This is a genomic window from Haloactinomyces albus, assembly GCF_031458135.1.
GTDB classification, from domain to species: domain Bacteria; phylum Actinomycetota; class Actinomycetes; order Mycobacteriales; family Pseudonocardiaceae; genus Haloactinomyces; species Haloactinomyces albus.
Genome location: NZ_JAVDXW010000001.1, coordinates 3,948,222 through 4,005,294 on the forward strand (window position 1 = coordinate 3,948,222; position 57,073 = coordinate 4,005,294).

The window sequence follows — 57,073 nt, forward strand, 5'->3', positions numbered from 1 at the left end:
GCGTTGACCTCGGTGTATCCGGAGGTCCGGGACTGCATCAAGGAGTTCCGCACCAACGAGCAGAGCTTGTGGTTCACCGGACACAGCCTCGGCGGGGCGCTGGCGATGCTGGCAGCGGCCCGGTTGTACTTCGAGGACGCGAGCCTGCTTTCCAACGGGGTCTACACGTTCGGGCAGCCGCGTACCTGTGACCGGACGATGGCGGATGCCTACGACGAGGCCTTCAAGTCGCGCCACTTCCGCTTCGTCAACAACAACGACATCGTCCCGCAAGTACCGCCGGAGCCGGTCTTTCAGCATGTGGAGACCGAACGGTACCTCGACTCGGACGGGAACCTCCGCGAGGACACCTCGTTTTTCGGCAATGCGATGGACAGGTTCAAAGGGGCTGCCGGAGACGCGCTCACCCTGAGTCCCGACCTGAACAACCTGGGTCCCGATACGCTCAGCGACCACTTCATCAACAATTACGTGACGAACATGGAAAAGAACGTCACCTGATGAGGAAGAGGTACCGCTCCAGCTCTGCTCGAGACAGTTTCTCGAGCAATCGGGCATAGGCGAGTACAGAGGGGGAGGCGGCCCTGACCTTCCCCCGCTGTACCGGGCACTCGAGTTGATTGGAGAGTGTCCGCGTGACCGAAGGGCAACGGCGAACCCGTCGGAAGTTCTCGGCGGAGTTCAAGCGAGATGCCGTGGAGCTGGTGCTGACCGGCGGCAAGTCGGTGGCCGAGGCCGCCCGGGACCTGGGCATCTATGATTCGACCCTGGGCAACTGGGTCAAGCAGGCCCGCATCGACCGCGGCCAGCAAGAGGGCTTGAGTACCGAGGAACGGGCTCGTTTGAAAGAGCTGGAGCAGGAAAACGCGAAGCTGCGCATGGAGCGTGACCTGCTCAAACGAGCTCATGAGCCTTCTGGGTGAGGGAGTCGACCGAGTGACCCGCTACCGCTTCGTCGACTCCCAGAAGGCCGACGGCTTCCCGGTAGCGGCCGCCTGCCGAGCCGCCGGGGTGTCGACCTCGGCCTACTACGACTGGCGACGAGTCCAGGCCAGTGCACCGAGCCCTTCGCAGCAGGCCGAGGCCGATCTGCTCACCGAGATCCGCACCGTGCACGAAGCCTCCGGTGGTACCTACGGCTCACCCCGGGTGCATGCCGAACTGCGCCACCGAGGCTGGGTGGTCAACCACAAGCGCGTGGAACGGTTGATGCGCATCCACGACCTCGTCGGTGTCCACCCGCGTAAGCGGGTGCGCACCACAGTTCCCGCAGACCAACCGGAACCCGCCCCGGACCTGCCCGGGCGGGACTTCACACCCGGGATCGCGGACCAGCGCTGGGCCGGCGACATCACCTACATCCCCACCGACGAGGGCTGGTTGTACCTGGCCGCCGTCCTCGATGCCGGCTCGCGCCGGGTGCTGGGCTATGCCATGGCCAGCCACCTGCGCACCGGCCTCGTCGCCGACTGCCTGGACACCGCGGTAGCCACTCGCGGTGGTGACGTCGCCGGAGTCATCTTCCACAGCGACAGGGGGGTCAGTACACCAGTGCCCAGTTCGCCCAGCACTGCCGCGAACTGGACATCCACCGTTCACTCGGGCGCACCGGGATCTGCTGGGACAACGCCATCGTGGAGTCGTTTTTCTCCGGCCCTGAAACGAGAACTCGTGCACCGACACCGCTTCACCACCCGAGCCCAGGCACGCCAGGCCATCTTCGTCCGGATCCAGACCTGGTACAACCGCAGACGACTGCACTCCGCCCCTGGGCTATGCCAGCCCCGAGCAATGGGAACAGCAGGAACTACCCCGAGCCGCATAAACACGTGTCCGGCCAACAGGGGGAAGGTCACCTGCACAAACGAACAGGTTGAGGAGTACGGAGTGAACGTGTACTGCGGCATCGACCGGGCCGAACGGCCACCACGACATCGCCCTGATCGACGAGACTGGCACGCTGCTGGCCAAGCGGCGGATCATCGACGACGCGGCCGGATTCCGGGGGTTGCTGGAGCTGCTCGCCGAGCACGGCGACACCCCCGAGGACCCGATACCGGTCGCCATCGAGACAAGCCATGGCCTGCTGGCGCACCGGCCGACCCTATCAGCTCCGCGACCTCAACGGTCACGAAGTCACCCCCACCCAGGCACGAGCGATCATCACTGAGCACTACACGGTCTCGGCCGAGACCTGACGACAGCGGCGAACACTCACCGTCGGCCACCACCTCAAAACGGGGACAGGTGGTCTTGCCTGCCCCGTTCGAGCCGAGCAACGCGAAGATGCTGCCTCGTGCCACGTCGAAGTCGACGTCGCGCAGCACGGGCAGATCTTTGTACGACTTCTCCAGACCCTGCACGTGGATTGCCTGGTCCTGCTGGGCCGCCATCAGATCACTCCCTCGTCCTCGATTGCCCGCGCGATCCCACGGAGCAGGCGCTTCCGTTCCTCGTCGGGGACATATCCGCCCTTCGTGTAGTTCTGGACAAACGTCTCGACGAACTCCACCGGGTCGTCCCCGACGATCTCGCGGATCGGCGTTTCATCCGAGGCGGCCTGTTCGAACAGCTCCGCAAGGTCCTCGAACTCCGAGACCGCACTGTCGTCGTCGGTCGGCACGAAATACATCAGGTACCGTTCGATCGCCTCGACCGCCGTGCGGTAGTTCTCGGGAAGCTGCTTGACGCGCGCCTTGTACTGCCGGTAGCGGCGCTTGTCGTGGAGCATCTTCGAGATGAGCATGGTTATTTGCCTCCTTCGCGGAGCTGTTCCAGGCGTTCGGACAGGAAGCTCCAGGCCTTCCAGAACTCGTCGAGGTATTCCCGCCCTTGAGCGTTGAGGGAATACACCTTGCGCGGCGGACCCTTCTCCGACGGGACCTTCTCCACGTCGACGAGGCCCCGCTGCTCGACCCTGACGAGCAGCGCGTAGACGGTGCCCTCCGCGATGTCGGAGAAGCCCTGCTCCCGCAGCCACGCGGTGATCTCGTAGCCGTACGCGGGCTGACCGGCCAGGATCGCCAGGACGACCCCTTCCAGCGTGCCCTTGAGCATCTCCGTCGTCTGCTTACCCACGGCAACACCCCTCCGTCTACTCAATGTCATTGAGTACCGGTAGATAGTAGCACTGAATAGCGCAGCGGCAAGCCCCCGCGGCGACGGAGGCATCGGCCTCTTGGCCGCATGGGGGCCGAGCTGCGGGAACGGCTGAAGGCAGCTTTGGAGCGCAGTCCGCTGGTGCATGGCTGGGATGAGGGGCAGGGCTGGACCCTGGTGGGGAGCAAGGCGCTGATCGGACGGATGTTCCACGTCGGCTACACCGTCCAGGGCGTGTGGAAGCTGCTGCGCCGGCACAGGTCAGCCCTTTGATGAAGACTGTTTTAGCTGGTTTCCAGCGGTGCGATAGCCAGGTTGGCCAACGCGTGTAGTGCTTCGTGCTCGGCGGGTGGGGTGTGGCCGCGCTCACCGTGCAGGCGGCGGTTGTCGAACCAGTCGATGTAATCTGTGACCGCGATCTCGAGCTCGTCGATGTCGTGCCAGGGCCCCTTGTTACGGACGAGTTGGCCTTGTACAGCGTGTTGAGCGACTCCGCCGGGGCGGCTGACTCAGCAGGCCGACGGTGACTTGGCCGCCGAACAGGAGGAGGCCGTCTCGCAGTGGAGTCTGGATGCGTTGACCGAGGCGGTCCGGGCCGAGGGCATTGGCGTCAGGACGTAGCCACATCCGCCGGATCCTGTTGACTGAAGGAGTGCGCTGGCGCAAGCCCCGCTCCTGGGCGGCGAGCACGGATGCGGAGTTCGCCCCACAAGGAACCGCATCGTCGGGCTCCATACGCAGCCGTCGGCCGGGGCCACGGTGATCTGCGCCGACGAGCTCGGACCCGTCGTGCCCCGCACGCTCGGGCTCCCGCCGGTCAGACCTTCGCCGACAGCGCCGAGATCGAGCAGGCCACACGGCAAGCCACCACACCGCCGTCGCGGGCGGACTTCGTCTCCACCGCGAAAAAAGCGCAGAACCAAAGGGACTTAGCTGCAGCTTTCTTTCTTGGAGGGATTTTTCGGGAAAAAATTTCGACTCGGTCGAATGCTTCACGAGAAGCATCGATATGTGCATGACCGGACACTTTTCGGGAACTTTTTCGGGTAGCGTCTCCCGGCTGGCCGATTGTGTTCGACACCACCAATTCATCGTGTCCGCGAGCGAGTCCGGTGCAGGAGTGCACCGAACGGAATTTCTCGCGACCATCACGCTGCAATCTTGCCTTTGACCAGGTATTTCGAGCTTCGCTGCGAGCAAGCGGACGTGTGGGGCACCTCGTCGTGCGCGGACCGAGGTGTGGCATTACAGTTCGATTCGAGCGAGTTTGTGACGCGAGGTGTTCCCATGTATCTCACTCCGTCGGACACGGAGAAGTTGCTGTTGAGCGTTGCGGGCATGGTCGCCCGGGATCGGCGGGAGCGCGGCGTCCGCCTCAACCATCCGGAGGCGACGGCTTTGTTGTCGTGCTGGGCGATGGAGCGAGCTCGTGAAGGATCCTCGGTCGATCACCTCATGAGCGAGGGGCGACGCATTCTTACGCGCGATGACGTGATGGAGGGGGTTGCAGAAATGATCTCCGACGTACAGGTGGAGGCGACATTTCCCGATGGGCGCAAGCTCGTCACGATCACGGAACCGATCCAATGATCCCCGGTGAGGTACGCGTCCGGGAATCCCCGTTGACGTTGAATTCCGGCCGCGAACGGCGCTCACTCGTGGTGGTCAACGACGGAGACCGGCCGATTCAGATCGGGTCTCACCTGCACTTTCCCGATGCCAATCCGGCCTTGAGCTTCGACCGCGATGCGGTGCAGGGCTTCCGGCTGGACGCGCCTGCCGGGACGTCGGTGCGGTTCGAGCCGGGAGTGAGCCGGACGGTGGAGCTGGTGGCGCTCGGGGGGAACCAGCATGTTCCCGGCCTGCGGATCCGCGAACGGAGCATGCCGGCCCATGCGCGGGAGCCGAGGACGATCGTTCCGTTCGGCACGCCCGGAGCCGAACCCGCACATCCGGTCACGGCCTCGCCACCTGCGCGGGCAAGGGTCACCGACGAGGCGCTGCACGACGACAGCACGGGACAGTCCGACCAGCCGCAACGGGAGGAGGGGCAGTGAGCCGGATCAACCGCCGGGAGTACGCCAAGTTGTACGGCCCGACAGCCGGTGATCAGGTGCGTCTCGGGGACACCGACCTGTGGATCGAAGTCGAGCAGGACCTGTGCGCCGGGGGCGACGAGGCCGTTTTCGGCGGTGGCAAGAGCATTCGCGAGTCGGCGGCACAGGGTATCTCCACGCGGGAGCAAGGAGCCCTGGATCTGGTCATCACCAACGTGATCGTGCTCGATCACTGGGGAATCGTGCGTGGCGACGTCGGCGTCCGCGGTGGGCGCATCGTCGCCATCGGCAAGGCCGGAAATCCGGACACCATGGATGACGTCCATCCCGAGCTGCACATCGGACCGGGCACGGACGTCATCGCCGGGGACCGCAAAATTCTCACGGCGGGTGCCGTCGACACCCACGTGCACCTGCTCACCAAGGCCGAGATGGCCGAAGCGCTGGCCACCGGTACCACGACCGTCGTCGGCGGTGGCACCGGACCCACCGAAGGATCGAAGGCCACGACCGTGACCCCCGGGACCTGGTCGTTGACCATGATGCATCGGGCACTGGATCACATACCGCTCAACATCATCCTGTTCGGCAAGGGCAGCACGGTCAGCGCGGACGGCCTTGCCGAACAGGCACTGGCCGGCGCCGGCGGTTACAAGGTGCACGAGGATTGGGGTGCGACCCCGGCGGCCATCGACGCGTCGCTGCGCGCCGCCGACGAGTTCGGCCTGCAGGTCGCCCTGCACGCCGATAGCCTCAACGAGACGGGCTACGTGCAGCACACGATCGACGCGATCGCCGGGCGCGGCATCCACGCGTTCCACTCCGAAGGTGCCGGTGGCGGGCACGCTCCCGACATCATCGTCGTGGCCGGTGAACCCAATGTGCTGCCCGCCTCGACCAACCCGACGCTGCCGCACACGGTCAACACCGCCACCGAGCACCTGGACATGCTGCTGGTGTGTCACCACCTGAATCCGCAGGTGCCCGAAGACTTGGCGTTCGCCGAATCCCGCATCCGGCCGACGACGATGGCCGCCGAGGACATCCTGCACGACATCGGGGCGATGTCGATCACCTCCTCCGATGCGCAGGCCATGGGACGCATCGGTGAGCTCGTGTGCCGCACCTGGCAAGTGGCGCACGTGATGAAGGCGCAACGCGGGTCGTTGGGCTCGTCGCTGCCCGCGGACAACGAGCGCGCTCGGCGCTATGTCGCCAAGTACTCGATCTGTCCGGCGGTCGCGCACGGCATCGATCACGAGGTGGGGTCGGTGGAGCCCGGCAAACTGGCCGATCTCGTGCTGTGGGACCCGGCTTTCTTCGGCATCCGGCCGTTCACCGTGATCAAGGGTGGTGCTGCGGTGTGGGGAGCGCTGGGCGATCCCAACGCGACGATTCCCACCCCGCAGCCGGTACTCATGCGTCCGGCGTTGCCGGAAGGACCCTCGTCGGCGCCGCATCTGTCGACGAGTTTCGTGGCCCAAGCCGCGCTGGACGACGGGCTGGCCGAACGCCTCGGCCTGCGCCGCAGGCTCGCGGCGGTACGGGACACCCGCGAGGTGACCAAGGCCGACATGCCGAACAATGCGGCCCTGCCCCGGCTCGACGTGGATCCGGAAACCTTCGCGATCAGTATCGACGGTGACCCGGTCCAGCCGAACCCGGCCGAGACGGTGCCGCTCGCACAGCGCTACACATTCTTCTGAGCGGACAGACGATGGACTCTCAGCTGGGAGCTCTGCTGCTTGCCGACGCTCGTCTACCCACCGGCGGGCACGCGCATTCCGCAGGCCTCGAACCGGCACTGGCGGCCGGTCTCAGGCCCGACGAGGTACCCGAGTACCTGCACTGCCGGCTGCGGTCGGTGACCCTGATCGATGCCGCGGCATCGGTGCTGGCCCTGCGCGCGGCCCGGGCCCGGCCGATCCGCCTCGGGTCGATCCACGACGCGGTGCTGGCCCGGACACCGACCGAGCCGATGCGCGAGGCCTCCGGCTTGCTCGGACGGGGCCTGGCTCGCCTCGCATCGCGGTGGTGGCCCGAGCACGCAGCAGTGGTGGCACTGGCCGAGCTCGGGCCGCGACCACAACGCCCGCTGGCGCTCGGCGTGGTGGCGGCGGCGATGGGCCTGGACGAGCAGCAGGTCGCGCGCGCCTGCCTCTACGAGGACGCTCAGTCGGTGGCCGCGGCCGCACTCAAGCTGCTGCCCGTCGATCCGACCGATGCCGCCTGGTGGGTCCTGGACGCGGCCGGTGTCATCCAGGAATCGGTCACCCGCGCCGTCGACGTCACCGGCACCACCGACTTGCCCGCTGTCACCGCGCCGCTGATCGAGCACGGCGCGCTGCAGCACGCAACCCGATCGAGAAGGATTTTCGTTGCCTGACCACGACCACACCGATGCCACCGTTGCCTCCCGGCCGCTGCGGCTGGGAATCGCGGGACCGGTCGGCACCGGCAAGAGCACGCTGATCGGCACTCTCTGCCGACGGCTGTCCGACCACCTGAACCTCGCGGTGGTCACCAATGACATCTACACCGATGAGGACGCGCGCATGCTCCGCTCGGCCGGTGTCCTGCCGGTGGAGCGGATCCGGGCGGTGGAAACCGGCGCCTGCCCGCACACCGCCATCCGCGATGATGTGACCGCCAATCTCATCGCCGCCGAGGACCTCGAGCGCGAATTCGAACCGCTGGACATGGTGCTCGTCGAAAGCGGTGGCGACAACCTCACCGCGACCTTCAGCCCGGCCCTGGCCGACGCGCAGATCTTCTGCATCGACGTCGCCGGTGGCGGCGACGTCGCTCGCAAGGGTGGCCCCGGCATCGAACGGGCCGACCTGCTCGTGATCAACAAGACCGATCTCGCCGCCCACGTGGACGTGGACGTCACCCGGATGGTCACCGACGCACGCGCGGTGCGGGCGGAACTGCCGGTTCTGGCACTGTCCCGGACGGACTCCGCGTCCATCGACGAGCTCGTCGGCTGGATACACGAACTCGTGTCCGCACACCGCAGTGGGGCGCACACCGCCCAGGACCCGGGGCCCATGGCGCCGCACGCCCATCCCCACGCCCACCAGCACTGATGAGTCCCGCGACAACCACGGTGGCGGTCGAACTCGTCGGTGACAGGGCACAGGCGGCGGCCCTGGACGGCGGTGACTACCTACGCCCCCGTCTGCTGAGCATCGACGGCCCGTACGTGCGCATAGCGCTCATCGGGGTGTGCGGGATGCTTCTCGCCGGAGACGAGGTCGGTGTGCACATCGAGATAGGACACGGTGTGCAGCTCGAGATCATCGAACCGGCCGGCATGGTCGCCTACGACGCCCGAGGCGGCCGTGCCGGCTGGACGGCCACCGCTCGCGTCGCCTCCGGTGGTGTGCTCGTGTGGCGCGGCGCCCCCTTCGTCGTCTCCGGCGGCGCTGACGTGCGGCGCCACACCGAACTCAGCCTCGAGGAAGGGGCCAGGGCACTGCTGGGCGAGACCCTGGTGCTCGGTCGCAGCGGCGAAGACAGTGGGCGCCTGCACGCGACACTTCGAGCCTCCCACGCCGAGCGTGAGCTCCTGACCGACGAGCTCGACCTGCGTTCCTCCGCGCTGCGCTCGGCCCCCGGCATTCTCGGCAACGCTCGTGTCCTCACCACCGCAGCCCTGCTCGGCGTCGGCGGCCCCGCTCCGGCAGCTGTCCACGAAACCCGCCTCGCCGGTCCCGGCTGCCTTGCACGGGCGCTCGCACAACACGCCCACGAAGCAGACGCGGCCCTGGAGGCCACATGGAGCCGGTGGCGCCACCACGCCGAGCACACCACATCGGACCGGACTCGGAATCACCTCCCCGAACTCGACGGCGATCGTAGTTGATTCCTCGACTCATGACGGTGGAAAGCGCTCAGTATTTCCATGGATGTCTCGTCGCCAGGGACGTGCCCCGTGCCCTGGTGACTTTCCGAACCTGGTGGTGGATCGACTCGATCGCATTCGCGGTGCGGATGATCTTGCGCAGTTCCGGTGGGCAGTCCGGAAGAGGAGTGAAGTTGTTCCAGGTCCGGTGCGCGGATCGGCTGAGCCGCTCCGCGCACCGGACGCCGTGGCGTGCTATGTCCGTTCGGGCACTGGCTCGTGCTCCGGCTCCGGCGCATCGCCCAGCGTCCTGCCGGAGTGGTCCTTGATCAGGAATGTCGCGGCGAGACCGATCACCGTCAGCACCGCCAGGTACATCCCGACGGTGTGGACATTGCCGGTGCTGGACTGCAGCGCCTGCGCGATCGTCGGAGCGAACGCGCCACCGAGTACCGCGCCGAGCGCGTAGGAGATCGCTGCGCCGCTGTAGCGAACCTTGGTCGGATACATCTCGGCGTACAGGGCCGACTGTGGACCGTAGCTCAGGCCCAGACCCACGCTGAACAGCACGAGGGCGAGCATCAGCAGCCAGAAGTTCGCCGCATTGATCAGTGCGAAGAACGGGAACATCCATGCAAGCTGGAACATGAAGCCGATCTTGTAGGTGCGGAGGCGCCCGATCCGGTCGGAGAGCCAGCCGCCGAGCAGTGTCGTGCACAGCCATGCGATGGCCGCGAACATCACCGCGATCAGCACCGGAGAGCTGGCCATGCCGAGTACCTCGGTCGAGTAGCTTTGCACATAGCCACCCGTGGTCATGTACCCCGCTGCGTTGTTGGCCGCGAACACCAGTGCGCCGAGCAGGACCAGCTTCCAGTGGTGTTTGAACAGCGGCACGATGGGAAGCCCCGACTGCTCGCGGCTTTGGCGAACCTCCTCGAACACGGGGCTTTCCGCCACTCGGACGCGGATTACGGTTCCGATACCGATCAGCACTGCGCTGAGCAGGAACGGGATCCGCCAGCCCCATGCGAGGAACTGCTCCGCGGTGGTCACCGCGGTCACCACCGCCAGGACGCCGTTCGCCAGCAGCAGCCCGATCGGCACCCCGATCTGCGGGAAGGAGCCGAAGAAACCGCGCCGCGTCGTCGGTGCGTGCTCCACGGCGAGCAGGGCGGCACCGCCCCACTCGCCGCCTGCGGAAAGGCCCTGCAGGATGCGCAGCATCAACAGGATGATGGGGGCTGCGACACCGATCGCGGCTGTGGAAGGTACGAGTCCCATCAGTACGGTGGCCCCGCCCATCAGCACCAGCGTCAGGATGAGCATCGCCCTGCGGCCGAGTCGATCACCGAGGTGACCTGCGATAACCGCACCAAGTGGGCGGAAGAGGAAGCTGATCCCGACCGTGGCGAAGGAAAGGATCAGGGCGTCGCCACCGAGTGCACCGAAAAACTCGGTACTGAATACCAGCCCGGCGCAGATCGCGTAGATAAAAAAGTCGTACCACTCGATGGTGGTGCCGACCATTGTCGCCAGTATGACGCGCCGTTTTTCCTTGCCGATGGCGTGGCTTTTCTGTGTCATTGTCGCCTCATAGTCCGTCGGCGATAAATCGGATACGTTTCTGATTATTGGACGAACCATGTGAGCGATGCAACAGTTGGAGTATAACGCTTTTGATCTGATGGATCTTCGTCTGGAGATGTGGATGTGCACGCAGGCAGGAATCCTCTCGGGGCCGGGAGAACGGCGCTTTCCCGGTAAGGTGCCGACCATGCACCTTGCCGGGAAATACCGATATTATGCAGCCGACCTGCGTGCCGCCAACTAGACTTGCTCTCCTATCTTGAAAGGGTGCCGCTCGTTGTTTTCCGTGGAAACCGAGAAGCCATCGGCGCCGACCGAAACGAGTGCCTCGCGTTTTTCGGGCGAGGTGACCGGCACCTGTTTGCCGTCGAGGTCGAGTGCGGTGGAGGCTTCGTAGTACCACGAGTCGACGACGCTGTGTCCCCAGAACGAGCGGCGCCGGTTGTCGTGCACGTCCCAGCGTTGTACCGGATTGTCCGGGTCGCCGGTGTAGTAATCGCTGGTGTAGATTTCGATGCGATGCCCGTCCGGGTCGCGTAGGTAGAGATAGAAGGCGTTGGACACGCCGTGCCTGCCGGGCCCGCGTTCGATGTGGTGTTCCCGACCCAGCGCACCGAGTACATCGCAGGTGTGCAGGATCTGGTGTCGCTCCTGGGTGGCGAAGGCGACATGGTGCAGCCGGGGGCCGTCGCCACCGGTCAGCGCGATGTCGTGCACGGTCTGCTTGCGAAACATCCAGGCCGCGTAGAGGTTGTCCGCGCCGTCCTCGATGGTTTCCGATACGCCGAAGCCGAGCCCCCGGTAGTAGGCGTGGGCTGCTTTGACATCGGGCACGGCAACGTTGAAGTGGTCCAGCCGGGAGATCGCGTTCGCGCCGTGCACGTCGTATCGCTGGGTGAACCGCTCGGTGTGCTCGGCATCGTAGAAGAACTCGACGGGAAAACCGATCGGGTCCTGTACCCGAACGGCCTCGCCGATTCCCCGGCACGTCCCTGCGGGAACTCGGCGCGTGTCGACTCCGAGTTCGCGGAAGTAGCGTTCGGCCACGTCCAATTCCGCATTGCTGCGCACCCGGTATCCGAGCCGGGCAAGTGCCGGTGTGGTTCCCCGACGCAGTACGAGGCTGTGGTGCAGGTACTCCTCGTAGGCCCGCAGGTGGATGGCCTCGTCGTCCTCGGCGGTGACCAGCAGTCCGAGAAGGTCCACGTAGAACCATCGGGCTGCTGCCAGATCGGTGACGATGAACTCGGCATAGGCTGCACGGAGCACATCCGGCGGTGGCTGGGTAACGGCCATGGCTGTATCTCCTTGACTCAGGCCCCGAATCGGGGAGTGTGCACATCACCGGTCGCGACGTGCACGACCTGCTCGTGGGTGTAGAAGTCGATGCTGCGGTGCCCGCCCTCGTGGCCGACGCCGCTGCTCTTGATTCCGCCGAACGGAGTCCGCAGGTCGCGGATATTGTGCGAGTTCAACCAGACCATGCCTGCTTCGATGGCGCCTGCGACACGGTGACCACGCCTGAGGTCGTTGGTCCAGACGTATCCCGCGAGCCCGTAGGAGACGTCGTTGGCGAGGCTGACCGCTTCCTCTTCGGTCTCGAACGGTGTCAACGCCACCACGGGCCCGAAGATCTCCTCCTGGAAGATCCGTGCGTCGCGGCCGACGTCGGCGAACACGGTGGGGGAGAGGTAGTTGCCCTCCGGCAGGTGCGCGGGGCGCTCACCGCCCGCCAGCAGCCGTGCCTCGGACTTGCCGATCTCGACATAGCCGCACACGCGTTCGTAGTGCTCAGGGTGCACGAGCGCACCCACTTCGGTGGCGGGTTCCTGTGGCGGGCCGACGACGATGCTCTTGGCGCGCTCGGCAAAGCGGGCACAGAACTCGTCGTAGATCGAGCGCTGTACCAGCACGCGCGAGCCCGCGGTGCACCGCTCGCCGTTGAGCGAGAACACTCCGAAGAGGGCCGAGTCGAGTGCCGCCTCGAAGTCGGCGTCGTCGAAGATCACGACGGGGGATTTCCCACCGAGCTCCATCGACAGTGCCTTGAGGTTGTCCGCGGCACCGCGCATGATCTCCGAGCCGGTCGTGGTCTCGCCGGTGAACGAGATCAGCGGCACCTTGGGATGCTGCACAAGCGCCCGGCCTGCCTCCTCGCCGAAGCCACCGACGAGGTTGAACACCCCGTCCGGCAGCCCCGCCTCGGTGAAGATCTCCGCCCACAGGCTCGCAGACAGGGGCGTGAACTCGGCGGGTTTGAGCACCACGGAGCAGCCGGAGGCCAGTGCCGGGGCCAGCTTCCAACTTTCCAGCATGAACGGCGTGTTCCACGGGGTGATCAGCCCCGCGACGCCGATCGGCTTGCGCAGCACGTAGTTCAGCTGGGTTCCGGGTACCGAGTAGGCGTCCTCGTGCAGGGCCACGATCACGTCGGCGAAGAACCGGAAGTTCTCCGCGGCTCGGCGGGCCTGCCCCTTGGCCAGGGTGATCGGCAGCCCGGTGTCGAAGCACTCCATTTCGGCGAGGCGTTCCTGCTGGGCCTCGACGGCATCGGCGATGGCGTAGAGCACCGTTGCTCGCTGCCTGCCGGTCATCCGCGCCCACGGACCGTCGGTGAACGCCTGGTGTGCTGCGGTCACAGCCCGGTCGATGTCCTCGGCCCGTCCGGCTGCCGCCGTGGCGTAGGGCTTGTTGCTGACGGGGTCGGCCACGTCGAACACTGCCCCGGAAAGACTGTCGACTTCCGCGCCGCCGATGAAGTGGTACAGCTTGTCCGGCAGATCCGCCGGACGGTGCGGTTGCGTCGGCGTTGTCACGATGATGCTCCTTGCACGGTTGTTGGGGAGAGCAGGTCCTCACCGTCGGCGAGTAGCTGCTTGATTCGATCCCGGCCCGGCTCGGTGGGCGTGATCAGCGGGGGACGCACATGCGCGGAGGAGATCAATCCACGTTGGGCCAGGACCCACTTCGCGGGTGCCGGGTTGGTTTCGACGAAGGTGAGATCGACGAGTGGGTGCAGTCGGTAGTGCAGATCCCGTGCCCGGCTGAAGTTGCCTTCGGACCACGCGTTGTACATGTCGGCGATCGCGCCGGGTGCGAAGTTCGCCGTCGCGGAGACGAACCCGACGCCACCGAGCGCCAGCAGCGGCAGGCACAGCAGCTCGATGCCGGACCACACCATCAAGTCCTGTCCGCATTCCGCGATCACGCGGGAGAAGTGCTCGAAGTCCTTTGTGGTTTCCTTGATTCCGACGAGGTTGTCGAAGTCGCGGTAGAGCCTGCCGACCGTTTCCGGTGCGATGTCCACGGCGGTGCGTCCCGGCACGTTGTAGATCACCAGTGGCAGGTCGGGGAATTCCCGTGCCACGGTGGCATACCATTGATACAGCGCTTCCTGGGTGGGCCGCGCGTAGTACGGGGTGATGATCAGGCACGCGTCCGCCCCGGCCTCGCGCGCGATTCCCGTCAACTCCAGGGTCTCGTCCATCTTGGCCGATCCGGTACCCGGCAGGAACGGCACCCGGTCGCCGATCTCGTCAGCGGCGGCGCGGATCGCCTCGGCGCGTTCGGAGACGGTTTGTGCGCCGGGCTCGCCGGTTGAACCGCCGATGGAGATGCCGTGTGAGCCGTGGGCAAGTTGCCACCGGATCAGATTGCGCAGGCTCGGGATGTCCAGGGCGCCGTCGTCGGTGAACGGAGTGATCACCGGCCCGATGGAACCCGTGATCCGTCTGGGGTCGTTGCGAAACTTCACTGGTCAGCCTTCTTTCGCCTCGTGGTGTTCCCGGGAAAGAAATGCGGTCATGGTGGCGGTGCGGTGCGCGCGGGCAGCCTGCTCCACCTCGGCGGGATCGGCGCCGCCGCGAAGCAGCTCGAGTAACCGGTCGTGCTCGGCGACCGATTCCTCGGCACGGCCGGGGACGAACGAGAAGCTCGATTCCCGGATGGAGGCGAGCCGTGTCCAGCCCCGCCGGACCATGTCGAGCAGGTACGGGTTGGGACACGGGGTGAACAGCGCCTCGTGGAACTCGTGGTTGAGGTGGGTGAAACCCCGCGGATCGAAGTCCCGCAGCGTTGTGCGCATCCTGTCGTTGATCTCGGTTGCCGTGGCGAGGACTTCGGCGGTGATGTGCGGTGCAGCGAGCCCGGTGGCAGCTCCCTCGACGATGGCCAGCATTTCCATGGTGTGCGCGTACTCGACCGGGTTGATCGCGGAGACCTGTGCACCCACATTGCGTTCGAACTCGACGAACCCTTCGGCTTCGAGCAGCCGGATGGCTTCGCGGATCGGTACGGGACTCACCTCCAGCTCACGGGCGAGCCTGCCGAGTACGAGACGGTGTCCGGGGCCGTAGTCGCCTTCGGTGATTCGCGACTTGATCGTCTGATACGCCCGCTGTGACTTGCTGAGCCTTTCCGGCCGGCCGACCATTTCCTCCTCAGCCATGGCCGCGACTCCCTTGTTCCCGGGTGTCGTGCTGCCACTGTTCGTATGCTTGCTCCCACTGTGCGTTCATCGGGTACAGGTCTTCGATGCCGGCACCGGCGCGCACCTGCTCGGCGATGAACTCTTCCTTGCGTTCCTGTTCCGCTGCCGCATCGGCGAGTTCGTCCGCCAGATCGGGCGGGATCACGAGGGCACCGTCGTCGTCTCCGACCACGATGTCGCCGGGGCGGACGGTGGTCCCGCCGCAGGCGATCGCCACATCGGAGTCCCACGGCACATGCCGCCTGCCGAGCACGGCGGGGTGGGCGGCGCCGGAGAACACCGGGATGTCGAGGTCGCCGGTGACCACCGAGTCGCGCACGGCGCCGTCGGTGACCACCGCGGCGGCGCCGCGCACCTGCGCGCGGAGGGCGAGGATGTCGCCGATGGTGCCCGCGCTCGCATCGCCTCGGGCCTCCATTACGACGACCTCGCCGGGGGCCACCGTGTCGATCACCTGCTTCTGCGCGTTGAACCCGCCGCCGTGCGTGGTGAACAGGTCCTCGCGCAGCGGAACGTAGCGCAGGGTCCGCGCCCGTCCGGCGAACGATTCGCCCTGCTTGGCCGGATGCACACCGTCGATGTGCACGTTGTTCAAGCCGCGTTTGCGGAGCTGGGCGGACAGCGTGGCGACTCCGACCCGGCTCAGCCTGCGCATCAGCTCGGCATCATCGCGCTGCTCGTCGGCGGCGGTTGATCCGTGGGCCGCCGCCCGTAGGGCGTCGTCGGATTTCGGCTGCGCGCCCCACTCCGCCAGCTTCGGCCCCTCGGTCACCGTGCTGCGCAGCCGTCGGGTACTCACCGGGCGGGCGAGGTCGACGCTGTCGACCTCGACCTCCATCACGTCGCCTGGTGTAACCACGGAGGCGCCCGCCGGCGTGCCGGTGAGGAGCACATCGCCCGGATGCAGAGTGGACAGTCGGGAAAGGTCGGCGATCAGTTCGCCGAATCCGAACAGCAGAGTGTCGGTGGTGTCGGACTGCGCGAGCTCCCCGTTGATCCAGGTGCGCACCCGCAGTCTCGTCGGATCCAGCTCGGCTGCCGGGAGCATGTCCGGGCCGAGCGGGGTGAAGCCGTCCCCGCTCTTCGAGCGCACGTTCGAGCCGCTGTCGGCGTAGCGCATGTCGTAGAGCCCCAGATCGTTGGCGGCCGTGACCCAGCCGACGTGTGACCACCCCTGGTCCGGAGTCACCGCGCGCGCTTGCGTGCCGATCACGAGGGCGATCTCGCCTTCGAAGCCGAGCAGTTCCGCACCGGCTGGACGGGGCACATCGCCGCCGGTCGCGGCGAGCGAGGACGGTGCTTTGAGGAAATACGAACCGTGCGTCGGAGTGCGCCCACGCTCAGCCGCCCGGCTGGGGTAGTTGAGGTGTACGGCGATGACCTTGCTCGGCGTGTATCCCGTCGCCGCGGTGATGGGATCGGACACGGTGTGGTCCCTTCGGATCTCCACTGCTCATTGTGATGTACGAAATCGTATATGATTCGGGTGACGTTGCCAATTGCTTCCGGTGATCTCATGGCATCCTCGGCCGCGAGATCACGTCGCGGCGTGGTGCTTGAGGTCGAAGTCGAGATCGGCGGCTTGCTCGGGAGTCGGATTCCTGCCTGCGGTGAGCAGCCGCCGGGCGGCCATGTGCTCGGCGGGCCGGTTCACCGATTCCGCGGCGAGGAGTCTTCGCCCGCGAAAGCACCACACGGAGAACTTCCCCGTTGCGGGATCCCCGCGGGTGACGAACCGATCCGCGTGGTCGGCCAGACCGGCGATGGTGAGCTTGTTCCCGCCTTGGTGGCTCCAGAACCACGGCAGGGCCGCATACGGCTGCGGCTTGCCCACCAATCGTCGGGCGAGGCAGCGGGCCTGGTCGACGGCGTTCTGCACCGATTCGAGCCGTACCGGCCCGGCGGCGAATCGGCTCGGGAATCGGGTGCAGTCACCGATCGCGGAGACGGCCGGATCGCCGGTGGCCAGGTACTCGTCCACGACGATCCCGTCGGAGACCGCCAGATCGGCCTGCGCGGCGATCTCGTCGTTCGGTCGAACGCCCACGGCCATGAGCACGAGATCGGCGCGGTATTCCGCCCCCTGCCGGGTGCGGAGACCTGTGACCGTCCCGGAACGACCAAGCAGCTCGCCGACCTGGCAACCGTGGTGCAGCTCGACCCCGGCACGTCGGTGTGCCGCCGCGAACCACTCGGCGGTCGGCGCGGACACCGCTCGGCTCATCGGCCGGTCGGCCGCTTCGAGCAGCAGTACCCGCGTACCGAGCTGCCGGGCTACCGAGGCCACTTCGAGTCCGATGAAGCCCGCGCCGATCACCGCGATGCGATCCGCCTGCGCCAGGCGTTTGCGCAATTCCCGAGCATCGCCGAGATCGCGCAGGGACAGCACTCCGTCCAAATCGGCTCCCGGTATGGCAAGCGCACGATTGCGGGCACCGGTGGCCAGCACCAGATGGGTGTAGTCCAGCAGGCCCCCATCGGCGAGCTGGACGCGCCGCGCGTGGCCGTCCACGCCGCATACCCGCTGTCCGGGGAGCACCCGCACATCGTGGTCGGCGTAGAAGTGTTCCGCGCGGAGTGGTAGCGCCGCGTCGCTCTCCGTGCCGGAGAGGTAGCCCTTGGACAGCGGTGGTCGCTGGTACGGAGCCTCGGGCTCGGCGCACACCAGCGTCACCCTGCCGTCGAAGCCTTCGTCCCGCAGCGAGCTGACGAGTTGAGCCCCCGACTGTCCGCCGCCGGCCACGACAACGTGCTCGTGCATCACACCTGCGCCTTCGGGACGTCGATCTCGATCTCGGGGAGCTCGTCGCCGACGGTGAGCCGGCAGCCGAGCCTGCTTCGGGACTCGTCGCGTTCGGCGGCGGCGCATTCGAGCATCTCCTCCTCGTCCTCGCTGATCTCGGGCAGCCGGTCGAGGTAGGGGGTGTGGACGTAGACGTGGCAGGTGGCGCACATGGCCTGGCCGCCGCACTCACCGACGATGCCGCGGACGCCGTTGCTGACGGCACTGCGCATCACCGTGCTGCCGCCCGGCACGTCCAGCACGTCCTGGTTGCCGTCGGCATGGTGGTAGGTGATCTTCGGCAAGGTGTTACTCCTCGAAATCGCGCTGTCGCGGGCGGTGGAAGTCAGAGGTCCCAGACGACGGGCAGTTCGGTCATGCCACGAAAGACCCAGCCCGCGGCCTGAGCCGGATGGTCCGGGTCGAGCCGCAGGTGGGGCAGGCGATCGAACAACATCGGCAGCGCGACCGTCGCCACCGACGCCTTGGCCGCCCAGGCGCCGAGGCAGTAGTGCGCCCCTCCGCCGAAGGCCACATGCGGCTTCTTTTCCCGGTTGATGTCGAAGATGTCCGGATCGGAGAACTGCCGCTCGTCCCGGTTGGCCGAGCCGACGACGACTCCCAGGCGCGCGCCCGCCGGAAGCAACGTGCCACCGAGCTCGACCTCGCGAGTGGTCTGCCGCGGATACATCCCGATCGGGGCGACGTAGCGCACGGATTCGTCGAAGACGCTCGCGAACAGCGACTGATCGGCCATCACCCGATCCCGCCGGCGTTGCTCGGCCAGCAACGCATGCACCGCGACGCCGAGCACGTCACGCGGCTCGTTGAGACCACCACCGATCGTCATCTTGACGTTCGCGCGGATTTCCTCGATATCCAGCGGGTCGTCGGCGTGCAACATCGCCGAGACCATCGAGCCGTCCGGGTTTGCTCGCAGGTGCGGGATCATCTCGTCGAGCGCCTCGTCGACCTCGTAGTAGGAGCGCTCGGCCCGCGCCCACACGTCGGGGTCGTTCGCGTAGTTGCCCGTCCCGTCGATCATGGTCTGCGACCAGGTGCGCATGTCCCGTGCCGAAGCGTTGGGCAGGCCGACGATCTCGGCGAGGTTGCGGGCGGCGAACGGGGCGGCGAACTCGTCCACGAGTTCTGCGCCGCCGCCGGGGCGGAGGCGGTTGATCAGTTCTTCGGCGTTGCGCCGGAAAATGGGTGTCCACCGCTGTTTGACCTGGTTGGGGCGCAAGGGGACGCCTGCGGCCTTGCGCTCGCGCTGGTGTGCCGGGCCGTCTTTGCGGAGCATGCTGTGTCCCATCGCGCGTTTCATCAGGGAATGGGACTCGTCGGCGGAGAAGGTGTCCTGATCCGCGTCGACGGTGTGCACATCCGCGTAGCGGGTGACCAGGTAGCGGTTGGCGGCGGGCACCCACGCAACGGGGGCCTCCGCGCGAAGCCTTGTGTAGATCGGGAAAGGGTCGGCGTGCAGCGCGTCGAGGGCGACCCAGTCGGCTATCGGAGCACTGGGTGCCTGCGGCTTCATCGCGGTCATGGTGTTCACGTCCTTTCGCCGTGGCAGCGCCTTCAACGTGACATGGCACATAAACTCAGGTAAAACGCAGAAATTCGGGGAGTGTTATCAGTGGACCTGAGGAATCAGCTTGGTTACTCGCTGCGCCAGCTCACCTACTTCGTGGCGATCGCCGAGACCGGCACGATCAGTGCGGCGGCGCAGCGGCTGCACGCGTCCCAGTCCGCCGTGTCGTTGGCCGTCAACGAGTTGGAACGTGCCCTGGGGACGCAGCTGTGCGTGCGGCGCAAAGCACACGGCGTCGTGCTCACCCCAACAGGTGCCGAAGTGCTGCGCCAGGCGCGTACCGTGTTGCAGCACGCCGAGGAGTTGCAAGCCGTCGCTTCGGGCAGAGGCGCCGAGCTGTCCGGGCCGCTGGCCATCGGGTGCTACCTGACGTTGGCTCCGACCGTGCTGCCGTGGCTGCTGGCCGGGTTCGGCGATCGCCATCCCGGAGTGCGGGTCGATTTCGCGGAGGGCACCCAGGACACGCTGCAACAGCGGCTGCTGGCGGGCGAACTCGACCTCGCGGTGCTCTACGACATGGAGATTCTGCCCGAAATAGACAGCGCAGCGCTGTACACGACACGGCCGCACATCCTGCTGCCCGCTGATCATCCGTGTGCCGAGCAGCCCGAGGTGTCCTTGCGAGAGCTCGCGTCTCACCCGATGGTGCTGCTGGAGTCCCCGCCGAGCACCCAGCACACCATGAAGGTGTGTCGTGCGGCCGGAATGGCTCCCACGGTTCGGCATCGCACCACCAGTTTCGAGACCGCCCGAGCGCTCGTCGGGCGTGGGCTCGGCTACTCAGTGCTCGTGCAGCGCCCGTCGAACGAGCGCACCTATGAGGGGTTTCGCGTGGTGTGCAAGGAGATCGCCGAGCATGTCGGCGAGGTGGCCGTGCTGCTGGCCTGGCCGAGGCACTCCCGGTTGAGCGCCCGCGCCGGGGCGTTCATCGACTATGCCACCGACCCAGCAGGGTCCCCGGCGGTCGCCTGCCCACGATGACGCCGCCGTTGACGACGAGGAATGCCCGGCCGCATACGACGCCGTGCTCGGACAGTGCACCCCCCGCTGCTGTCTTGAGCCATAGACACTCGCTATCAGAAGGACCTCAAAAATAGTATTTGTCAGCCCAACGGGTGAGCCAGTGAAGTGGGGCACATCTTCATTGCACGGACCGCACGAGCCGGAACTCGCCCCGGAGGGCAGATGACAACCGATCTTGACTCAGCCGCAGGCACGAAGCCCTATGTCGTCACGCTCGGCACCGTGGGCGGGCCACGCTGGTGGCGAGGCGCGACAGACGAGCACCGAGCGGGCATCGCCACCGCGGTCGTTGTCGGTGACAGCACCTACCTCGTCGACTGTGGACACGGAGTCGGCACGCAACTGACCAAGGCAGGGCTCTCGGTCGAGTCGCTGCGCGGTATCTTCATCACGCACCTGCATTCCGACCATACTGTCGACCTCGGCTCGCTGACCGCGTTCGGCATGTTCGATCGCACTGCGAACCAGACGCGGATGAAGATCATCGGGCCGGGAGATCGCGGCAAGCTGCCCCCTGTATCCAACCGAACGGATTCCGCCCCACAGCCGGTCTTCGCGGAGCGGCCGACACCCGGCATCACGGAGATGTTCTCCAACCTCGTGGCCGCCCATGCCACCGACATCAACGATCGGGTTCTCGATGCCCTGAGGCCGTCGCCGTTCGACTTGTTCGCGCCCGAGGACATCTCCATACCCGGCAGGTGCGGCTTCGACCCGAACACGAATCCGACACCTCCGATGGAGCCCTTCACGATTCACAGCGACGATCGCGTCACGGTCACGGCGACGCTGGTTCAGCACCCTCCGGTCGCACCGGCCTTCGCCTTCCGCTTCGACACCGATGGTGGTTCGGTCACGATTTCCGGGGACACGGCACCCTGCGACAACCTCGTCAGGCTTGCGTCGGGAACCGATTTGCTGTTGCACGAGGCCATCGACTTCGGATGGGTGTACCGAGCCTACGGCGGGAAAGGCGATCTGGCGGGGCAAGCCTCGATCGACCACCACGAGAAGTCGCACACCAGCCCACACGATGCCGTGGCGATCGCGCATCGGGCAGGGGCGAAGGCATTGGCACTGCACCACATCGTTCCGGGACATACGCCCAGGTCCGTCTGGTTGGAAGCAGGTGACGAGTTCGACGGCCGATTCCTGGTGCCCAAAGACCTGGATGTCATCCCCTTCGGGGCTCTCGTCGCAGCCACCTGAGGTAGGTGAAACGCATCATGAGTAACCAGTCTCCCGTATCGACTCCCCAGGAATCACCGGACACGGACGGTGGCTTCAACACCGCACACATGCGGCGTGTGCTCGCCTCCAGCTTCATCGGCAGCGCCATCGAGTTCTACGACTTCATCCTGTACGCGATGGCGGCGAGCATCGTGTTCAGCGAGGTCTTCTTCACCGCCATGACGCCCGCTGTGGCCTTGTTCGCCTCGTTCGGCACGCTGGCTGTCGGCTATGTAGCGCGCCCGCTCGGCGGTGCCCTCTTCGGTCACTTCGGAGACCGGCTCGGTCGTAAGACCGTGCTCGTTGTCTCCATGTCGCTCATGGGCGGTGGCACCGCTGCCATCGGCCTGCTGCCGACAACCGCTCAGATCGGGATGGCCGCCCCCATCCTGTTGGTGCTGCTGCGCCTCATCCAAGGCATCGCCGTCGGTGGTGAGTGGGGCGGTGCCATGCTGGTGGCGGTCGAGCACTCCTCGACCGGACGCAGAGGCTTCGCGGCGAGCTTCGCGAACATGGGCGGACCGGCCGGGGCCGTGCTGGCGACGGTGACGGTATCGGCCTTTACCACGCTTCCCCACGAGGCGTTCATGAGCTGGGGGTGGCGACTGCCGTTTCTGCTCAGCCTCGTGCTCATCGCCGTCGGTCTCGCCATCCGGCTCAAAGTCGTCGAAACGCCGCTGTTCCTGCAGTTGGAACGCACAGCCGAGAAGAAGAAGATTCCGATAGCGGAAGTCTTCACCAAGTATCCGCGTAACTGGGTTCTCGGCGTTGTGGCGGGCATGAGTTCGTACACCGTCCAGGGGCTGATGACCGTGTGGGCGGTGTCGTACGTGATCAACGCCGGCGTCGACAGCACCGGTGTGCTCAACGTCAAGGCGGTCGGGGCGACGCTGACCATCATCGCCATCTGGTTCGCCTCGCGGATGAGCGACAAGTACGGTCGCCGCCCGGTCATGTTGACCGGAATGATCGCGGGCGCCGTACTCGCCTATCCCATCCTGTGGTTGCTGCAGACCGACACGCTGCTCGGATTCGCCATCGGGCTGTTCCTCGCCAACGGCGTCATCCAGGGCGTGATCTTCGGTCCCTTCGGGGCGTTCGTCGCCGAGCTGTTTCCCACCAGGGTTCGATACACCGGCGCGTCGGTCACCTACCAGAGCGCCTCCACTCTCGGTGCCGGGTTCACCCCCATGGTCGCCAGCGGCCTGGTAGTCCTCGGCGGTGGAGACCTGTTCCTGGTCGGAGTGGCCTGGGTGCTCTCCTTTGTGGTTGCCGGGTTCTGCGTCCTGGCCACCAAGGAAGGAAAGAACCAGGACCTCGCGGATGAGATGGCGTAGGTTCGCGGCAGCGGATGAGCGAACATGGTCTATCGACGGAATCCGGAATTCCGGTCCTGTCGATAGGCCATACCTATCGTTAAGGTAAGGACATGGAACGCCGCCAAATCGAGTACTTCCTCGCGGTGGTCGACTTCGGCGGCTTCACGGCAGCTGCGCAAGCCCTGCACGTCGCTCAACCGTCGCTGTCGCACGCCATCAAGGTCATGGAGCGTGAACTCGACGCCGAGTTGTTTCACCGGCTCCCGCGCGGAGTGCAGCTCACAGCAGCCGGAGAAGCCATGATCGACTCCGCGCGCCGGACATTGCGGGACATGGAAACGGCACGCGCGTCGGTGCGCGACGTCGTTGGCCTGATGGCAGGCAGGCTCGATATCGCCAGCCTTCCGACGTTGGCGTTGGAACCACTGGCGGGGGTGGTCGGGCGCTTTCGTGCGCGCTATCCGGACGTGCGGATCCGCCTGATGCAGTCCGAGCTCGGTGCGGAAGTGCGGGAGTCCGTGCGTACCGGTGCGGCGGAACTCGGTGTCGTGGATGCGGCCTCGCAGCCTTCTGAGGAACTGGACAGCGTCTGGCTCGGTCATCAGGAGCTGGTCGTGACCCTCCCGCCCGGCACGAAGCGCCCCAAGGACGGCACACTCAGCATCGATCAGCTGCTCTCCAGGGACTTGGTGACCGGTCTGGAAGGCACCCTCGTTCGGGACATGCTGACCCGCGAGGCTTATGAACGCGGTTGCCTGCTGAACGTGGCCGTCGAGGTCGGCCACCGCGAATCCGCTCTGCACCTCGTCGCCGCGGGCGCGGGTAGCGCGGTGCTCCCGCGTCCGCTCGCCAGAATCGCGGAGCTGGAAGGCGCCGTACTCGCGTCTCTCGACCCGATCCTGCAGCGAAAGATCGACCTCGTTCGACGACCGGGCACTCTTTCCCCGGCCGCGCGAGCATTCCAGGAAATGCTGCTCGCCGACGGTTGGACTCGATGACGTGGTGTGCCGGGGTTCTCCGCATCGACCTCGGTGCCCTGTCCGAGCCGGAGGGTCCGGACACCCCGGCCGCCTCGGTTCGGCAGTGCCGCGAGATCGGAAACAGCGGGTCCGCTCGGGGAGACATGAGCGGCTCGGGAGCTGTACCCGGGCTCCGATAAGGCTAGTCGCCCACTCGGTACACCTGCCTTCCCGCGAACCAGGTCTGCAGCACGGTGGTGTCGCTGACGGACTCGACGTCAACTTCGAAGGGGTCGCGATCGAGGACGACGAAGTCGGCGGACTTGCCGGGCGTCAGTGACCCCGTCACGGCGTCGAGACCGATGGCGCGTGCGCCGTTGATCGTGAACACGCTGATGGCCTCGGCCAGAGTGAGCGCCTGTTCCGGCCAGAGCGCGCCCGGATAGCGTCCTGTCGGGTCCCGGCGAGTGACGAGGCCTTGGATGCCTTCCCACACGTTCGGGGAAGGGCTGACCGGCCAGTCGGTGCCGCCTGCGACGAGTGCTCCCGAGTCGATCAGCGTCCGGTTCGGTTGCATCTGGCTTGCCCGGTCGGCAGGCAATACGTCGGCGATCGCGGAGGGAATGACTCCCGGAGTCCAGAGGAATGGGGAGATGTCGGCCGTGACGCCGAGCTCGGCGAGACGGGGCCGGTCGTCGGGATGGACGAACTGGCCGTGGGCGATCTGGATCAGAGCTTCGGTGTATCCGTGTGCGCGCACGTGCTGAGCCGCGTCGAGCACCGCGCGCACGGCGGCATCGCCGGTGCAGTGCACCTTCCCGGACAGGCCGCGGCGTGCCACGTCGAGCAGGGTCGGAGCGAGATCCTCGACGGAAATGGTGGTGTTGCCCCGATGGCAGCTGCCGTGGGCGTCGTCGGGAAGGTACGGCTCGAGAAACGCGGCCGTGCGGGTCGGTGGCACCCCGTCGAGGAAGATCTTGACGAAGTCGGGCCGGTGGTGGTCGGTGCGGAAATTCTCGCCCTGAGCGAGCAGATCAGCGCCGGTCGGCTCGAAACCGAAGATCGGGTCGTTGATCAGCATCGAGCTGACCACCCACATGGGCAGTTGTCCTGCGTGGTCCAGTTCGGCGAGGGCACGCATGATGTCCACGGATACTCCCGCGTCCTGGAAGGTGGTCACCCCGTAACGGTGGAGGGCGGCGATGCCGGAGGCGCAGGATTGCCGGTACTGCTGGGGGCTCATACCACCGGTGGCGCGCACCGCGTGTTCGACCGCGATGCCCGCTGCCTCCAGCAACAGCCCGGTGAGCTCGCCCGTGGCGGGATCATGCACGATCTGGCCGGACTCCGGAGCGCTGGTTGTGGTCGTGATACCGGCGAGTTCGAGGGCAGCGGTGCTGACCCACCGGTTGTGCTTGCTGTCGTCGGTGAGCATCACGGCTCGCCCTCCCGCGGCTTCGTCGAGGGCACGCCGTGCCGAGGCGTGGCATAACTGCTCGCCCAGCGTCGAAGGCCAGTTACCACCGATGATCCATTCGTGCGCACCGAGGCCTGCTGCGTGGGCGCGGACGGCGTCGAGGATGTCGGTGAGGCTTCCGGCCTCGGGAAGTCGCAATTCGAAAAGCTCTGCCTTGCCCGCGAAAGAGTGATGGTTGTGCACATCGACGAGTCCGGGCATCACGCATGCGCCGTTCATGTCGCGCACGTCCGTGTCAGGACCACGGTAGCCGTCGAGGTCCGATCGCTGCCCGAGGGCGAGTACCTTGCCGTTCGCCACGGCGATGTCGCATGCCCGGGGCACAGTGTTGTCCAGAGTGTGCACAGTGGCACTGGTGAGGAGCAGATCGGCGTGCACGATCGTCGTTCTCCTGTTCGTCGTTGGGCCGGAAAAATCTGCGAGTGCGCCGGCGGCGTTTGCCGGAGGCACCGTGTTGGAGGGCAGATGCCCGGGTGCACCGGGTGCCCGCATCGGGGCGTTCGGTCGCCGCGAGGCCCACCCGCGCTTCGTGGGAGCGCTTTCGCGCCCGCGCGGAGACGATGATGTCGGGAGCGCCGAGCAGTATTGGTCGGAGCCGTTGCGCTGTCCTCGGCGTGGCTGCGTTCGACGGACTTATCGCCTCTTTCGCAAGCGAGAAGGGCTCACGTGCTGTCGTCCGATTATCGAGTGCGGCCGGCTCCCGTGGTTTGTCCGTGAGCGCACGGATGTGTGCCGGTGATGTACGGGTTCAGCCACCGGAATCGCCGGACAGGCGCACCACGTTGCCGCGGCACCTCGGCCGCCGACGGTGGAGCCGTTCACCGTCATGCGCGACGAGCGCGTTCACGTCACCGCCACGCTGGTGCCGCATGGACCCGTGGTGGTGGGCGAAGACCTGCAGCGCTTCGTCCTCGCGTGAACCGTTCGAGCCGCCGGGCTCGTCAGGGCATCACGGTGCGGATGCACGGAGTCGCGCCTCGCTCGGTGACTGCCCGAACTCGGCTTTGAACACGCGGCTGAAGTGGGCGGCATCGGAAAACCCCCACCTGGCCGCGATCGCGGCGATCGAGCGGCCGGCATGGACGGGGTCGCACAGCTCGCGCTTGCAGCGGTGGAGCCTGCGCTGCCGTATCCAACCGGCCACGGTCGCGCCGTGTTCCTTGAACACGCCGTGCAGGTGCCGGGTCGAGATGTAGTGGGCCGCAGCGATCCGGGCGGGCCCGAGGTCGGGTGCGGCCAGGTTGGCGTCGATGTAGGAGCGGATCTTGCGCATCAGCGCGTGGTGCGGGTGGGTCGCGGTGTGCTCGAGATCGAGCTCGCGGGCGTACAGGGTGGTGACGAGGTCCAGCGTGCTGTGTGCGATGCGCGTACCGGTACTGCCGTCGAGTTCCTCGAGGTTGTCGACGAGCCGGGCCAGGAACGGCGTGATCATGCTTCCGATGCCGTCGGTGCCGGGCATGCGCACGGCGGTCAACTGGCTGATCATCTCGGACGGGATGTCGATGAGGTTCTTGCCGAACATGATGACCAGCGTGCGGAAGTCCTCGCCGAACACCAGCGAGTAGGGACGGTGCGTGTCGTAGATGGCGAGATCGCCCGGGCGCAGCAGTGCCTCGCGATTGTCCTGGACGAGCAGGCCGGTTCCGGACAGTTGCACGCTGATCTTGTAGTAGTGCCGGTCCGCGCGGCTGATGAGGTCCGGGGTGCGTTCGACGACGTGGGGTGTGGCGATGACGTCCGAGATGTGTAGGCCGTCGACGTCGCGGCAGCGCAGGCGGCCGCGGAACTCCTCGGCGTTGTCACTGGTGACCTCCAGCGGCACGAACGAGGTCGAAACGGCGTTGCGGAAAGTGCTGAAATCTGTGGTCGCCGAGGTCGTGATGTCGGTGGCGTGGCTGCGCTGCCCGCTGTCGATCACGAGGCACCTCCGTTGAGTTCGGGAGGACTGCACTGCTCCAAGTTTCGGATACGATCCGTGATGTGGATTGCCCGTGCAAGGGTGCCTCCTCGAAGTCGTGCACCGGGAGGTCAGGCGGTCCGGGCTTCGTCCACGCGCTCGTCGTCCATCGGCATGATTTCGTGGCGGAGTCGGCGCAGGGCGCCGTTGGCAACCCGGGCCTCGGCGGCGATCTCGCGCATGGTGACGGCTTCGAGGCCCGGGTTGTCAACGCCGGTGCCTTTTACGCATCGGTAAGTGACCGCGCGGATTGGGCTGTTGATCACATGCGGGGCAGGGTTTTGCGCAGTGCGGCCAGGCTGTGGCCCTGCATTGCTTTCGATGCGATGGAATCGGCGACTTGGCGCGGTGTCATGCGGCCACGCCCGGACGGGGCCAGATAGGTCTGGCCCTCGGTGCCGGTGCGATATTCCAGGTGTGCGGCGACCAGTTGGAAGCGGGCGCGGCGTCCGCGGCCGATGGTGTCCCATTTCTCCACTCGTACCGCGAGTTCGCAACAGGTGCAGGTAAGCCGCCGCACAAACAACCCGTGTTCGTCGATGGCGGTGAACGGTTGATCGTGTACCCGCATCGCGGGCCAGAGGTGTCGGCCGCGCTGTCGGCAGGCCAGGACTTCGTCGGAGACACGGTCCACGTAGGAGTCGACCTCTTCTTGCGGCGCGTGGCCGGTAGCTGTCTCGGGCTGTTGTTCCTGCTGGATCGACGGAAAGCGGGTGACGTTGTCGGCAGCCACTGGGCACGGTCTCCCATCGTGATGTTTGCTGTGGGGCAAGGCGTCAGGATCCCACAGGACCGATGTACTCGCTCCGGTACGGCGAGCACACACCGTCGTCGACGCGGCGCCGCCGGGTCGGCCGCCGCCGTCATAGGAGACCACGTCGGCTCAGCCTGCCAGTCGCTTTTATCGCAGATCCGAGTGCGATAGTCGTGACATGTCGACATTGCAGACCTTGGATCGCGGGCTGTGGACCCTGAACTTCGTGTCGCTGCAGCCGAGTGGTGTACTGGTCAGTGAGATCGCGGAGGCGCTGGGCGTGCATCGCGCCATTGCCTACCGCATCGTGGGCACGGAGGTTTTTCCGTCTGGTGTCCTCGCCTTCGACGGTTACTCGCCGACCGCGACCTTCTCTGCGCTGACCGTGCTCAGGTGAGTCCGCATGAGCTCCGTGGCTTCTTCACGGCGGTCTTCCAGCAGGAGGTCAGCGATGGCGATGTGTTCGCGGCAGCGGATGATGGCCCGATCGCGGGGGAGTGAACGTCGGTATTCGACGAGGCGGCGCAGCCTGTCGATGCGGTGCAGCGAGTCGATGAAAAAGGTGTTGCCGCTGCACTGCATCACCGTTTCGTGGAAGGTGCTGTTGAGGTCGAACAGCTCCGCGTTGCCGATGTGCCAGATGTCGCCATCGGCCAGCCGTTGCTGCTGGTCACGCACTTCGAGGATGGCCTCTCGATCGAGCGCGAAGTTGGGTTCGAGGATCGCGGCGGGTTCGATGGTGAGGCGGAATCGATAGCTGTCCTCGTAGGACTGCTGTGAGGTGAGCGTTGGCTGGAACTGCCAGCCGTAGCCGGGCAATCGTTCGATCCAGCCCTCGGCGTTGATTCGCTGCAGGATCCGCGACAGCTGTGCCGGGGTGAGATCGTAGTCGCGGGCGAGTCCGCTCTCGGTGACGCGGTTCGGGAGGTTGCCATCGAGGCGGTCAGCGGCGATGCGCAGGTACATGTTCTCGACGGTGCCGGTGTCCTCCTCGGCAGTCGCCTCCGGCAGTTCCGCAGGACCGCGCAGGACGGTGTAGCCGCCCTTGCCCGTGACCGCGACGACGCCATCCTGCTCTAGCAGACGTAGCGCGCTGCGAATCGGTGAACGGGACACGCGCAACTGCGCGGCGAGTGTCCGTTCGACCAAGCGGGCGCCCACAGGGAGCTGCTCGCCGCGGATGTGCTCCACAATGCGCGTTGCGATCCGTCTGGTGAGGGGCGTGGGCTCCATGAACCGGGTCTCAACCTTCCCGCAATGCCGTGAGCAGTGCCGGGAGTGAGCCTACTGCGTCGTCGGCGCGGCCACCATGCCCGTCTCGGAGGGAAGTTGGTGATTTCTGCGCCGAGCGGCCGCCGCGAATGGACGGCCGCCGGAAGTGGAAGGTGAGCGGTGAGCCTGCCCAGGTCGGGGCCGGGGGGTCAGCTCGCGGTTTGCTCGGCGTCGACCCGGTTGGTGATGCCGGTTTCGACGATCGTGCGGGTGGCGTCGATAGACGCGTAGGTCCACAGGATGCGCATGGGTACGGTATCGGAGGCGTTGCGGAACCGGTGCGGAACACCGGCGTCGACGTAGGTGGTATCGAACGTGGTGAGTTCGTGCTCGGCACCGTTGATCTCGACGATGGCGTCACCTTCGAGGATCACGACACTCTCCGGGCAGTTGTGCGTGTGCAGCGGGATGCCGGCACCTCCATCGAAGAGGGTCTGGCCGTTGAGGAACGTGTCGGCGCCGCGGACTCGAGTAACGAGCGGGATGGTGCTCGCCCCGCCCCCGCGGGAAAACGCGTGCAGTTCTGCCGGGCGCAAGACCACGGGCGGGAAGGTGCCGCAACACAGGTCGGTGTGGTCGTTCATCAGGGTTTCTCCGTCCCGGTCCGCAGGGTTTTGACGTTGACGAATTCGCGGATGCCGTCCGCGCCGAGTTCGCGGCCGTAACCGGATTTCTTGATACCTCCGAAGGGCAACCGTGCTTCGGAGGCGACCATGCCGTTGATGAACACGGCTCCGGCATCGATCTCGCGGGCGATCCGGCGGGCTCGGTCGAGATCACTGCTCCACACCGCGGCCCCGAGCCCGAATTCCGTCCGATTCGCCAGCGTCACGGCTTCCTCGGCGTCGGTGACGCGCGTGATCGCGGCGAGTGGGCCGAAGGTCTCCTCGTCAAAGGCAGCCATGCCCGGGGCGACGTGGTCGAGGATGGTGGGCGGGTAAAAGAACCCCGAGCCTTGCAAGGGTTCTCCACCGGTTAGCAGGGTGGCACCTGCTTCGACGCTGCGCTGTACCTGGTTGTGCAGTGCACCGCGCAGGTTCGCGCGGGCCATCGGTCCGATCGCGGTCCGCCGGTCGGCAGGATCGCCGACCTTCAGTGCGGCCACCGCATCGGCGAACGCGGTGACGAACTCGTCGGCCACCGCTTCCTCGACGAGGAAGCGCTTGGCGTTGACGCAGGACTGGCCGACGTTGATGAATCTCGCCTTGGCCGCTGTCGTGGCCGCTGTGGGGATGTCGGCATCGGCGAGGACGAGGAACGGGTCGGATCCGCCGAGTTCGAGAACCTGCTTCTTCAGCGCGGATCCGGCCTGGCCTGCCACGATCGCGCCGGCCTCGGTGGAGCCGGTGAGGGTGACCGCGGCGATGCGATCGTCGGCGATGAGTTCGGCGACGGCGGGAACCTCGACGAGCAAAGTGCGGCACAGCCCCTCGAGGATCCCCGCCTGCTGCAGTACCTCCTCGATCGCGAGCGCGCACTGGGGAACGTTGTTGGCGTGCTTGAGGATCGCGCCATTGCCTGCGGCCAGGGCGGGGGCAGCGAACCGGAAGAACTGCCAGAAGGGGTAGTTCCACGGCATCACCGCGAGCACCACGCCGAGCGGATCGTGCAAGACCGCGGCCTCGCCCGTCTCGGTCCGAACAGGACGGTCGGCCAGATATTCGGGTGCATGCTCGGCGTAATGCTCGCAGGTGGCCGCGCACTTCTCGATCTCGGCCTCGGCCTCGGTGATGGGTTTGCCCATCTCCGAGGTGATCAGCTGGGCATACCGGCTGCGCCCCTCGCGCAGCACGCGGGCGACCGCGCGCAGCAGTGCGACGCGCTCGGTGATGGCTCGAAACCGCCACCGGCGCTGCGCCGCCACCGCTGCATCCAGCGCCGCATCCACGTCTGCGGCGGTGTGCGGGTCAAACCGTGCCAGTTCGACCTCGGTGGCCGGATTGCTGGAGAGAATCGTCACGTGTGTGCTCCGTTCTGCTTCAGGCTGCGTTGTACCGCGGTGGCGAACTCGCCGGTGCCGAGCACACCGCCGAGGTCGCGGGTGCGGGTGGCAGGGTTGACCAGGACCGAGTCGATCGCGGCTTTGAGCGACTCCGCAGCCTTGATGAGGGCCGGCTCGCCGTGGCGCCGGCCCAGCCAGTCGAGCAGCATCCCAGCCGACAGGATCAGCGAGGTCGGGTTGGCGATGCCCTGCCCGGCGATGTCCGGGGCCGAGCCGTGCTGGGCTTGCGCCATACAGATGTCGTGGCCGACGTTGATGGATCCGCCCAGGCCGAGGCTGCCGGACAGTTCGGAAGCTTCGTCGGAAAGGATATCGCCGAACATGTTGGTGGTCACCAGCACGTCGAAGGTGTGCGGACGGCGGATGAGCAGCGCCGCGGCAGCGTCGACGATCAGTTCTTCGAGTTCGACGTCCGGGTAGTCGTCGGCGACCTTGCGGATCTCGCGCAGGAACAGCCCGTCGGAGAGCTTGACGACGTTGGCCTTGTGCACTGCGGTGAGCTTCTTGTGGCGTGCACGGGCGAGTTCGAACGCCGCCCGGGCCGCTCGTTCGCTGGCCTTCGCGCTGACCTTGCGAATGGACAGGGCCAGGTCCGGGTCGGGCATGAACTCACCACTGCCCGCGTGCATGTTCCGGTCGGAGTAGAAGCCCTCGGTGTTCTCCCGGACGATGACCAGATCCATCGGGTTCCGCAGGATCGACAGCTCCGGGTGCGATCGGCACGGGCGGACGTTGGCGAACAGCTCGAACTTCGTGCGTAGCTCGGAGGACGGATTGATCCCGCCCTCGGCGCGCGTCGGGTAGTCGTAGTGCGACACCGGACCGAGCAGTACCCCGTCCACGAGCGGCACCCGGTCCAGCACTGCCTGCGGCAGCGTCGTCCCCTGCTCGGCCAGTGCTGCCAGGCCGATGTCCCGGGTCTCGAACTCGAGCCCGAGCCCGAGCATCCGCTCCAGCGTGCCCAGCACGTCGAGGGTGGCCGAGGTGATCTCAGGACCGATGCCGTCACCGGGCAAGACCAGGATTTTCACGTCATGACTTCCTTTCGCGCGCTCTGTCGGGCACTTCCGGGGGGCAACGGCGAGGACACCCATCCGGGGTCGGCGTCTTTCGTCGCCACGGGGACCACCTCACATCTTCAACTCACTCGACATCGCCGAGTTGCCTCCGAGTACGGCAAGACACTAGAGTCCCGATTGGTTTTTTTCAAGCGAGAAGCACCAAACCAGTCGTCAACCCGGCAGTACCCAGCGGTGCCCACGGCGGGCGATGTTCGGCACGGAGGTCGCCGCGTCCGTCGCGCTCCCTTCGTCGTCGCAGCGCTGCTCTCCAGCGCTGCGGCCACATCCTGCGGCAGTGATTGTCTTTACTTGCACTTTAGTACAACTAATGCCCAGTGTCGCCGGTAGTGCCATCGATAAAGCACGAAGTTAACTGTTCATAAGGCTATCGACTGTCGATCATCAAGCAGGTATTGCGTTTAACGGCTTCTTCGTACAATATGCTTCCAGTCACACGCCGACGAGCAGTGGAACGCAGCCTCGCGCTCTGCTCGTTCCGAACTTCTTCGCGAACACGGTGCCCGTGTTCGGCCGACACCAAGGAGAACGATGAACGGATTCACCCCGAGCCGCCGCGAGGTGCTTGCCGGGGTCATCGGTGCGCTCGCACTCGGTGGGGGCGCATTGCAGGTTCGCGCGAGCGAAGCCTCCCGAAGCCAAGGTGGCGCACTCGAAATAATCGTGCCCGCAGCCGCAGGCGGAGGCTTCGACACGGTGGCCCGCCAGTCTCAGCACGCACTGCGCCAAAACGGCCTGGCGCAGGCGATCGAGGTCACGAATATGCCCGGCGGTGGTGGAACACTGGGGCTGTCCCACGTGGCCCAGCAGTCAGGACGTTCCGACCTGCTCATGGTGATGGGACTGTCCATCGTCGGTGGAGTACAGATCACCGGGTCCTCGACGACCCTCGATGACATCACGCCGCTGGCGAAACTGGCCGAGGACTACATCGTGGTCACCGTGCGCAGTGACTCACCCATTACATCGTTCGACCAGCTCGCACAGCGATGGCGTTCGAACCCGCGCGAGGTCGTGGTCGCAGGTGGTGCCGTGGGCAACGCCGATCACCTGCTGGTTGCCATGGCACTGCAAAGGCTTGGAGCAGACCCGGCCGACCTCAACTACCTCGTGTACTCCGGTGACGGCGAAGTATTGACCTCACTGCTTTCCCGCACTGCTGACGTCGCGGTGTCCAGCTACAACGGATTCGCGGCTCAGCTCGAAGCCGGCGAGGTACGGGCCTTGGCCATTTCGTCGCCGGAACGATTGCCCGGCATCGAGATTCCGACGGTCCGAGAATCGGGGCTCGATCTCGACCTCGCCAACTGGCGCGGCTTCGCGGCTCCCCCAGGACTGAGCCAACAGCAGCGCACAACGCTCGAACAACTCGTGCGCAACCTTGTGGAAACCCCCGAGTGGCGCCAAGCCCTCCAACGATTCGGTTGGAAAGACGCGTTCTTGATGGGCTCCGACTTCGAGACGTTTCTGGCCGAGGAAAAAAAGCGGCTCACCGAGATCATCGAAGGATTGGGGCTGGCATGACCACGGCACAACCACAGAAAAACGAGCTGTCCGAAGAAGAATCGGACTCCCGAGTCTCTCGGCCGAGCAGCGACCAAGCAGGTTCCACCCTGGCGATCGCTTTCTTCGCGGGTGTCCCAGCGGTCCTTCTGCTCCTGGGCAGCATGCTCATGCGTGTTCCCGAAGCATCGGGTTTTCTCGGCCCACGTTTCTTTCCGGTCGCCGTCGGAATCTTCTTGATGGTGACGGCACTCATCTGGACCGCATGGTCCTTGCACAGGAAGAGGTCCCACACTCGCGGATCGATCCCGAAGACCGCGCGCGACAGCACAGCGGATAACGAGGTAATCAGCGAGAGCGACAATCAAGTACACAGCAACTGGCGCACACTGGCCATCATGGCCACGACCATGGTCGGCCATGTCGTGCTGTTACAGCCGCTGGGATGGCTCATCAGCGGAACATTGCTGTTCTGGGGGGTCAGCTACGCCCTGGATCATCGGCGTCCGTTCTTCGATTTGTGCATCGCCGCCGCCATGGCCGGAACAGTACAGCTGGCCTTCTCCGGACTCCTGGACATCGCGCTCCCCGCCGGCATCCTCGGAAAGGTCCTCTGATCATGGATTCGTTCTCCTTACTGCTGTCGGGATTCGCCGACGCACTCACCCCCGCGAACCTGATGTGGTGCTTGGTCGGTGTCGTGCTCGGCACGGCTGTGGGGGTGCTGCCCGGACTCGGCTCCTCGATGGCGGTCGCCCTGCTGCTGCCGCTGACGTTCCTGCTGGAGCCCACTGCGGCGTTTATCATGTTCGCCGGCATCTACTACGGCGGGCAATTCGGCGGCGCCACAACCTCCATCCTGCTCAACACACCGGGGCAGAGCTCGTCGATCGCCACCGCGTTCGAAGGCCACACCATGGCGCGCAACGGACGCGCCTCCCAAGCATTGGCCGCCGCCGCGATCGGATCGTTCGTGGGTGGAATCATCGCCACCACCGTGGTGGCTTTCTTCGCCCAGAGCATGGTCGCCTTCGCGCTCGACTTCGGTCCTCCGGAATATTTCGCGTTGGCGATACTGGCCTTTGCCTCAACAGCAGCCGTGGTCACGTCCTCGCCCACCCGTGGAATCGCCGCATTGGGAATCGGGCTCGCCGTCAGCGTCGTCGGGATCGACAGCCAAACCGGTGCCGTGCGCATGACGCTCGGCATTCCCCAACTGCTCGACGGCATCAGCATCGTCATTCTCACCGTGGGACTACTGGCCGTCGGCGAGGTGCTCCACAGTGGATTTCGTCCCGATGGCACTGCAGGCGGGAGCGTCATCACCAGCGGAACGCCCTGGCTCGGTAAGACCGATCTGCGCCGATCCTGGCTACCCTGGTTGCGCGGCACACTCTTGGGCATCCCGTTCGGGGCCATCCCAGCCGGTGGTTCCGAGATCCCCACCTTCCTGTCCTACGGTGCGGAGAAAACACTGGCACGCAGACGCGGCCACAGCCAATTCGGCCAAGGCGCGATCGAAGGGGTGGCAGGCCCCGAAGCGGCGAACAACTCGACAAGCGCTACCACGATGATCCCCCTGCTGGGGCTGGGCCTGCCCATCTCGGCTACCGCCGCAGTCATGCTCGCCGCCTTCCAGCAGTACGGCATCCAGCCGGGACCACTGCTGTTCCAAAACGACGCCGACCTCGTCTGGGCGTTGTTGGCCAGCATGTTCCTCGGCAGCTTCTTCCTGCTCGTGATCAACTTGCCCTTCGCGCCGTTGTGGGCGAAGTTGTTGCGGCTGCCCCGCAGACACCTCTACGCGGGCCTGTTGGTTTTCGCCACGGTCGGTGTCTACTCCGCCGCCGAATCGATTTTCGATGTCGTGCTGCTCTATGCGGTCGGCGCACTCGGCTTGCTCATGCGCCGCTACGGCCTCCCCATGGCACCGGTCCTGATCGGAGCCATCCTGGGTCCGCTCGCCGAAGGAAAGCTACGTCTGGCGATGGCCGCGAGCCAAGGAGATCCCACAGTGCTCTTCGACAGCAATATCGCGATCGGCGTCTATACCGTTCTGGTCCTCATCGGAGCGGGATTCCTCGCCAAAGCGATTCGCGACGGTCGAAGGCGCGATACCGCCCCGCAGGATGGGGTTCTCTCTCATCGGTGATTGCCGACGACTCGATGTAGCCCCACTCGAAGTGCTGCCCGAGATCGTGCGGGAGTCGGCGGCCCCGGACAGCGTCGGCGTCCGGGGCCATACGTCCTCGTCCTGCGGTGTCCGACCCGGATGGTGCTGCATCACGCAGCGACTCCTGCCTTCTCGGCAGCCGAGAAGATCATGCACCGGGGCCGAAGCGTGCGAATCCGGCCGTGCCGAGCAGCATCACCGCAGCGAAGAGCAAGGCACTCGGCGCGCCCAGCGAGCCGGACACCGCGCCCGCGCAGGCGGGCAGCACCACTTGGCCTGCGCGGTTGGACCACAGTCGCAGGGCCAGCCCCGCGCCCCGGTCGGCCGTGCCCGCCGTGCGCACCACCGCGGTCATGGTCAGTGGTTGCCCGATGCCGAGAAAGAATCCGCCGACGGCGAGTGCGGCGGTCATCGTGAACACACCCAGATCGGGGGTGGTGACCAGCATGAGGCACACTCCGGCACCGAGGCAGCTGGTGGTGATCAGGGTGCGTCGCTGCCATCGTGCGGCCAAATACCCCAGTCCCAGTCGCGAGAGGATCGACGCTGCGGAGCGCACTGCCAGCAGCACGCCTGCCACGGCGGGAGCAATGCCGCGGTTCTCGGCGATCAGCGGCAGGTAGGCGGTGAGCAAGTCGACCGCGCCGAGCAGCGCAAGGCTGGTGAGCAGCCCGGTGGCCATGCCCGGTCGGCGCACCAGACTGAGCGCTCCCCGCCGGCCGGCGGGCTCGTGGGCGGGCGCCGCGCCGGACGAACCGCGGTGCAGCAGCAGCGCAGGCAGCAGCCCTGCGCAGGCCGTGATCGCCACGACGAGGAACGCCGTGGTCGTCGCACCGGTCAACGCTGCCCCGGAAGACCTGCCCAGCAACAGACCCGCCCCGAGTGGGCCGAGCATCTGCCCGACCGACACGGCGGCGGTGAACAGTCCGAAGTTGCGATCCAGCGCGTCGTCGGCGGACACGTTGGTGATGAAGCGTTGGCCACCCATCATGAACACGATGTGACCGAAGCCGAGCACAGCCGAACCGACGGCCACGCTCACCAAAGAAGCCGAACTCGCCAACCACAGCGGTGCTGCGACGAGCAGGCAGGTTCCGGTCAGCAGGACCGGGACGGTGCCGCCGTTCCGATCCGTATAGCGGCCGAGCGGCAGGGCCACCAGAAGCGACAACAGCGCATAAGCCGCCGTGATCAGCCCGATGGCGACTTCACCACCACCCAGGGAGATCACTCGATACGAGATCAGCGGCCGGGCCAGGTTAAGAGCGGTCTGGGTGCAGATGACGCACACCAGCACCAGCGCCAGCCGATGCGAGAGGCCTTTCGGTTTGACCGTGCTCACGACACCGGACCGATCTCGACGTCAAGCCTGTGCATCCTTCTCCTTGATGTTGGTCGAGCCGGTGACCGCGCGCGAAACGATCCTCGAACGAGGTGCCAGCGAGCTCGCCTCCCGGACACGTTGGCTTTACGTAATCATATTGTACTAATGTGTTCTTAAACACGATGACGCGACCAAGATTCGCCCTCGTCGGTCCGTCGCTCCGCTCTCATGTAGCTGTTCGTGTGGCCACTGTCCTGCATCGGGGATCCAGTCGGCTAGCATTTTGTGCTAACGTGCACTTTAAGACAATCTACGGTCGAATGCTGGGGAGCATGAAAGCAGCGAGGTGTGACGATGAACGTATCCGAGCGGACGTGGGCGGAGACGTCCGTGCTGAGCATTGCCGGGCGCGAATACCGTTACGTGCCGCTGCATCGGTTGATGAGCGGCGACGAGCTGACGGTTCTCCCTTACTCGATCCGGATTCTGCTGGAGAACGTGGCCCGGAAGGCCCCCGCGGAACTGCCCGCTGTGCTCGATCGTGCCCGAACCGGCACCGGCGAGTGTGAGGTTCCGTTTCATCCGAACCGGATCATGCTCCACGACACGACGTGTCTACCTACGCTGGCCGACTTCGCCGCCGTGCGTGATGCGGTGGCCGAACTGGGGGGCGAGCCCGCTGCCGTCAACCCGGTGGTCGATGTGGACCTGACCGTGGACCATTCGGTCATCGCCGAGGATTACGGTGCACCTTCCGCTTTGGAACACAACCTGGGCATCGATTTCGAGCGCAACCGGGAACGATACGAGTTCATCAAGTGGGCGGAGAACAGCCTCGATGGCTTCCGCGTGGTGCCTCCGGGCAAGGGGATCATTCATCAGGTCAACATGGAGATCCTGGCACGCGTCGTCTGGCAAGCGCCCGGCGAGGTTCCACCGATGTTGCATCCCGACGCTCTCGTGGCCACCGACAGCCACACCCCGATGATCAACTCGATCGGTGTGCTCGGCTGGGGAGTGGGCGGCCTTCAGGCCCAGGCTGCGATGTTGGGCGAGCCGATCCTGTTCGGTTTTCCGGAGGTCGTGGGCGTGCACTTGAGTGGTCGCATGAAGGAGGGCTGTACCGCAACGGATCTGGCTTTGACCGTCACCGAGTTGCTTCGGTCGCGCGGTGTCGTGGGCAGCTTCGTCGAATTTTTCGGAGAGGGCCTCGCCAACTTGTCGTGGGCGGATCGTGCGGCGGTCGCGAATATGGCCCCCGAGTACGGCGCCACCTGCGCGTTCTTCCCGTACGACGAGGAAGTGCGCACGTACCTGGGCCTGACAGGACGGTCCGCCGAACAGCGGGCCGTGGTCGACTCCTACATGACTGCTCAAGGGCTCAAGCGCACACCGGACAGCCCCGTTCCGCGTTTCGATCGGACCGTCGAGCTCGACCTCGATGCGGTGGAGCCCTGCGTGGCCGGGCCGCGGCGTCCCGACCAGCGCATTCCGCTGTCCGGCGTTGCCGATTCGTTTCGCCGCGAAGTCGAAACCACCGTACCGGCCTCGGAGACCGATCCGATCTTCGGTGAATCGGTGCCGACCGGCCCCGTCGCCATCGCCGCCATCACCAGCTGCACCAACACCGCCAACCCGACCTTGATGATTCAGGCAGGCCTGGTGGCCCAGCGAGCCCGCGAACTCGGACTGGCCACCAAACCCTGGGTCAAAACGTCCCTCTCACCTGGTTCCCGGGTCGTCACGCGGTACCTGGAGGCCGCCGGGCTGCTCACCGCCCTGGAAGACAGCGGTTTCCACACAGTCGGTTTCGGCTGCATGACCTGCATCGGCAACTCCGGACCGCTGCAACCGCGGATGGAAGAACTCGTCGAAACAGGCACCGATGCCGTCGCGGTGCTGTCGGGCAACCGCAACTTCCCCGGCCGGGTCAACCCCGCGATCTCGCTGGCCTACCTTGCCTCGCCGCCCCTGGTCGTGGCCTACGCATTGGCAGGGTCCGTATTGCACGATTTCGATACGCAACCACTCGGTACGGATCACGAGGGCGAGCCCGTCCATCTCGAGGATCTCTGGCCCGGTGATGCCGAGGTCGCCGCTCGCGTAGCCGACGCGGTCACCGCCGAGATGTTCAGCGACAACAACGCCGCCATCCGAGACGGCACCTCCCACTGGACGGCCCTCGGCGCTGAAAGCACCACCCGATTCCCGTGGCATCCCGACTCGACCTATGTCAGGCGACCGCCCTACCTCACCAACGTCGCCCCCGTGCCCTCGCAGAGCCGTCGGATCGACGACGCCCGTGTGTTGCTGTGGTTGGGCGATGACATCACCACCGACCACATTTCACCCGCCGGTGCCATTCCCCGGAACAGCCTCGCGGGGCACTACCTCCAGGTCGCCGGAACATCGCCTCGTCATCTCAACCAGTACTCAACGCGTCGCAGCAACCACGAGGTGATGTTGCGCGGTGCCTTCACCAATCCAGCCGTGACCAACCACCTGCTGCCCCCGGAGTCACGCGGATCCGGTGGGCACGCCTACACTGCGGACCACGACCGGATACTCCCGGCCTACGAGGCCTCCCAGAGCTACCGTGAAGCCGACCTCGACCTCATCGTGATCGCGGGACGCAATTACGGAACGGGCTCCAGCCGCGACTGGGCGGCCAAGGCCCAAGCGCTCTTGGGTGTCCGCGCGGTCATCGCCGAAAGTTTTGAGCGCATCCACCGCAGCAACCTCATCGGTATGGGCGTGTTCCCGCTCGAGTTCGCCGACGGATGGGACGCCGCAGGCCTGAAACTACGAGGCGACGAAGCGCTGGCAATAACCGACCTGGACAATCCGCACCCGGGAACCAACACGGTGATGCTGCATATCCGACGCGTCGACGGAGCAACATCGCGAGTCCCGTTACGTCTCCGGCTCGACTCCCGCCACGAAGTCGCCTACCTGCGACACGGCGGGACCATGCCCTACGTCGTACGCCGTTTCCTACCCGAACAACCGCATACCGGCGAACACGCACATCGCCCCCGGACATAAGCCGCCGATCCCGGCCGCACTCGCCCGGATGCCCGGCCTCCGCCTCACCGGACCTCAGGGTCCGGAGGCGGCGGTTCCGGGCCGATCCCGGTCTTGAGCCACCGCACCCGGTCCAGATGCGCGTGCAGCAGGTCGGCTGCCGCGCGAAACTCGCCGTGCTCCAGCAGGTCCAGCAGCTTGAGGTGCTCCCGGGCCTGCCCCACGTGCCGTGAACGGTCGAACTGATGGCGGTACTCGATCAGCTTGCGCACGCGGTTTTGCCGTCGCACGGCATCCAACAGAAAAGCATTGCTCGAGCAGCTCACGATCATCTCGTGGAATTCCGAGCCCGTTCGGAACAGCTCTGTGCGTGATGACGAAAGCACCTGCCCGTGCAACAAGGCCTCCTGCCGCGCGCGGTGCTCGGCGAAAGCCTCCGGGTCCACGGCGAACCCCGGCTCCAGCACAGCAGCGGGCTCCACGATCATCCGAAACCGATAGCTCTGATCATGCCCTTCGGCGGTGGCCAGTACCTGCTGAAACTCCCAGCCACGACCGGGGCGGCGCCGCACCAGGTCTTCGCCCTCCATGCGGATGAGCAGGCGCTGGGCCTGCCGAGACGACAGGCCGTAGCGACGGGCCACCTCAGCGGCCGTGAACTCCGTATCGAGCCGCCCACTCAGATAATCGTCGACGAGCTGGAAATAGACGGTCTCCTCCGCGCCGGATGTCGACTCCAAGCTGGACTGATCCAGCTCGTCAGCCGATCGACCAAGAAAGAATCCCCGGTTGGGAACCCGCTCCACGATGCCCAGTTCCGCCAAGAACAGCATGGCCTTGCGCACGGGTGACCGAGAGACCCCCAACGAGTCGGCCACCCACTGCTCGGTGAGATGAGCACCCTTCTCCAACCCGTGAAGACGAAGAAGATCGACCACCTGCATCGCCAGCGACGTCGACAGCGCAGAACCGGGTCCACCAGGTCCTTGTCGCGTTCTCACGGACTCCTCGATCAACCAAGCTCCCAAGGTCAAGGTCTCTTCCCACAGCCGGTCACCCCGGCCTCAGAGGCTCCGGCAGTAGGAACTGCCGGAGCCTCTTATTCGACCGGCCAAGACACACCGCAGCATGGCCGATGCTTCACCCGAACCCAGCGTAACGCCGCACGCCCTGCCGGGTTCGGAGAGCGACTGCTTTCCGGACCCGGCAGGCGCGCGGGAGCGGTTACAGCGTCCGGGCGAGCCTGGTGGCCAGCAGGGTGGTGAATTCTGCGGGTTCCCGGAGCTCACCGCCCTCGGCCAGCAGCGCCATGCCGTGGACGAGTTCGGCCGTCTCTTTCAGTTCCTGGCTCTCGCCGTTCTTGTCGTAGGCATCGCGCATCCCGCTCACGAGGGGATGGTTGGGATTGACCTCGAGGATGCGTTTCACCTGCGGCACCTCGTGGCCCATGGCGCGGTACATCTTCTCCAGCGTGGGTCCGATGTCGTCGTTGTCGCCGACCACGCAGGCCGGTGACGTGCTCAGGCGCGAGGACAGCCGCACTTCCTTCACGTCGTCGGCGAGCTTGGTCGACATCCAGGACAGCACCTCGGCGAACTCCTGCTCCTGCTGTGCCCGCTCGGTACCGGAGCCGTCCTCGTCCTGCTCGTCGAGGTCGACCTGGCCCTTGGCGATCGACTGGAACCGCTTGCCGTCGAACTCGGGAGCCGACTCCACCCACATCTCGTCGACCGGGTCGGTCAGCAGCAGCACCTCCAGCCCCTTGTCCCGGAAGGCCTCGATGTGCGGGGAGTTCTCGACCTTGGACCGCGAACTGCCGGTGATGTAGTAGATGCTGTCCTGGCCGTCCTTCATCCGCTCGATGTACTGGCGCAGCGTCGTCTTGCTCTCGGGGTCGTGCGTGGACTCGAAGGACGCGATCTCGAGGATCTGATCGCGGTTGTCGATGTCGTTGACCAGCCCCTCCTTGACGGCCTGGCCGAACTGGTCCCAGAACTTGGCGTAACGGTCCGGGTCCTCGGTCATCAACTCCTTGACCGTGGAAAGCACCTTCTTGACCAGGCGCCTGCGCATCATCTGGATCTGGCGATCCTGCTGCAGGATCTCCCGCGAGACGTTGAGGGAGAGGTCCTGGGCGTCCACCACGCCCTTGACGAAGCGCAGGTACTCGGGGAGCAGCGCTTCGCAGTCGTCCATGATGAACACGCGCTTGACGTAGAGCTGGACACCGCGCTTGGCCTCGCGTGTGAACAGGTCGAAGGGGGCCATCGAGGGGATGAACAGCAGCGCCTGGTACTCGAACGTGCCCTCGGCCCGCAGGTGGATGGTCTCGAGCGGGTCGTTCCAGTCGTGGCTGATGTGCTTGTAGAACTCGCGGTACTCCTCCTCGTCGACCTCCTCCTTGGGACGAGCCCAGAGCGCCTTCATCGAGTTGATCGTCTCGATCTGCCGCGTGGTTTCGCCCTCGGAGTCGGTGCGCTCGACCTCCATCCGGATGGGCCACGAGATGAAGTCGGAGTACCGCTTGACGATGTTGGTGATCGTCGTGCTGTCGGTGTAGTCGAGCAGGCTGTCTTCCTGGTCCTCGGCCTTCAGGTGCAGCGTCACCGCCGTCCCCTGCGGGGCCTCGTCGACCGTTTCGATGGTGTAGGTGCCCTCGCCGGTGGAGTCCCACCGGGTGCCCGTGTCCTCCCCGGCTCGGCGGGTCAGCAGCGTCACCCTGTCGGCGACCATGAAGCTGGAGTAGAAACCGAGCCCGAACTGGCCGATCAGCTCCTGCGCGGCCGCGCCGTCCTTCGTGTCCTTCAGCTGCTGGAGGAGCTCGGCCGTGCCCGACTTCGCGATCGTGCCGATGAGCTCCTGGACCTCGTCGCGGGACATGCCGATACCGTTGTCGCACACCGTCAGCGTGCGATGCTCCCTGTCGGCCTCGATCAGGATGCGCAGATCGGAGGTGTCCACCTCCAGGTCCTTGTCGCGGAAGGACTCCAACCGCACCTTGTCGAGCGCGTCCGAGGCGTTGGAAACGAGTTCGCGCAGGAACGTGTCCTTGTTCGAGTAGATGGCGTGGACCATCAACTGCAACAATTTGCGCGATTCCGCCTGAAATTCGAACGTTTCCGCCTGCGTGCTCACTGATCCCCTTTCCGAAAATCACAATTCCCGCGCGCGGTGCCGCGTCGAACGACGACACCGGTACGGCCAAGGTTATAGGAGCGCGCATGAACGCGACAATCACCCGCCCTCGACACGCGTGATGCAGCACTCCGGCCGGACACGGGAGTCGCAGCAGCGGAATCGCCGGAACACACCGGGTGACGGCACGGCCCGGTTGCCCGCACCCACGGAGGGATCCCCGCCTTCCTGATGCGCCTTCGATGCCGCGCCGCTTCGCCCTTCCGTCGGATCCCAACGCCCAGCACCACCCCACCGCCACCGAACAACTCCGCCACCTTCTCGCCTAACCAGGCGGCGGGGGTCCGATGAACGGTGTTTCCGGTGGTTTGGTTCGGTAGGTTTCATCCGGCGGACCCGGTCAATGTGGCGCTGGAGGAGCTGGTCCGAGCCCGCCGCGAGCTGCCGGAGCCTTCCCCGGTACGCGCGACTACATCTCCTCGTGAACGTCCGGGTCTCCGCCAAACAGGCGCCCGTCGTCCCTGGCCAGCCCACTGATCGCCGCGACTTCGGCATCGGTGAGTTCGAAGCCGAAGAGGTCGAGGTTTTCCCGCTGCCGCTGCGGGTCCGCCGACTTCGGTATGGGCAGTGCATCAAGCTGCAGCTGCCACCGCAGAATCACCTGCGCTGGCGTGACGCCGTGTGCAGCTGCGGCTTCGGCCACCGGCCGCTCGGCAAAAGGGACACTGCGTTCGCCCAACGGGCTCCATGATTGCGTCTGGATTCCCAGCTCGGCATTGACCTGGCGCATCGCGGCCTGCGGAAAGTACGGGTGCAGCTCGAGCTGGTTGACCGCAGGTGTGACACCGCTGTCATCTATGATGGCGCGCAGGTGCTGCTCGGTGAAATTGCTGACGCCGATGGAACGCACCAGGCCCCGCTCGCGGAGATCGACCAGGGCGCGCCACGCTTCGACGTACCTGCCGACACTCGGATTGGGCCAGTGGATCAGGCACAGATCGAGGTAGTCGGTCCCCATCTTGCGCAGGGACTCCTCGACCGACTTCACAGCCGGGGAGTACTCGTGGTGCCGGCCGGGGACCTTCGTGGTGATACGCACGTCCTCCCGAGCCACGCTGGATGCGCGCACCGCCTGGCCGACTGCCTCCTCGTTGCCGTAGTTGACGGCGCTGTCGAGCAGCCGATAGCCGCTCTCCAGAGCGGCGCGCATCACCGCTGCCCCATCTTCGTCGCGCAGCGGGAACGTACCGAAACCCACCACGGGCAGGGAGTTGCCGTCGTTCAGCTCGTAAGAACCGATCCCAGTCACTCGCCCAGCTTAGCTTGACCCGCACTGACGAGGGCGGCGCGGATTGCAGCGGTGCTGAGTCGGTCGACGGTGTCGCCGCTCCGGATGCGGGGGAATGAAATCGTGCCACGCCACCCCGCAAGTGCGTCTGGCTGTCCGGGCAGGCCATATGCGCCTTGCCGGGTTCAGATATCGGTGTTGTTCACCGCCGCAGCACTCATCCGCACCAGCAGTTCCCCGGTATCCGGCCGCGGTACGGGCACAGCGGCACCAATCGAAACCGTGCTGAGGTCGCTGGGGCCCGCGGGAAGGAAGCGGCCACCGGAACGATGGTCCCGTGGTTTCACGCGCGGAGCAGGGTTTCGCGCAACGCGGCCAGGATGTGCCCCTGCACCGCTTTCGAGGCGAAGGAATCGGCGACTTGGAACGGTGCCATGCGGCTACGCCCGGACGGCGCCATATAGGTCTGCCCCCGGTCCCGGTACGATATTCCAGTTGCGAGGCGATCAGCTGAAAGCGGGCGCGGCGTTCACGGCCGATGGCGTCCCACTTCTCCACCCGCGTCGCGAGCTCGCACCAGGTGCAGGTCAGTCACCGCACGAGTGGCCCGTACTTCGTCGACGGCGGTGAACGGTTGATCGTGCCCCTGCATCGCTGGCTATGCCCGCGCGTGGAAAGTGGGCGGTCACCTCCGCTTACCCTCAGACCCTTCTCTTCGTGCGCTGTACCAATCCGTTTGTGCGCCAATGAGGCAGCACAGTGGCGAAATCGGCTCGCCGGACCATCACACGTGGACAGTGGCGTCAGGCGTTCTGTGGCCGTCGCGGTCAGGCGGTTTCGACTCTTCGACAATCCATGCGGGATCGGCGCGACTGGTCCTGTCGGAGGTGGTCGGCGTGCTGGCGGTCAGGGTCGAAAGCTCGTCGTGGTCGCCCGAGTTGTGCGAGCTGCCTGCGACACGGTCCGGCGGTTTGGCCGACGGACGTGGTGGTGGTTCTGCTCGGAAGCAGCTCAGGGCAGGAGCTTCGGAAAGTCAGCCCCGGCGGTTCTCCGGAGCGATACTCACCGGTGTTTCCGCTGTCCCGAATGGTCCTCGGCCCCCGGCACCCGTTGCGGGTGACCTCGGGCTCGGTGGCGGTGTTCCGGGGCACCGGACCACGCAGGCACAAACCCGCCAGTCGCTTTTATCGCAGACTGAAGTGCGATAGTCGTGACATGTCGACATTGCAGACCCTGGATCGCGGGTTGCGGACCCTGAACTTCGTGTCGCTGCAGCCGAGTGGTGTGCTGGTCAGTGAGATCGCGGAGGAGTTGGGCGTGCATCGCGCCATTGCCTACCGCATCGTGGGCACGCTGGAGGGCCACGGCCTTGTCGCCCGGGACGAGGGCGGCCGGGTACGCCTGGGCGCGGCGGTGGCGACGCTGTCCCGCAGGTTCGCTCCGCAGCTGATGACGGCGGGTCGCCCGGCCCTCAAGGAGCTCGCCGATCGTACTCAGGCCACCAGCTTCGTGTCGGTGGCCGAGGGGGACGAGTGTGTCGTGGTCATGGTCGAGGAGGCCCGCGGCCAGGCGCTGCGGGTCTACTACCAGGAGGGGGCCCGGCATCCGCTGCACCGCGGCGCGCCAGGGCTGGCGATCCTGGCCACCCGCCCGGAGTCCCCGCACGACAGCGAGGACGTGCGCACCGCGCGGGAGCGCGGCTACAGCCTCACGCACGGTCAGCTGCAGACCGGCGCCACCGGCGTGAGCGTGGGGTTGGCCGGCATTCCCGCGCTGGAGGCCGCCGGGATCGAGGCCTCGGTCGGGGTCGTGGTCCTGGGTGGGCTGGACACCGAGCGCGCGGTCCGCGAGTCCCGGGCGGCGGCCGTTCGTCTGGGCGCTCTGCTGACCGGCTGAGCGCTCGGGGTTGACCGCGGTGTGTGAACTCGCTTACGTTTCCAGGAAGTTTCGGTTAAAGCACAAATGTGTGCGATATGAGAGACACCTGGGAGATGTGTATGACGGGCGAGTCGGTCACGCAGGGATGCCCGGTGACCCCGCAGGGGTGCCCGGTGTCGGACCGAGCGGCGGCGTTCACTCCCTTCGGCGACGAGTATCAGCACGACCCGGGGGCCGCGCTGGCCTGGGCGCGCGAGGAGGAGCCGGTCTTCTACTCACCCGAGTTGGGCTACTGGGTGGTGACCCGGTACGAGGACGTGAAGGCGGTCTTCCGCGACAACATCACCTTCTCCCCCTCGATCGCGCTGGAGAAGATCACGCCCACGATCACCGAGGCCGATGAGGTGCTGCGCAGCTACGGCTACGCGATGAACCGGACCCTGGTGAACGAGGACGAGCCCGAGCACATGCCGCGCCGCCGGGTGCTGATGGAACCGTTCACCGCTCCGGCGCTGGTCGAGCGCGAAGACATGGTGCGGCGGATGGCCCGGGAGGCCGTGGACGCCTTCGTCGACGACGGCGAGGTCGACCTGGTCACCGAGATGCTCTACCAGGTGCCGCTCACGGTGGCGATGCGGTTTTTGGGCGTGCCCGAGGAGGACATCGGCCCGCTCAAGGAGTACTCGGTCGCGCACACGGTCAACACCTGGGGCCGCCCGAAGCCGGAGGAGCAGGTGCGGGTCGCCCACGCGGTGGGCAATTTTTGGCAGTACGCCGGGCACGTGCTCGACAAGATCCGGCAGGACCCGAGTGGGCCGGGGTGGATGCAGTACAGCGTGCGCAGGCAGGCCGAGCATCCCGATGTGGTCACCGACTCCTACCTGCACTCGATCATGATGGCCGGCATCGTGGCCGCTCACGAGACCACCGCGCACGCGGCCGCCAACGCCGTCAAGTTGCTGCTGGAGCGCCGCGAGCGGTGGGAGGAGCTGTGCGCGCATCCAGCCCTCATCCCGAACGCGGTGGAGGAGTGCCTGCGCCACTCGGGTTCCGTGGCCGCCTGGCGCCGCGTCGCCACCACCGACACCGAAGTCGGTGGGGTGCCCATCGCCGAGGGAGCCAAGCTGCTCATCGTGCAGGCCACCGCGAACCGCGACCCGCGACACTTCGAGGACGCCGAGCGGTTCGACCCGCGCCGTGAGTCCGCCGGCGAGCACCTGACCTTCGGTTACGGCGCGCACCAGTGCATGGGCAAAAACCTCGCCCGGATGGAGCTGCAGATCTTCCTGCAGGAGCTCACCACCCGGCTGCCGCACCTGGAGCTGGTCGAGCAGGACTTTCAGTACGTGCCCAACACGTCCTTCCGCGGCCCCGAGCACCTGCGGGTGCGCTGGGATCCGGCGCGAAACCCCGAGCGGCACGATCCGCAGGTGCTCAATGTGCGGCACCCGGTCACCATCGGGGAGCCGTCCAAACACGCCATCTCCCGGGCGATGACGGTGACCCACGTGGAACGGGTCGCAGAGCGGGTGGTTCGCATCCGGCTCGAGGAGCCGGACGGCAAGCCACTGCCCGCGTGGACCTCCGGCGCGCACATCGACGTGGACTGCGTCGACGGGGACGAGGTCCTCACCCGCCAGTTCTCGCTGTGCGGTCCAGCCGAGGACCACCACGCGTATGAGATCGGCGTGCTCCTGGAAACCGACAGCCGTGGGGGCTCCCGCTGGGTGCACGAGAACGCGGTCGAGGGCGCGACCTTCCACGTCCGCGGCCCGCGCAACCACTTCCGCCTCGACGCGGACGCCGAGCGGCTGGTGCTGGTCGCCGGCGGAATCGGCATCACACCGGTACTGGCGCACGCCGACCGGGCGAAGTCGATGGGACTGGACTACGAGATCCACTACGCCGGCCGCGCGGCCGAGCACATGGCCTTCCTCGACCGGTTGCGGAGTGACCACGGCGACCGACTGCACACCTACGCCTCCGCCGAGGGGCACCGGCTGGATCTGGCCCGCGTGCTCGCCGACGTACGCGCCGGAACCCAGGTCTACGCCTGTGGTCCGGACCGAATGGTGCAGGCGCTGGAGGAGCTCGCCGAGAGCTGGCCCGAACCCGGCGCGCTGCACGTGGAGCACTTCAGCTCCGCCCTCGGCGCGCTCGACCCGAGCATCGAGCACGCCTTCGACGTGGTGCTGTCCGACTCCGGCCTCACCCTGCGGGTCCCGCCGGACAAGACCGTGCTGCACACGCTGCGCGAGCACAACATCGACATCCAGTCCGACTGCGAGGAAGGGTTGTGCGGCTCCTGCGAGGCACCCGTGCTCGCCGGCGACGTCGACCACCGCGACGTGGTGCTCGGCCGCGGCGACCGCGCCGCGCACAGCCGGATGATGACCTGCTGCTCCCGAGCCCACGGCGACCGCCTCGTACTGCAGCTGTGACCGGCGTACCCGTGAACCCGTCCAACTCGGCACGGAGAGAACTCGACGCACACCACGTCTCCGACCAGAACATCGAACCAAGCCAGATGAGCAGGGAAGTGCCATGACACGTTCTGGATCCGAAAGAGCAGCCCCCGACCCCACCGCCGCATCCGTCGCGGACAGTGGGGCACAACCACCGGCCACGCCCGTCCGACGAGTCGCCGCGACCGCGCTGATCGGCTCGGTCATCGAGTGGTACGACTTCTTCCTGTACGGGTCCATGGCAGCGGTGGTCTTCAACCAAGTGTTCTTTCCCGCCGTCGACCCCCTGATCGGGACCCTCGTCGCGTTCGCCACCTTCGGCGTCGGCTTCGTCGCCCGGCCGATCGGGGGCATCGTCCTGGGCAACTACGGGGACAAGTTGGGCCGTAGAACAATCCTGATGATCACTCTGCTGATCATGGGAATTGCGACGACGCTGATGGGTGTCATTCCGTCTTACGACGCCATTGGGATATGGGCTCCGGTGCTTCTCGTCGTATTTCGTCTTCTGCAAGGCTTCGGCGCAGGTGCGGAGTTCGGTGGAGCGACTCTCATGTCGGTGGAATACGCGCCCCCGTCCCGGCGCGGGGTGACCGGTTCACTGCCGGCTGCCGGAGTCATGGTGGGACTACTGCTGGCCACCGGAGCGGTTGCCGCCTTCTCGTCTCTCCCGGAGGAACAGTTCTTGTCCTGGGGGTGGCGCATACCCTTCCTGTTCAGCATCGTCATGGTCGGCGTGGGTCTCTACCTGCGGGCACGCATCAACGAGACCCCTGCCTTCGCCAACCTCAAGCAGGAACGCACCGAGGTCAAGACACCGGTTTTGGAGGCCATCCGCACCGAACCCAAGAACGTGCTCGTCGTCGTGGGCGGACGGATGGCAGAGCATGTCGTCCTCTACCTCTACGCGGTCTTCATGTTGACCTACATCAGTCAGCAGCTCGATCTGCCCAGGACCACTGCGCTGATCGGTGTCGTCATCGCCGCGCTGATATCGCTTGTCACGGTTCCGCTGTTCGGTGCTCTCACCGACCGGGTCGGTCGACGTCCGGTCTACATCGCCGGCGCTGCACTCTCGGCTCTGTCGGCGTTCCCGATCTTCTGGCTCGTCGGCACCGGCTCCACAGCGCTGATCTGGCTGGCACTCATTTTCGGCATCGCGGTCGGTTGGGCGGCGATGGTGGCCGCACAATGCGTGTATTTCAACGAGCTCTTCCCGGCCCGGCTCCGCTACAGCGGAAGTGTTTTCGGCCGCGAGATCGCGTCGATCTTCGCCGGCGCCTTGGCTCCTCTGGTCGCCACCGCGCTGCTGGCCTGGTCGGGCGGAGCCGCATGGCCGATCGCCGTTTACATCATCCTCATGTCCCTGATCACCGCGCTCGCCGTCTACCTCGGTCCCGAGACATACCGGAGGAACATCCTCAAATAGTCCCGGAAGCATCGTTGGCACGGAAGACAAACCGGATCGGCTGTGGCGGGCGAGGCGGGTGCGTGTCAATGTAGCGGCGGCCAGCGGCGTCACAGCCGGCTGGACATGCCGGCCATGCCGATGCCGTCAGACCGAGCGGCACGGGGGTTGGTCAGCCGATGTCGAGTTGCATGAGGTCGTGGCCGAGGATGACCTTGCCGGAGTAGCCGCGTTGTGCCCGGCGTAGCCACTGGCCGTCGTTGACCGAGGATGGATCCCCGGGGACGAGGTGGTTGAGCACGAGTGTCTTGGCGCCGGCTCGTTCGGCGATCGCTCCGACCCTGTTGACGTCGGTGTGCGATGCGGCGAGGTGCTTGAGCAGCGAGTCCGGCACGTTCTGCTCGGCGACCCAGTCGAGGTCGATGACCTCGTGCACCAGGATGTCGACGTCGTCGGCCAGCCGCACCAGGTTGGCACTGGCACTGGTGTCGCCGGAGAACACTACCGAGCCGTCGTCGGTGTCGAAGCGGAACGCAAACGACGGGAACACCGGCGGGTGCTGTACCAGCGTGGCGCTGACCTTGACGTCGTCGTTTTCGAGCACGGTGAACGGGTCCATGTCCGGCCACAAGTTCCCGGTCGCGCTCGCGCCCACCTCCGGCAGCGCGATGTCGTGCGCACGCAGCACCGACCGGATATCCGGCCATGCCTCGTCGCGCATGCGGATGTTCAAGTCATACGCGCTCGCCTCGATGGCCTTGTCGATGAAATCCACGGTCCCCGGCGTGGGATTGTCCGGAGACACCGTCGAGACTTGCCGATCCGGTGGGTTCGGCGGTGGTAGTGCGCCTGCGGGTCCTGGTCCGTACAGGTCGATGGGGCCGTCCACGCTGCGAATCCCGCCGTGGCGGAGCCAGGGCACGGTGTACAGGTCAGCGATGTGGTCGGAATGCAGGTGCGTCACGAACACCGAGCGGATGCCGGAGGCCTCGATACCGGCTTTGTGGGTGCCCTCGAATGCCCCGTGGCCCAGGTCGATCAGGTAGGTGCGATCTTCGACCTGAATCGCTGAACTGATGCCGCTGCGGCCGCCCCAGGGCGGTGGCCCACCGCCGGCGCCGATCAGTGTCAGTCCGGAACGCCCGGATCCGACCGGTCGTGCTGCCCGCGCGGGTTCGGGTGCTGAGGCGAACAGCCCCGTCATCGCGGCACCGGCGATGCCGGCACTTCTGAGGACCGACCGCCGAGTGGTGGCCTCGCCGTGCGCTTCACACGTGGTGCGTCTCCTTGGTGATCATGCTCTCCGCCCTCGGGAGGGCGACGAGCGTGCGGCGCGGCTGGTGCCCCCGGGAGTACACGTCCGATCCCGACACCATGGTCGTGGCGTCTTCCGGTGAGGTGGCAGGCCCCACCGCGTTCGTCGTCATGCACGCAGTCGGCCATCGACACGTCGCCCATGTCCTCACTTGCCTGCGTGCATGCCGGTCATCAGGGCGGCGAGGTCGTCGGGTTCGAGGAACGACGGTGGCGGGGGCGGGCCCCACGAGTACAGCCCGGCCATGCCGTGCAGCACTTCGGGATCCCACAGTTCGTCCTGGGGAATGCAGTCCATGTCGGAGTAGTACTCGGAGAAGTTGCCTGCCGGGTCTTTGAGGTAGTAGAAGAAGTTGGAGCCGGCGTAGTGCCGACCGAGGCCCCAGATGTGGCGCTCGGGGTTGCCTTCGAGCATGTCGTGGGCGCCGCGACCGACTTCGTCGACGTCGTCGACTTGCCAGCTGGTGTGGTGCAGGAAGTTCACCGGGGCGGACATGACGAGCACGTTGTGGTGCTCGACCGAGCAGCGCAGGAACACGGCGTGGTCTTCCATGTAGTCGCTGACCCGGAATCCGAGTCCGTCGGTGAAGAACGTCTTGGTCGCCTCGAGGTTGGTGCTGCCCAGCACCGCGTGACCGAGCTTGCGGGGCCGCACCGGTTCGCTGCGCGAGAGGAACGGTGCCCGGCCCCACCGGTCGATGCGGCCGGGCCCGTTGACCGGTGTGGCCGGTGGGGGTGGGTCGATGGAGATGCGCGGCCGCACCGCCACGCGCACCGCGGCGCCGGTGATCGGCTCGAATGCCCGTACCGCCGACGGGCCGTGAATCGGATCGTGTTCGAGCGGCACGCCCAGCTTGCTCAACTGGCGTGCGGTGGCGGCGATGTCGTCCTCGTCATCGGCGGCGACGGACAGCTCGACCAGACGGCGCGTCGGAGCGTAGACGATGGCGAACTGTTCGCCACCGTCACGGGTGGCGAACACGCCGTTGCCGCGGTGTTCCAGGCCGAAGTCGGTGTAGTAGGCGATGGTGTCGTCGACGTTGGGCACACCGATGGTGACCTTGCCCAGCCCGTGCAGTGCCATGACCGTGGTCCTTCCTCACTTCGCGTCGCCGCCGGCGACGAAGGTCTGATGCAGTTCGCCGATCCCGTCGATCCAGCTGTCGAGCCGCTCGCCGGGTCGCAGGAAGCGCTGCGGGTCACGCCCCACACCGACCCCGGCTGGTGTGCCGGTGAAGACGACGTCGCCGGGGTAGAGGGTGACGGTGCGCGAGAGTGCCGCGACCAGTTTCGACAGTGGGAAGATGAGGTCCCGGGTCCGTCCCTTTTGGACTTCCTGGCCGTTGTCGGTGCAGCAGGGCGACATGCACTGGGAGTCACAGGCCGTGGCCGCGCATCACGTGCTGGAGCGCACCCCGTTCCTCGGTGACGATGACACCGATCACCCCGGCGACGCGTGGTCGGCCGCGCACGCGGCGTTCCACCAAGCGCTACTGGCCGGATGCCCGAACCGACGGTTGCTGGCCACGGCGCGCAAGCTGCGCGAAAGGCCGAGCTGTACCTGCAATGGTCGGTCTCCTTCGGCCAGGAACCCGACCGCGACGTCGCCGCGGAACACCGGGCGCTCCTCGATGCCGCGACCGCACGAGAGGCCGACACGGCCTGCGAGCTCCTGCGCGACCACATCGCGCACACCGCGCAGCTGGTGATCCGGGGTGCCTCCGACGAACCCAACACCGCCGACATCGGCGAGCGGCCATGATGGGGCCTGGGTGATCTCCTGAACGGCGGCGGCCGAAACACGGCTGAAGCCGAGACCGCAGAGCTCGTGCACGGGACTGTTTTCACGAACGGTGTTTCGGCCCGGATTCGTCCGCGGCGACTTCGTCGAGGGCATCAAAAACTCCGCCTGGTCCGAGTAAGCGCTCCCGTATCGCTGAACGATGGTTTCCGAGCCCAACGGGTGCACGCCGAGAGCTACGGCGCCTACGGCGGACGGAAGGTATGGCCGGTGCTGAACCGGGAAGGAGTCCGGGCGACCCGTTGCGCCGTGGAACGGCTGGTGTGGGAACTACGGGCTCCGTGGCGCTTCCCCGATTTCGGAGGTGTTCTTCATAACAGAACGTTCTGTTCCTCAGGGAGTAACTTGTCGCACGATGGAACGTGTCACCCGGTGGTCCGCGGTAGGGCTCGGCGGCCCTTCACCCGACGGCCCGGGGAGTTCGACGCCCAAAGGAGCCAGAGCAGTGCAGTTCTATCTCGACGGATACAAGCCCGGGGACCCGTTCGTCGCGGATCCTCACCCGTCCCTGGCCGAGCGTCCAACCGGCCTGCCGGAGGAGGCCGATGTCGTGATCCTCGGCTGCGGTCCGGCCGGGCTGCTCCTGGCGGCCCAGCTCGCCGAGTTCCCCGAGCTCCGCACCGTGATCGTCGACCGGCGGGACGGGCCGCTCGAGGTCGGCCAAGCCGACGGCGTCGCGTGCCGCACGGTGGAGATCTTCGAGACGTTCGGCCTGGCCGACCAGCTCATCCACGAGGGCTACCAGGTCAACGAGGTCACCTTCTGGCGACCGGACCCCGAGGACCATGACTCGATCGTCCGCACCGGACGCATCGACGACGTCGAGGACGACCTCTCCGAGATGCCGCACATGATCGTCAACCAGGCACGGATGCTGACCTACCTGCGCGACCACATGCGCCGCTCCGCCACCCGTGCCGAGCCTTTCTACGGGCTGCACGCCACCGACGTGCAGGTCGACACCGAAAGCAACGCCGAACACCCGGCCACGGTCACGCTGCAGCACCTCGAGGACTTCGAGCCGACCGGGGAGACCTCGACCATCCGCGCCCGCTACGTCGTCGGCTGCGACGGCGCGCGCAGCGCCACCCGGGAGTCCATCGGTCGCAGTCTCGAGGGTGACGAGGCCAACCAGTCCTGGGGCGTGCTGGACGTCCTGGCCGTCACCGACTTCCCCGACATCCGGCTCAAGTCCACCATCCAGTCCGAGCAGGGCAGCCTCCTGATCATCCCGCGCGAAGGCGGCTACCTGGTCCGGCTCTACATCGAGCTCGACAACGACCGCGACGCCGAGATGCTGCAAAACCGCAGTGCGACCCCGGAAAAGCTCACCGCGGTCGCCAACCGGATCCTGCACCCCTACAGCATCGATGTGAAGCACGTCGGCTGGTGGTCGGTCTACGAGGTCGGCCAGCGCCTGTGCGACCGCTTCGACGACGTCGGCGACGCCGAGGTCGGCAGCCGCCTGCCGCGGGTGTTCATCGCCGGCGATGCCTGCCACACCCACAGCGCGAAGGCCGGGCAGGGCATGAACGTCTCGATGGCCGACTCCTGGAACCTCGGCTGGAAGCTCGGCACCGTGCTCAACGGGACCTCGCGACCCGAGGTGCTGAGCACCTACTCCGCGGAACGCCAGCAGGTCGCCCAGGAGCTCATCGACTTCGACCGCGAGTTCGCGGCGCTGTTCAGCGAGCGGCCGGACGACGACGGCGAGGAGACCGATCCGACGCGGTTCCAGAATTACTTCCGCGACAAAGGCCGGTTCACCGCCGGCGTCGCGGTGCGTTACGGGCCCTCCGTCCTCACCGCGGCATCACCCCACCAGCACGTGGCGGAGGGATTCCAGCTCGGGATGCGGTTCCATTCCGCGCCGGTCATCCGGCTGGCCGATGCCAAACCGGTGCACCTCGGCCACGCGGCCCGGGCCGATGGCGCCTGGCGCCTCTACGCGTTCGCCGACCGGGCCCACCCGAGCGCCCCCGACTCCCGGCTGCGGGAACTGGCCGAGTTCCTGGCCTCGCAGGACTCACCGATCGCCCGGTTCACCCCACCCGACGCCGACCCCGATTCGGTGATCGACGTCCGGGCCGTGCTCCAGCAGGGACATCGCGACGTCACCGTGGAGGACGTGCCGCCGGTACTTCTTCCCCGTAAGGGACCGTTCGAGCTCATCGACTACGAGAAGGTCTTCTGCCCCGATCCGGCTACCGACATCTTCGATCGGCGTGGCCTGGATCGGGACCACGGAGCCCTCGTGGTCGTCCGCCCGGACCAGTACGTCGCGCATGTTCTCCCCCTCGACGCCCACCACGAGCTCGTCGACTTCCTCCGCGGAGCACTGGTCGAGGTCGGCACGCCCACCACCTCGTCCGATCGTGAAACCGCCGGCGCGGCGGCCACTTCACCGCAGCGCACGAGTCTCGCGCACCACGGCGGATGACCCCCGCCCGGCCCGGCCGGAGAAGGCTGCAGACCGGTGAGCGGCCGGTCCCGCACGTCTGCACCCAGCCACCACAACCACCAACGGGTTCAGATCCCACGAAGATCAACACAAGGCGGCTCGATGGATTCGGGCTCAGTAGGTCTGGTTCGTGGCTGGTTCGGTATGCCGGGTGTCGGCAGGTGTCACCGGTGCCCGGAAATTCTCGAGGTTTTCCTTGAGATCTGCCAAGACGTCCGCGGCCTCGGCTCCGTCGATCGCCCGATGATCGAAAGCCAGGTTCAGACGCAACACGGGAGCGATGTCCACTTTGCCGTCCTTGACGACAGGACGGTCGATGACCCGTCCGACGCCCAGGGTGATGGTCGTGCCGCCGACCGAGTGGAAACCGTCAACCGGGCGATGGCCCAACGAGGTGACGGCGAAAGTGCCGAGGGTGGCGCCACGGCGTTTCAATGGCCGTGCGGCGAGCCGGTACAGTAGCCGATCCAGGGGCCAGGGCAGCCGCTGCAGCAACCGGACCGGTTTGAACTCGGGCATCGTGTGCGGATCCCCGTCCCGAAACGGTTCGATCTTGCGCTGGATCTCGGCCATTTCGGCGCTTTCCAGCCCCGACAGCACCGTGGCCAGCACGACCCGTTGGCCGTTGATCGTCTTGTCCAGGGTGAGCTTACCGTTCACGGCACCGTGCCATGCCATCCGCGGCCGAGCACTGCCGCGGATCGCCGCGTTGGCTTCCGGATGGTCGGCCAAGACCCGTGCTGCCGCGTGCAGGACGTAGGTCACCAAGGAG

50 protein-coding genes and 9 pseudogenes (2 of these 59 only partly in view) are annotated in these 57,073 nt (G+C 66.3%); 27 read left to right on the forward strand and 32 right to left on the reverse strand.

All coding sequences use genetic code 11. The annotated features are described in order from the left end of the window. From JOF55_RS18820 to JOF55_RS18830, 4 genes and pseudogenes are all read left to right on the forward strand, one after another. Positions 1-501: the 3' portion of a lipase family protein gene (locus JOF55_RS18820; RefSeq protein WP_310276018.1), read on the forward strand. It extends 339 nt beyond the left edge of the window; 501 of the gene's 840 nt are visible here — the last part of the coding sequence; its start codon lies beyond the left edge, outside the window; it ends in the stop codon at positions 499-501. A gap of 134 nt (positions 502-635) precedes the next feature. After that, on the forward strand, positions 636-923 hold the full coding sequence (locus tag JOF55_RS18825; protein WP_310276020.1) for a transposase: 288 nt from the start codon (positions 636-638) through the stop codon (positions 921-923). Then, a pseudogene (locus JOF55_RS24530) lies at positions 907-1,776 on the forward strand (IS3 family transposase); the annotation flags it as partial. The gene JOF55_RS18825 and the pseudogene JOF55_RS24530, both read left to right, overlap by 17 nt. Positions 1,777-1,887: 111 nt before the next feature. Then, a pseudogene (locus JOF55_RS18830) lies at positions 1,888-2,089 on the forward strand (IS110 family transposase); the annotation flags it as partial. A 157-nt stretch (positions 2,090-2,246) separates the two neighbouring features. On the opposite strand, the pseudogene JOF55_RS24535 reads toward JOF55_RS18830, so the two are convergent. The 3 genes and pseudogenes from JOF55_RS24535 to JOF55_RS18840 all read right to left on the reverse strand — a co-directional run. Next, a pseudogene (locus JOF55_RS24535) lies at positions 2,247-2,393 on the reverse strand (ATP-binding cassette domain-containing protein); the annotation flags it as partial. Further along, complete coding sequence (locus JOF55_RS18835; protein ID WP_310276022.1) at positions 2,393-2,746, reverse strand: DUF1048 domain-containing protein; 354 nt, start codon at positions 2,744-2,746, stop codon at positions 2,393-2,395. The gene JOF55_RS18835 and the pseudogene JOF55_RS24535, both read right to left, overlap by 1 nt. Before the next feature lie 2 nt (positions 2,747-2,748). Next, a complete protein-coding gene (locus JOF55_RS18840; RefSeq protein ID WP_310276023.1) occupies positions 2,749-3,078 on the reverse strand; it encodes a PadR family transcriptional regulator in 330 nt (109 codons plus the stop codon). Positions 3,079-3,207: 129 nt separating this feature from the next. Here JOF55_RS18840 and JOF55_RS18845 point away from each other — a divergent pair. Continuing rightward, positions 3,208-3,357 (forward strand): annotated as a pseudogene (locus JOF55_RS18845) (winged helix-turn-helix domain-containing protein); the annotation flags it as partial. A gap of 26 nt (positions 3,358-3,383) precedes the next feature. Here JOF55_RS18845 and JOF55_RS24540 read toward each other — a convergent pair. Together JOF55_RS24540 and JOF55_RS18850 are read right to left on the reverse strand one after the other, a co-directional pair. Beyond that, a pseudogene (locus tag JOF55_RS24540) lies at positions 3,384-3,539 on the reverse strand (IS3 family transposase); the annotation flags it as partial. A 377-nt stretch (positions 3,540-3,916) separates the two neighbouring features. Further along, positions 3,917-4,183: a hypothetical protein gene (locus JOF55_RS18850; RefSeq protein ID WP_310276026.1), complete on the reverse strand. Its 267-nt coding sequence runs from the start codon at positions 4,181-4,183 to the stop codon at positions 3,917-3,919. Positions 4,184-4,386: 203 nt separating this feature from the next. On the opposite strand from JOF55_RS18850, the gene JOF55_RS18855 reads away from it, so the two are divergent. Genes JOF55_RS18855 through JOF55_RS18880 form a run of 6 tightly spaced genes read left to right on the forward strand, consistent with a single transcriptional unit; the run spans position 4,387 to position 9,024 of the window. Beyond that, the gene (locus JOF55_RS18855; RefSeq protein WP_310276028.1) at positions 4,387-4,689 is read left to right on the forward strand and encodes an urease subunit gamma; all 303 of its coding nucleotides are present in this window, start codon (positions 4,387-4,389) and stop codon (positions 4,687-4,689) included. Next, on the forward strand, positions 4,686-5,156 hold the full coding sequence (locus tag JOF55_RS18860) for an urease subunit beta (protein ID WP_310276029.1): 471 nt from the start codon (positions 4,686-4,688) through the stop codon (positions 5,154-5,156). Before JOF55_RS18855 ends, JOF55_RS18860 begins: the two co-directional genes overlap by 4 nt. After that, positions 5,153-6,862 (forward strand): urease subunit alpha, encoded by a 1,710-nt coding sequence (locus JOF55_RS18865; RefSeq protein WP_310276031.1) that lies wholly within the window; start codon positions 5,153-5,155, stop codon positions 6,860-6,862. The genes JOF55_RS18860 and JOF55_RS18865 overlap by 4 nt, the downstream gene beginning before the upstream one ends. Before the next feature lie 11 nt (positions 6,863-6,873). After that, the gene (locus JOF55_RS18870; protein WP_310276033.1) at positions 6,874-7,542 is read left to right on the forward strand and encodes an urease accessory protein UreF; all 669 of its coding nucleotides are present in this window, start codon (positions 6,874-6,876) and stop codon (positions 7,540-7,542) included. Continuing rightward, positions 7,535-8,245, forward strand: a complete 711-nt coding sequence (gene ureG / locus JOF55_RS18875) for an urease accessory protein UreG (RefSeq protein ID WP_310276035.1) — start codon at positions 7,535-7,537, stop codon at positions 8,243-8,245. Before JOF55_RS18870 ends, ureG begins: the two co-directional genes overlap by 8 nt. Next, a complete protein-coding gene (locus tag JOF55_RS18880; RefSeq protein ID WP_310276037.1) occupies positions 8,245-9,024 on the forward strand; it encodes an urease accessory protein UreD in 780 nt (259 codons plus the stop codon). The genes ureG and JOF55_RS18880 overlap by 1 nt, the downstream gene beginning before the upstream one ends. 234 nt (positions 9,025-9,258) lie before the next feature. Here JOF55_RS18880 and JOF55_RS18885 read toward each other — a convergent pair whose 3' ends face one another. Continuing rightward, positions 9,259-10,590, reverse strand: a complete 1,332-nt coding sequence (locus tag JOF55_RS18885; RefSeq protein ID WP_310276039.1) for an MFS transporter — start codon at positions 10,588-10,590, stop codon at positions 9,259-9,261. 67 nt (positions 10,591-10,657) lie between these two features. Here JOF55_RS18885 and JOF55_RS18890 point away from each other — a divergent pair, with 67 nt between their 5' ends. Then, positions 10,658-10,837, forward strand: coding sequence for a hypothetical protein (locus tag JOF55_RS18890; protein ID WP_310276041.1), 180 nt, complete (start codon positions 10,658-10,660; stop codon positions 10,835-10,837). On the opposite strand, the gene hpaD is transcribed toward JOF55_RS18890, so the two are convergent. From hpaD to JOF55_RS18930, 8 genes are all read right to left on the reverse strand, one after another. Further along, positions 10,834-11,889: a 3,4-dihydroxyphenylacetate 2,3-dioxygenase gene (gene hpaD / locus JOF55_RS18895; RefSeq protein ID WP_310276043.1), complete on the reverse strand. Its 1,056-nt coding sequence runs from the start codon at positions 11,887-11,889 to the stop codon at positions 10,834-10,836. The genes JOF55_RS18890 and hpaD overlap by 4 nt on opposite strands. 17 nt (positions 11,890-11,906) lie before the next feature. Continuing rightward, positions 11,907-13,409: a 5-carboxymethyl-2-hydroxymuconate semialdehyde dehydrogenase gene (hpaE, locus tag JOF55_RS18900; protein WP_310276044.1), complete on the reverse strand. Its 1,503-nt coding sequence runs from the start codon at positions 13,407-13,409 to the stop codon at positions 11,907-11,909. Then, on the reverse strand, positions 13,406-14,347 hold the full coding sequence (gene dapA, locus JOF55_RS18905) for a 4-hydroxy-tetrahydrodipicolinate synthase (protein WP_310276046.1): 942 nt from the start codon (positions 14,345-14,347) through the stop codon (positions 13,406-13,408). Before dapA ends, hpaE begins: the two co-directional genes overlap by 4 nt. 3 nt (positions 14,348-14,350) lie before the next feature. After that, complete coding sequence (locus JOF55_RS18910; protein ID WP_310276047.1) at positions 14,351-15,040, reverse strand: GntR family transcriptional regulator; 690 nt, start codon at positions 15,038-15,040, stop codon at positions 14,351-14,353. Then, positions 15,033-16,508 carry a fumarylacetoacetate hydrolase family protein gene (locus tag JOF55_RS18915; protein WP_310276049.1) on the reverse strand — a complete coding sequence of 492 codons (1,476 nt, stop codon included), beginning with the start codon at positions 16,506-16,508 and terminating at the stop codon, positions 15,033-15,035. The genes JOF55_RS18910 and JOF55_RS18915 overlap by 8 nt, the downstream gene beginning before the upstream one ends. A gap of 111 nt (positions 16,509-16,619) precedes the next feature. After that, positions 16,620-17,843: an NAD(P)/FAD-dependent oxidoreductase gene (locus JOF55_RS18920; protein WP_310276051.1), complete on the reverse strand. Its 1,224-nt coding sequence runs from the start codon at positions 17,841-17,843 to the stop codon at positions 16,620-16,622. After that, a complete protein-coding gene (locus tag JOF55_RS18925) occupies positions 17,843-18,169 on the reverse strand; it encodes a 2Fe-2S iron-sulfur cluster-binding protein (protein WP_310276053.1) in 327 nt (108 codons plus the stop codon). Before JOF55_RS18925 ends, JOF55_RS18920 begins: the two co-directional genes overlap by 1 nt. 41 nt (positions 18,170-18,210) lie before the next feature. Then, positions 18,211-19,410 carry a cytochrome P450 gene (locus JOF55_RS18930; protein ID WP_310276056.1) on the reverse strand — a complete coding sequence of 400 codons (1,200 nt, stop codon included), beginning with the start codon at positions 19,408-19,410 and terminating at the stop codon, positions 18,211-18,213. A gap of 90 nt (positions 19,411-19,500) precedes the next feature. On the opposite strand from JOF55_RS18930, the gene JOF55_RS18935 reads away from it, so the two are divergent. The 4 genes from JOF55_RS18935 to JOF55_RS18950 all read left to right on the forward strand — a co-directional run bounded on the left by JOF55_RS18935 (position 19,501) and on the right by JOF55_RS18950 (position 24,025). Then, complete coding sequence (locus JOF55_RS18935) at positions 19,501-20,436, forward strand: LysR substrate-binding domain-containing protein (RefSeq protein ID WP_310276058.1); 936 nt, start codon at positions 19,501-19,503, stop codon at positions 20,434-20,436. Positions 20,437-20,640: 204 nt separating this feature from the next. Next, positions 20,641-21,687 (forward strand): MBL fold metallo-hydrolase, encoded by a 1,047-nt coding sequence (locus JOF55_RS18940; protein ID WP_310276060.1) that lies wholly within the window; start codon positions 20,641-20,643, stop codon positions 21,685-21,687. 17 nt (positions 21,688-21,704) lie between these two features. Then, complete coding sequence (locus JOF55_RS18945; RefSeq protein WP_310276061.1) at positions 21,705-23,045, forward strand: MFS transporter; 1,341 nt, start codon at positions 21,705-21,707, stop codon at positions 23,043-23,045. 92 nt (positions 23,046-23,137) lie between these two features. Then, complete coding sequence (locus JOF55_RS18950; protein WP_310276063.1) at positions 23,138-24,025, forward strand: LysR family transcriptional regulator; 888 nt, start codon at positions 23,138-23,140, stop codon at positions 24,023-24,025. 163 nt (positions 24,026-24,188) lie between these two features. On the opposite strand, the gene JOF55_RS18955 is transcribed toward JOF55_RS18950, so the two are convergent. From JOF55_RS18955 to JOF55_RS18970, 4 genes are all read right to left on the reverse strand, one after another. Further along, positions 24,189-25,841 carry an amidohydrolase gene (locus JOF55_RS18955; RefSeq protein WP_310276065.1) on the reverse strand — a complete coding sequence of 551 codons (1,653 nt, stop codon included), beginning with the start codon at positions 25,839-25,841 and terminating at the stop codon, positions 24,189-24,191. 571 nt (positions 25,842-26,412) lie between these two features. Beyond that, the gene (locus JOF55_RS18960) at positions 26,413-27,378 is read right to left on the reverse strand and encodes an AraC-like ligand-binding domain-containing protein (protein ID WP_445352015.1); all 966 of its coding nucleotides are present in this window, start codon (positions 27,376-27,378) and stop codon (positions 26,413-26,415) included. 113 nt (positions 27,379-27,491) lie between these two features. Further along, entirely contained in the window at positions 27,492-27,686 is a 195-nt protein-coding gene (locus JOF55_RS18965; protein WP_310276069.1) for a hypothetical protein, read from the reverse strand. Beyond that, positions 27,683-28,153 (reverse strand): hypothetical protein, encoded by a 471-nt coding sequence (locus tag JOF55_RS18970; RefSeq protein WP_310276071.1) that lies wholly within the window; start codon positions 28,151-28,153, stop codon positions 27,683-27,685. Before JOF55_RS18970 ends, JOF55_RS18965 begins: the two co-directional genes overlap by 4 nt. Before the next feature lie 199 nt (positions 28,154-28,352). Between JOF55_RS18970 and JOF55_RS24545 the strand changes: the two are divergent. Further along, a pseudogene (locus tag JOF55_RS24545) lies at positions 28,353-28,490 on the forward strand (helix-turn-helix domain-containing protein); the annotation flags it as partial. A gap of 35 nt (positions 28,491-28,525) precedes the next feature. On the opposite strand, the gene JOF55_RS18980 reads toward JOF55_RS24545, so the two are convergent. From JOF55_RS18980 to JOF55_RS18995, 4 genes are all read right to left on the reverse strand, one after another. Further along, positions 28,526-29,407 carry a GntR family transcriptional regulator gene (locus JOF55_RS18980; protein WP_310276075.1) on the reverse strand — a complete coding sequence of 294 codons (882 nt, stop codon included), beginning with the start codon at positions 29,405-29,407 and terminating at the stop codon, positions 28,526-28,528. A gap of 188 nt (positions 29,408-29,595) precedes the next feature. Then, positions 29,596-30,030, reverse strand: a complete 435-nt coding sequence (locus JOF55_RS18985; protein ID WP_310276077.1) for a cupin domain-containing protein — start codon at positions 30,028-30,030, stop codon at positions 29,596-29,598. Further along, positions 30,030-31,406, reverse strand: a complete 1,377-nt coding sequence (locus JOF55_RS18990; protein WP_310276079.1) for an NAD-dependent succinate-semialdehyde dehydrogenase — start codon at positions 31,404-31,406, stop codon at positions 30,030-30,032. Before JOF55_RS18990 ends, JOF55_RS18985 begins: the two co-directional genes overlap by 1 nt. Next, positions 31,403-32,479, reverse strand: coding sequence for an isocitrate/isopropylmalate dehydrogenase family protein (locus JOF55_RS18995; protein ID WP_310276081.1), 1,077 nt, complete (start codon positions 32,477-32,479; stop codon positions 31,403-31,405). Before JOF55_RS18995 ends, JOF55_RS18990 begins: the two co-directional genes overlap by 4 nt. A gap of 579 nt (positions 32,480-33,058) precedes the next feature. On the opposite strand from JOF55_RS18995, the gene JOF55_RS19000 reads away from it, so the two are divergent. Genes JOF55_RS19000 through JOF55_RS19010 form a run of 3 tightly spaced genes read left to right on the forward strand, consistent with a single transcriptional unit; the run spans position 33,059 to position 36,182 of the window. Continuing rightward, positions 33,059-34,051 (forward strand): Bug family tripartite tricarboxylate transporter substrate binding protein, encoded by a 993-nt coding sequence (locus JOF55_RS19000; protein ID WP_310276083.1) that lies wholly within the window; start codon positions 33,059-33,061, stop codon positions 34,049-34,051. Continuing rightward, positions 34,048-34,647, forward strand: a complete 600-nt coding sequence (locus JOF55_RS19005; RefSeq protein ID WP_310276085.1) for a tripartite tricarboxylate transporter TctB family protein — start codon at positions 34,048-34,050, stop codon at positions 34,645-34,647. Before JOF55_RS19000 ends, JOF55_RS19005 begins: the two co-directional genes overlap by 4 nt. 2 nt (positions 34,648-34,649) lie before the next feature. Further along, positions 34,650-36,182 (forward strand): tripartite tricarboxylate transporter permease, encoded by a 1,533-nt coding sequence (locus tag JOF55_RS19010; protein WP_310276087.1) that lies wholly within the window; start codon positions 34,650-34,652, stop codon positions 36,180-36,182. A 169-nt stretch (positions 36,183-36,351) separates the two neighbouring features. On the opposite strand, the gene JOF55_RS19015 is transcribed toward JOF55_RS19010, so the two are convergent. Continuing rightward, positions 36,352-37,545, reverse strand: a complete 1,194-nt coding sequence (locus JOF55_RS19015; RefSeq protein WP_310276089.1) for an MFS transporter — start codon at positions 37,543-37,545, stop codon at positions 36,352-36,354. A 336-nt stretch (positions 37,546-37,881) separates the two neighbouring features. On the opposite strand from JOF55_RS19015, the gene acnA reads away from it, so the two are divergent. Then, entirely contained in the window at positions 37,882-40,572 is a 2,691-nt protein-coding gene (gene acnA / locus JOF55_RS19020) for an aconitate hydratase AcnA (RefSeq protein WP_310276091.1), read from the forward strand. 44 nt (positions 40,573-40,616) lie between these two features. On the opposite strand, the gene JOF55_RS19025 is transcribed toward acnA, so the two are convergent. From JOF55_RS19025 to JOF55_RS19040, 4 genes are all read right to left on the reverse strand, one after another. After that, entirely contained in the window at positions 40,617-41,495 is an 879-nt protein-coding gene (locus tag JOF55_RS19025; RefSeq protein WP_374727556.1) for a GntR family transcriptional regulator, read from the reverse strand. 280 nt (positions 41,496-41,775) lie between these two features. Further along, complete coding sequence (gene htpG / locus JOF55_RS19030) at positions 41,776-43,686, reverse strand: molecular chaperone HtpG (protein WP_310276095.1); 1,911 nt, start codon at positions 43,684-43,686, stop codon at positions 41,776-41,778. Between the two features lie 469 nt (positions 43,687-44,155). Beyond that, a complete protein-coding gene (locus JOF55_RS19035; RefSeq protein ID WP_310276097.1) occupies positions 44,156-44,995 on the reverse strand; it encodes an aldo/keto reductase in 840 nt (279 codons plus the stop codon). A gap of 164 nt (positions 44,996-45,159) precedes the next feature. Next, on the reverse strand, positions 45,160-45,321 hold the full coding sequence (locus tag JOF55_RS19040) for a hypothetical protein (protein WP_310276099.1): 162 nt from the start codon (positions 45,319-45,321) through the stop codon (positions 45,160-45,162). 868 nt (positions 45,322-46,189) lie between these two features. Between JOF55_RS19040 and JOF55_RS19045 the strand changes: the two genes are divergently transcribed. The 3 genes from JOF55_RS19045 (at position 46,190) to JOF55_RS19055 (ending at position 50,746) form a co-directional block, all read left to right on the forward strand. Further along, positions 46,190-46,870, forward strand: coding sequence for an IclR family transcriptional regulator (locus JOF55_RS19045; RefSeq protein WP_310276100.1), 681 nt, complete (start codon positions 46,190-46,192; stop codon positions 46,868-46,870). 101 nt (positions 46,871-46,971) lie between these two features. Then, on the forward strand, positions 46,972-49,293 hold the full coding sequence (locus tag JOF55_RS19050) for a cytochrome P450/oxidoreductase (protein ID WP_310276102.1): 2,322 nt from the start codon (positions 46,972-46,974) through the stop codon (positions 49,291-49,293). A gap of 103 nt (positions 49,294-49,396) precedes the next feature. Next, a complete protein-coding gene (locus JOF55_RS19055) occupies positions 49,397-50,746 on the forward strand; it encodes an MFS transporter (protein ID WP_310276104.1) in 1,350 nt (449 codons plus the stop codon). 151 nt (positions 50,747-50,897) lie between these two features. Here JOF55_RS19055 and JOF55_RS19060 read toward each other — a convergent pair whose 3' ends face one another. From JOF55_RS19060 to JOF55_RS19075, 4 genes and pseudogenes are all read right to left on the reverse strand, one after another. Then, on the reverse strand, positions 50,898-51,929 hold the full coding sequence (locus JOF55_RS19060; protein WP_310276106.1) for an MBL fold metallo-hydrolase: 1,032 nt from the start codon (positions 51,927-51,929) through the stop codon (positions 50,898-50,900). 64 nt (positions 51,930-51,993) lie between these two features. Then, positions 51,994-52,152, reverse strand: coding sequence for a hypothetical protein (locus tag JOF55_RS19065; protein WP_310276108.1), 159 nt, complete (start codon positions 52,150-52,152; stop codon positions 51,994-51,996). Positions 52,153-52,187: 35 nt separating this feature from the next. Beyond that, positions 52,188-53,123: a VOC family protein gene (locus JOF55_RS19070; RefSeq protein WP_310276110.1), complete on the reverse strand. Its 936-nt coding sequence runs from the start codon at positions 53,121-53,123 to the stop codon at positions 52,188-52,190. Between the two features lie 15 nt (positions 53,124-53,138). Beyond that, positions 53,139-53,393, reverse strand: a pseudogene (locus JOF55_RS19075) (fumarylacetoacetate hydrolase family protein); the annotation flags it as partial. Between JOF55_RS19075 and JOF55_RS24550 the strand changes: the two are divergent. The 3 genes and pseudogenes from JOF55_RS24550 to JOF55_RS19090 all read left to right on the forward strand — a co-directional run. Next, positions 53,383-53,801 (forward strand): annotated as a pseudogene (locus JOF55_RS24550) (FCD domain-containing protein); the annotation flags it as partial. The pseudogenes JOF55_RS19075 and JOF55_RS24550 overlap by 11 nt on opposite strands. A 198-nt stretch (positions 53,802-53,999) precedes the next feature. Continuing rightward, a pseudogene (locus JOF55_RS19085) lies at positions 54,000-54,113 on the forward strand (IS3 family transposase); the annotation flags it as partial. Between the two features lie 172 nt (positions 54,114-54,285). Continuing rightward, complete coding sequence (locus JOF55_RS19090) at positions 54,286-56,280, forward strand: FAD-dependent monooxygenase (protein WP_310276115.1); 1,995 nt, start codon at positions 54,286-54,288, stop codon at positions 56,278-56,280. Positions 56,281-56,415: 135 nt separating this feature from the next. Here JOF55_RS19090 and JOF55_RS19095 read toward each other — a convergent pair whose 3' ends face one another. Beyond that, on the reverse strand, positions 56,416-57,073 hold the 3' portion of the coding sequence (locus tag JOF55_RS19095; protein WP_310276118.1) for a 2-oxo acid dehydrogenase subunit E2. Its footprint extends 182 nt past the window's final position; the window shows 658 of its 840 coding nt (coding positions 183-840); its start codon lies beyond the right edge, outside the window; the stop codon is at positions 56,416-56,418.

What these genes read in the sequence shown, in the direction of transcription:
- JOF55_RS18860 (WP_310276029.1), top strand. Translation starts at nt 4,686, where the DNA reads ATGATCCCCGGTGAGGTACGCGTCCGGGAATCCCCGTTGACGTTGAAT.
- JOF55_RS18855 (WP_310276028.1), top strand. Translation starts at nt 4,387, where the DNA reads ATGTATCTCACTCCGTCGGACACGGAGAAGTTGCTGTTGAGCGTTGCG.
- JOF55_RS19065 (WP_310276108.1), bottom strand. Translation starts at nt 52,152, where the DNA reads ATGACGACGAACGCGGTGGGGCCTGCCACCTCACCGGAAGACGCCACG.
- JOF55_RS18870 (WP_310276033.1), top strand. Translation starts at nt 6,874, where the DNA reads ATGGACTCTCAGCTGGGAGCTCTGCTGCTTGCCGACGCTCGTCTACCC.
- JOF55_RS18920 (WP_310276051.1), bottom strand. Translation starts at nt 17,843, where the DNA reads ATGCACGAGCACGTTGTCGTGGCCGGCGGCGGACAGTCGGGGGCTCAA.
- JOF55_RS19005 (WP_310276085.1), top strand. Translation starts at nt 34,048, where the DNA reads ATGACCACGGCACAACCACAGAAAAACGAGCTGTCCGAAGAAGAATCG.
- JOF55_RS19050 (WP_310276102.1), top strand. Translation starts at nt 46,972, where the DNA reads ATGACGGGCGAGTCGGTCACGCAGGGATGCCCGGTGACCCCGCAGGGG.
- JOF55_RS18945 (WP_310276061.1), top strand. Translation starts at nt 21,705, where the DNA reads ATGAGTAACCAGTCTCCCGTATCGACTCCCCAGGAATCACCGGACACG.
- hpaD (WP_310276043.1), bottom strand. Translation starts at nt 11,889, where the DNA reads ATGGCCGTTACCCAGCCACCGCCGGATGTGCTCCGTGCAGCCTATGCC.
- JOF55_RS18940 (WP_310276060.1), top strand. Translation starts at nt 20,641, where the DNA reads ATGACAACCGATCTTGACTCAGCCGCAGGCACGAAGCCCTATGTCGTC.
- JOF55_RS18930 (WP_310276056.1), bottom strand. Translation starts at nt 19,410, where the DNA reads ATGACCGCGATGAAGCCGCAGGCACCCAGTGCTCCGATAGCCGACTGG.
- JOF55_RS18835 (WP_310276022.1), bottom strand. Translation starts at nt 2,746, where the DNA reads ATGCTCATCTCGAAGATGCTCCACGACAAGCGCCGCTACCGGCAGTAC.
- JOF55_RS19045 (WP_310276100.1), top strand. Translation starts at nt 46,190, where the DNA reads ATGTCGACATTGCAGACCCTGGATCGCGGGTTGCGGACCCTGAACTTC.
- JOF55_RS19060 (WP_310276106.1), bottom strand. Translation starts at nt 51,929, where the DNA reads ATGACGGGGCTGTTCGCCTCAGCACCCGAACCCGCGCGGGCAGCACGA.
- JOF55_RS18910 (WP_310276047.1), bottom strand. Translation starts at nt 15,040, where the DNA reads ATGGCTGAGGAGGAAATGGTCGGCCGGCCGGAAAGGCTCAGCAAGTCA.
- acnA (WP_310276091.1), top strand. Translation starts at nt 37,882, where the DNA reads ATGAACGTATCCGAGCGGACGTGGGCGGAGACGTCCGTGCTGAGCATT.
- JOF55_RS18980 (WP_310276075.1), bottom strand. Translation starts at nt 29,407, where the DNA reads ATGGAGCCCACGCCCCTCACCAGACGGATCGCAACGCGCATTGTGGAG.
- JOF55_RS18885 (WP_310276039.1), bottom strand. Translation starts at nt 10,590, where the DNA reads ATGACACAGAAAAGCCACGCCATCGGCAAGGAAAAACGGCGCGTCATA.
- JOF55_RS19025 (WP_374727556.1), bottom strand. Translation starts at nt 41,495, where the DNA reads ATGCAGGTGGTCGATCTTCTTCGTCTTCACGGGTTGGAGAAGGGTGCT.
- JOF55_RS18950 (WP_310276063.1), top strand. Translation starts at nt 23,138, where the DNA reads ATGGAACGCCGCCAAATCGAGTACTTCCTCGCGGTGGTCGACTTCGGC.
- JOF55_RS18985 (WP_310276077.1), bottom strand. Translation starts at nt 30,030, where the DNA reads ATGAACGACCACACCGACCTGTGTTGCGGCACCTTCCCGCCCGTGGTC.
- JOF55_RS19070 (WP_310276110.1), bottom strand. Translation starts at nt 53,123, where the DNA reads ATGGCACTGCACGGGCTGGGCAAGGTCACCATCGGTGTGCCCAACGTC.
- JOF55_RS19010 (WP_310276087.1), top strand. Translation starts at nt 34,650, where the DNA reads ATGGATTCGTTCTCCTTACTGCTGTCGGGATTCGCCGACGCACTCACC.
- JOF55_RS19055 (WP_310276104.1), top strand. Translation starts at nt 49,397, where the DNA reads ATGACACGTTCTGGATCCGAAAGAGCAGCCCCCGACCCCACCGCCGCA.
- JOF55_RS18880 (WP_310276037.1), top strand. Translation starts at nt 8,245, where the DNA reads ATGAGTCCCGCGACAACCACGGTGGCGGTCGAACTCGTCGGTGACAGG.
- JOF55_RS19000 (WP_310276083.1), top strand. Translation starts at nt 33,059, where the DNA reads ATGAACGGATTCACCCCGAGCCGCCGCGAGGTGCTTGCCGGGGTCATC.
- JOF55_RS18890 (WP_310276041.1), top strand. Translation starts at nt 10,658, where the DNA reads ATGCAACAGTTGGAGTATAACGCTTTTGATCTGATGGATCTTCGTCTG.